The following is a 57,671-nucleotide window of genomic DNA, read 5'->3' as shown; positions in this document are numbered from 1 at the left end:
GTCGCACAGGCCCTCGAGCTCGACGCCGTCGGAGGAGAGCACGACGACCGCGGCGCCATCGTCAGCGGCGCGGCGCAGGATGGCGTAGATGTCCACGCGCGCTCCGGCGTCCACGCCCTGGGTGGGCTCCTCGGCGAGCAGCACGCGCGGCTGCGCGAGCAGCGTCCGGGCCATCACGGCCTTCTGCTGGTTGCCGCCGGAGAGCGAGGAGATCGGGGTACGGGGCGAGGGCGTCTTGATGCCCAGCCGGCCGATCTGCTCCCGGGCGACGGCCTCGGTGCGGTGCTCGGAGACGAGACCGCCCGTGGACACCTCGTCGAGCACCCGGGAGACGATGTTCTCGCTCACGGGCAGCGGCAGGAACACGCCCTGACCGTGCCGGTCGGCCGGCACGTAGACGATCCCGGCGCCGCTGGCGCGGGCGCTGCCCGACCCCACGCGGCGACCGGAGACCGTCACCTCGCCCGTGGCGGGACGGATGCCCGCGATCGCCTGCAGGAGCGCGGCCTGCCCGTTGCCCTGTACGCCGGCGAGCCCGACGATCTCGCCGGCGCGGACCGTCAGCGAGACGTCGGAGAACTCCCCCGAGCTGAGGCCGGAGACGACCAGCTGCTCGGCGGCGTGCTCGGGAAGCGTCGGCCGGTCGGGGAAGACCGCGTCCAGCGAGCGCCCGATGACCCGCTCCACGATCTGCTGCTCGTCGACGTCGTCGGCGTCGAACGTGCCGCGGACCTGCCCGTCGCGCAGCACCGTGATCCGGTCGGCGATCTGCTTCACCTCCGGGATCCGGTGGGAGATGTAGACGATCCCCGTGCCGTGCTCGGCGAGCTCGCGGACCCGCCCGAACAGCCGCTGGACCTCGTCGAGGTTGAGGTGCTCGGTGGGCTCGTCGAGGACCAGGACGCGTGGCTGGAGGGCCAGCGCCTTGACGATCTCGACGACGAACCGCTGCTCCATGGACAGGTCCTCGACCCGGTCCCGAGGGTCGATCCGCATGCCCCAGGGCTCGAGCTGGGCGGCCGCCCAGCGGCCGGCGCGCCGCAGCCCGCCGACCCGCCGGTAGCCCACCCCGACCGCCATGTTCTCCGCCACCGTCAGGTGCGGCAGCAGGGCGGGGTCCTGGCGCACGATGCCCAGCCCGAGGTCCCGGGCGAGGTGCGGGGAGGCGACGGCGAGGGGCTCGCCGCCGATCCGCACCTCGCCCTCGTCCGGGGCCAACGCCCCGGACGCGACGGCCATCAGCGTCGACTTGCCGGCGCCGTTCTCGCCGACGAGGGCGTGCACCTCCCCCGCCCGGACGCGGAAGCTGACGTCGTGCAGCGCCCGCACGCCCGGGAACGACTTCCCGATGCCGGTGAGCTCGAGGACGGTGCCGTCGCCGCGGTCGCCGGGAGGCGGGGAGGGGTCGGCCGCGGCGACGGGCGTCGCGACCAGGTCCTGCTCGTCGAGGTGGGACACGACGATCTCCTTCAATGAGGTGGGTGGACTACTGGGCGAGGTAGCCGCCGTCGATGACGAGCTCTGAGCCCGTCATGAAGCTGGACTCGTCGGAGGCGAGGAAGACGGCACCGGCCGCGATCTCCTCGGGCCTGCCGGGGCGTCCCAGCGGGGTCTGCGAGACGACGAAGTCGTTGACCTCGGGGGCCTGCGCTTCGGTCAGCGGCGTCCAGATGAAGCCTGGGTGCAGCGAGTTCACCCGGACGCGCTCCTTGGCGTAGGTGATCGCGGCACTCTTGGACATGTTGCGGACCGCGCCCTTGGTGGCGTGGTAGGCGTGCGCGCCGGCGACGGCGGCGTTGCCCCAGATCGAGGAGATGTTGATGATCGATCCGCCGCCCTGGGCGATCATGTGCGGGACGACCTCGCGCATGCCGAGCCACGTGCCGGTCTGGTTGACCGCGATGACGGTCTCCCACTCCTTCATGGTGAGCTCGTGGAGGGTGTCATAGGCGATGATGCCGGCGTTGTTCACGAGGACGTCGACCTTGCCGTGCCGCTCCACCGCCCCGGCCACGACCTCGCGCCACGCGTTCTCGCTGGCGACGTCGAGCTCGCGGAACTCCACGCCGTCGGGCAGGGACTCGCTGTTGGCGGCCCGGCTGGTCGCCACGACCGTGGCGCCGGCGGCCGCGAAGGCGCTGACAATGGCGGCGCCGATGCCGCGCGAGGCGCCGGTGACGATGGCGACCTTGCCCGCCAGCCGGCCCGCGCCGTGGGTGACCGCGGCGCTCATCGGAACAGGCCCTTGAGCTGGTCGACCGTCAGGCCGGAGGAGAGGATGGCGTCCGGCGGCAGCGACTTGTCGCACTTGGGCTGCTTGTTCGGGTCGGTGGAGTCCTCGATGATCTGCAGGTTGTAGGTCGAGGGCTCGTTGTTGGCCAGGCCGTTGTAGGCGGCCAGGCCCTTGTGCAGGGCCGCGATGACCACCCAGTTGCGCGAGGACTCCGTCGCAACCTCGTAGCTCGGCTGGGAGGCGTGGTACTGACCCCACAGGCAGGCGAACTCGTTGGAGTCGTTGGCCGACCACACCGGCAGCGGCTTGTTGGCGGCGAGGAAGGCGCGGATGCCGCCGACCGAGCCGCCGCCGTAGTCGGCGACGACGCCGTTGATGTTCCCGTAGCGGGTGATCAGGCCGGCGACGACCTGCTGGGTCTTGCCGGGCTCCCAGTCGGTCGAGACCGGGCCCTCGGGGTCGAGCAGCTTGACGCCGGGGTGGGCCTTGGCCGCCTCGGTCACGCCTTCGAAGACGGTCTGGGAGTAGGAGTTGCCGGCGATGCCGCCGAGCATGACGAGGTTGCCCTTGCCGCCCATCTTGTCGATGGTCCACTCGGCCAGGTTCTTGCCGTAGGTCTTGACGTCCTCGGAGACGAAGTCGACGTAGTCCTTGCCGGGCGTGCCGCCGGGCGAGCCGACAAACGGCACCACGGCCACCCCGGCCGCGGTCGCCTTCTGGATCGTGGGCAGGAGCGCCTCGCCACCGTCGACGAACGTGACGATCACGTTCACGCCCTGGGAGACCATCGAGTTGATGTCAGAGATCGCGCGCTGGGTGTCGCCCTGGGCGTCCGTGTAGATGACCTTGGTGACGTTGGGGCACTTCTTGGCCTCGGCCTCCAGCAGGGCGCGGGTGATCTTGCGCCAGGAGTTGCCGCCGAAGCCGTCGGCGAGCCCGACCTTGATCGGCTTGTCGCCGCAGAACTTCGAGATGTCCTGGATCTGGTCCTGGGTGCCGGTCGTCCCGGTGGTGACCTTCGACCACTTCGCCGCGCCGCTGCCGTCCGCGCCGGCGTCGGCAGCGGTCTTGTCGGAGGACAGGCCGCCGCCTCCGCACGCCGTCATGCTGAGCGCGGAGGCGAGGGCCACGGCGGCTGCGCCGAGTGCTCGCTTGTTGTTTCGCATCAGAGTTGTCTCCTGTTCGTGGGCTGTGTCGCCGGCCCCGGTGGGGCACCTGGACAACCGTCGTGAGGCGGTCACGGCCACCGCGGAGGACGCGGTTCCGGCGGCGTTGCCACGAGTCTGTGACCACACACGGGCGGTGATGCGAGTCACAGTGAGACGGCACTGACTCAAATTGCTACACCCCCCTCCTCTCCCCATTCCTGCGTGGTCGTCTGGGTCTCGCCGCCCCTTCCGGGCCGCCCCGGCGCCTTGCTCACGCACCGCCGGGCCCACCGATCGCGAACGAGGAGGACGCATGTCCCAGCCCCGCCCGACCGACCCGCTCGGCCAGATGTACGCAGACTGGACCGTCGAGTTCGAGGCCCATCCGCAGATGTCCGTCCAGCTGATGCGATGGGTCTTCGAGGACTGGCACCGCGCTACCGCCGAGCCCGAGGGCGTCACCTACGCGTCGACCACCCGCGGCGGCATACCGGGCATCCTGGCCACGCCGGTCGACGGTGAGCAGGACCGGCTGATGGTCCTCATGCACGGCGGCGGGTTCGCCCTCGGCTCCTCGGCAAGCCACCGCAAGCTCGGCGGCCACCTCGCCGCCGCCTGCGGTACGCCCGTCTTCGTCGTCGACTTCCGGCTGGCCCCGGAGGCGCCGTACCCGGCGCAGGTCGAGGACGGGCTCGCGGTCTACGACGACGCGCTGCAGCGCGGGATCGCTCCGGGCGACGTCACCTTCGTCGGCGACAGCGCCGGCGGCAACCTGGCCATCTCGATGGTGCTCACGCTGCGCGAGCAGGGCAAGCCGCTGCCCGGGGCCGTCATCACCATGTCGCCCTGGTTGAACATGGAGAACACCGGCAAGACGATCGAGACCAACAACGACACCGACTTCCTCATCACCCGCGAGGGGCTGCAGGGCAACATCGACCGCTACCTCTCCGGTGGCGCCAGCCCGACCGACCCGCTGGTGAACCCCCTCTACGCGACGTACGACGGCTTCCCGCGCCTCTACGTGTGCGCCGCCGACACGGAGTCCCTGTTCGAGGACTCCGAGCGGCTCGTCGAGCTGGCCGAGCGCGCCGGCGTCGACGTCACCTTCTCCGTGGGTCACGGGCAGCAGCACGTGTACCCGCTCCAGGCCGGTCGCCTCGAGCGCGCCGACCAGGAGATCTCCCTCATCGCCGACTGGTACCGCGCCGGCCGCTGACCCGCCTCGAAAGGAACCCCCATGACTGACCAGAGCTACGACGCCATCGTGATCGGTGCCGGCTTCTCCGGCCTCGCGGTCCTCCACCACCTCCGCGAGATCGGGCTCGACACGCTCGTGCTCGACGCCGCCGACGGGATCGGCGGGACCTGGTGGACGAACCGCTACCCGGGCGTGCGCACCGACAGCGAGTACAGCTACTACTCCTTCTCCTTCTCCAAGGAGGTGCGCGAGGAGTGGGTGTGGACCGAGCGCTACCCCGCGGGCGCCGAGGTGCTGCGGTACCTGAACTTCGTGGCCGACCGGCTGGACCTGCGCAAGGACATCCAGCTCGGGGCGCGCGTCGAGCGGGCGGCGTACGACGAGGACACCAACCGCTGGACGCTCACCCTCGCCGACGGGCGCACGTTCACCACCAAGTACCTCGTGTCCGGGATGGGCGTGCTCTCCCAGGCCGTGTTCCCCGACATCGCGGGCATCGCGGACTTCGCCGGGCAGAAGTACCACTCCTCGATGTGGCCGCACGAGGGTGTCGACCTGACCGGCAAGCGGGTCGGGCTGATCGGCCTTGGCGCCTCCGGCATCCAGATCGTGCCGGAGGTGGCGAAGCAGGCGGGCGAGTTCTTCGTCTTCCAGCGCACCCCCAACTACATCGTGGAGACGACCAACGACCCGGTCACCGCCGACGACATGCAGCACCTGCGGGACCACTACGACGAGATCTACGCCGCAGCCGCGGCACACCCGTTCGGCGTCTACATGGAGCCGGCCGAGCACAGCGCGCTCGAGGTCTCCCCCGAGGAGCGACGCCGGATCTTCGAGTCGAAGTGGAACGAGGGCGGCTTCCACTTCGCCAACGAGTGCTTCAACGACCTGGCCACCAACCACGAGTCCAGCGAGCTCGCCGCGGAGTTCATCCGCTCCAAGATCCGCGAGACCGTGACCGACCAGCGCACCGCGGAGCTGCTGTGCCCGAAGACCTACTCGTTCAACGGCAAGCGGGTGCCGACGGGCCACAACTACTACGGCACGTTCAACCTGCCCACCGTGCACCTCATCGACACCGCGTCCGAGCCGATCAGCCGGATCACCGAGAAGGGCATCGTGGTCGGCGACGTCGAGTACGAGCTGGACGTGATCATCTTCGCCACCGGCTTCGACGCGATGACCGGCACGCTGACCGCGATCGACATCGTCGGCCGTGATGGCACCACGCTGCGGGACAAGTGGCGCGAGGGCGGCCTGAAGTCGAACCTGGGCATCTCGGTGCACGGGTTCCCGAACTTCTTCATGTCGCTGGGCCCGCAGACGCCGTACTCGAACCTGCCGGTGCCGATCCAGCTCGGGGCGCAGTGGCTCCAGCGCGCGATCGACTGGGCGGAGAGGAACGGGGTGCCGTTCCTCGAGGCGACGCCGGAGTCGGAGGACTGGTGGGCCCAGGAGACCGAGCGCGCCGGCCGGTCGACCGTCATGTACTCCGAGGGCAAGAAGGCCAAGGCATGGTTCCTCGGCGAGAACATCCCCGGCAAGCCGGAGGAGTTCCAGGTCTACATGGGCGGCGGCCAGGTCTACCAGGAGTTCTGCCGCCAGGCGGAGTCCGACGGGTACGCCTCGTTCCTGGCCAACCAGCCCGCCCGGGCCGAGGTCGGGGCCTGAGGCGCGCCGCGGGTCGACTGTAGGCAAGGTCGCGCTCATCACCGGCGCCGGCCTGGGCATGGGGCGGACCAGCGCCGAGCTCTTCGCTCGCGAGGCGCGGCGGTGGCCGTCACCGACGTCAACGAGGCCGCCGCGAAGGACACGACCGACGCCATCAGGGCGGCGGCCGGCCGCGCGGAGTTCTGGGCGCTGGATGTCTCGAGGGAGAACCGGCGCGGCGGCGCAGCATCGTCAACTTCTCCTCGATCTACGGCCTGGTCGGCAGTGACGAGTTCACCGCGTACCACGTGGCCAAGGGCGCAGTGACGGTGCAGACGCGGCAGGATGCGGCGACGTACGGCAAGGACAACATCCGGGTGAACTCGGTGCACGCGAGCACCGTGCTGACTCCGCTGGTCGAGGGGCATTGCCCGCGACTTCGACGGCGGGCTGCGGCGTACGAGGAGTTCATGACGTCGCACCAGTCGCTGCGCCGGCTGGGTCGCCCTATCGACGTCGCGTACGGCGTCCTCTACCTGGCCGCGGACGAGGCCCGTGGGTCACCGGGGTGATGCTGCCGATCGACGGTGGGTACACCGCTCGCTGATCCGGTGTCTGCGGCGTCGAGCCGGTCCCGTCGTGCTGACGGGACCAGCTCGGCGTCGATTGTGGGCGGAGTGGAACCGGAGCACCGCGTAGCCACGGCCGTGCCACGGGGCTCTTGCGGAGCGGACTCTCAGTCCGCTGCAGAAAGAGGGCTGGCCGCCACGTAGAGCCACTCCGCTCCGAGGGCCCTCTGGGGCAGGCCGGAAGTACACGGCAAGCCCGGGGCGCTCCCCTTGGACTAGCTCCTTCAAGTCGAGACGCTGGGCATGCTCGACGCACCCGGCGTCCCGACGAGGGAGCAGAACGCGAACGAGCCGGCTTCCTGACCCCCCGAGGTCAACTCCGTCTCCCATAGCCGCGCCTGTGACCGCCACAGTTGGGACTCATGAGAAACCTGGCGTAGGCCTGACGCACCGAGCTCTTCCGCCGAAGGGACCGTCTTCACCCGCGCCGGTTGACCGGAGCAAACCAGGAGCGCTTGCCGAGCCGCTTACGAAGGATTCTGCGCGCACGGATGTGCCCACCTGGGACAGCGGTTCGCGTAACCGCGTCACCAGGCCCGCGAAGAGCGGCGGTATGCGTGTGGCAACCTGGAGAACCTTGTCCCGTGCGAACGCCGGCGCAGGCGCTCTCGATCCGGGGAGAGCTGTCGGGCCTTCCTCTTTCCGCTACTCTGCTAGCCAGCACGACCGGGGCCGCGACGGAGCGAAGTCGCAGCCACACTGAACCAAGTCCCGGCGGCAGTTCGATTCACCAAACTGCTGCGGGGCACCCTTCCCGCGGCACCGCCCGGAAGGAAAGAGGTTCAGATGAGCAAGGTCCCCGAGCGCCCCTCACGAGGGAAGCACCGCACGAGGGTCCCGCACGTGAGTGAAGGCCGCTGGCGCCCCGCCCGACCCGGTCAGAGCATCGCCGACCGCATGCCGGAGTACGCCAAGGACTGGGATTACGACGAGAACGGCGACGCGACTCCCGAGACCGTCGCCTGGCGCTCCAACCACCGGGCGAACTGGAAGTGCCACGTATGCGGGAAGAAGTCGGTACGTGTGGTCGGCGGCAAGGCATACACCTACGAGAAGGAAGGACCCACCGGAGGCTGCCGGGGCCGGCTCTGCCCCCGGCGACCACGATCTGTCCTGGCACCGGAGAGGTCACTGCGCCGGCACGGCGCAAACCTGGTGGCGAGCTTCTGCCTCGAGGAGAACCAACCCGACACGCCTGACACGGTTAGCTACAGCGCCAAGCGAGTCTTCATGTGGCGCTGCCTCAAGAACTCCACTCACGCGGACTACCGGCTCTCCCTGCCATCTCAGCGAAAGACCGGGTGCCCCCTGTGCGCCAGTCTTGCATGCACGCACCCCGACGTCGCCGCCGAATGGCACCCCACCAAGAACGGCGATCTGACGCCCTTCGACGTCACGCACGGTGCCAAGACCGAGGTCTGGTGGCGATGCTCCCGAGATCACGAGTGGCCGGCGACGGTGGCGAACCGTGCACATGCCTCACATCGGACTCGTTGCCCGGAGTGCCAACGCGGACAGACCTCAGTCATCGAGATTGAGCTATTCGCCGAACTCGCGTCCGTCCTCTCACCGACCCTCGGCTCCGGCTCGGTGCTCAACCAGCGGCGCATCCCTGGCTTGACGAAGAGCTTCGGGCACGGCGACATCATCGTCCGCCTTGGTCGAGGAGACACCGAGCAGCTCGTGGTCGTCGAGTACGACAGCGCTTTCTTTCACGCCGGCCGGGAGCCGAAGGATCAAGCCAAGAGCGACGCCGTCCTTGCTGCCGGACACCGCCTCGTTCGGGTGCGCGAGCAACCGCTGCGTGCGCTGCACCCCGACGACATCGAGTGCGCGACGCCGACGCCCTTTCGTATGGCTGCAGTTGTCCTGCACCGCATGCTCGACCGGGGCTGGCTCGACCCCGTCACCGCCGCAGCTGCGCGCACCTACATCGCCCGCGGTAAGAGGCGCGGTACTGCGCTCGCTGACAGCATCCTCAACGATATCGAGTACCCCGACTACGGCGAGGAGTCCTTTGCGCACAGTCACGCGAAGCTGGCAGGCGAGCTCGATCAGCACGCCAACGGTCGCGTGACGGCTCGGAACCTCCGCGCCGACCAAGCCAAGAAGGTGTGGTGGCGGTGCCGCCTCGAGGACCTTTATGAGTCTGCACCGAGGGACCGCGCGCGCGGTCGCGGCTGCCCCTATTGCGCTGGCAAGAAGGTCAACCTAAGGACCTGCCTGGCCACCGTCGCACCGCACATCGCTGCCGAGCTCCCCGCCGACATCGCCCCTTACACCATTCACTCGGGCTCAATGAACTCCGTCAACTGGACGTGCAGTAAACCGTCCTGCGGCCATTCATGGCCGACGACGGTCAAAGCCCGCACCAAGCCGGGTGGCAGCGGCTGCCCGGCGTGTGCAGGAAAGGTCGCTACCCCGTGGCGGAACCTAACGACCGAACGTCCTGACGTCGCCGCGATCTGGCACCCGACCGAGAACTTGCCGCTTCGGCCGGAAAACGTACTGCCCGGTGCAAGGACCCCTTGCAGGTGGCTGTGCCCGTGCGGGGAGGCGTTCCCGAACACGGTGGCGGACCGCAGCTCAGCCAAGCACCAGCTGTGCCCTGGCTGCTCCCGGAAGCAGGGCTGGGCTTCACGTCGTCGGAAGACAAGCGCGTGAGCGGCCCTCTTCTTCGACACGAATCCTCCGGCCGACACACGCCCCACGATCGGGTTGGCGGGCTGCGGCCATCGGGTGGCGATTGCAGGGTCGGCGCAGTGCCGTCGACGTTAGCGTGCTCGGCGCGGGCATCGTGGTCATGCGGGTGTGCCCCTCGTGCTGAGCCGCCACAGCGTCGTGGACGATCGCGCTGATGCCCGACAGACATCGGCTAACGCGGCGGGACCTTCCGGGCCAGTCCGGGGGTGAAGTCCCGGAAACAGAGTCACTTCTATGCATTGAGGGGTATCCGATCGCTCCGCGTTGGGCGTGCCTTCACGACGCGGACGCTGCCTTCGCATGGCAGGCTTGCTACCTACGCCGTCGCCGGCCCGCGCGATGTGCCGAGCGTCGAATGTCGACCAACACGATCTGGTCTGCGGCCGCGGTCAACGCTGCGGCAACCATCTCCCTTTGCCACGCTGGCAGGACCACGAGTGCTGGCTTCAGCCGAGCGAACATAGCGTCGGCGGAGACGACGATCACTTTAGTGCGAGGGTTTGCGGCGACGGCTTCGCCGGCCAGCGCGACGAGTGCTCGGTCGGCGGCGTTCGGCCTGCGGCTGCAGCGCATCAACTCGATGCCTAGGTCGCGGCAGAGGTCGGCGAACTTGGCGCATGTCTGGGCATTGCCGGCCGCAACTACCCGCAACTCTCGACCGTTGCACCGCGACCGAGCCGTCCCAATGAGGGCGCGGAGCTGCCGCCGGCTGGGTGGTATCTGCACGTTATCCAGGTCGATCAGCACCAAGGCATCACGCTTGGTCTTCGTGCCCACGGCCAAGATTTCGCTCAAGTCAGCTGCGTCCGACCTCATCCGGTTCACCGCCTTGTACGCTCCCGAGCCTTGTCGGCGTTCGGAGAATCTAGCAGCGGTTGGCAGCAGGCTTGCCCACTTCGGCTCGGTGCTCGCTGCGCTCCATGGCACCGGACCGGCAATTCGTCCTTCGACAGCGCCCGGTCGACCCTGACCGCGATCCGTCGAGCTCTGGGACACCGATCGGACGCCGGCAAGGCAAACCGCCTAACCCTGCGTAACGGCGCCAGATTGCAGCCCGTCGGCGCTGAGCTGGCCACGGACGGCAACCATCATGCGAGAACGATGCTGGGTTTCAAGACGGTCGAACGCCGCCTCCCGTCGGCTCGATCCGGCGGAGCATGTTGATGGTGTGTCGGGCCCCATTCGAGCTGCGTTAGCGGCAGAATGCGAGCGTGACCGCCCCAGACCTCGACGGCGCGATCGCGACTCAACTCAGGTCCTTGGTGGACCGCGGGGACATATCGATCCTGCTGGGCGCCGGAGCGTCAATGGCTGTCGGTCTGCCCGATTGGGAGACTCTCGCCGTCGACATCCTGCGAGGCAGCGGAGTGATCGATTCGCCAGACGTGGCGTTGGCTTTCCTGCGTGGCCAGGACCCAATGCTGGCTGTCGAAGCAGCGCGCGGAGTCCTCTCCAACGAGGAATGGCACGACCTGCTGGCTGCAGCTCTCTATTCAGGTTCTGACGCCCCCTTTCCCTCCGCGCTTCACTTCGCTGTCGCCCAGTTAGCGGCTCAGCGAGATGCCGGAACGACGCGGCTCTTCACCCTCAACTTCGACACCCTGCTCGAAGAGGCAGTCCGGTTGGCGTTTGACGAGATCGGTCGGCCACAACATCTCTTCACCCGAGCATCCGCGACGCCTCGGGGAAGCGCTGATTCACTCGAGGTGCACCACCTTCACGGCGTCATCAGCCCTATCGCCGGTTCGGGCCACTCCGACGTCATCCTTGGCCTGTCGGACTTCGTCGGGCTGGCCGAGCGAAGTTGGCAGTACGGCGAACTCCAGCAAGCGGTACAACGAGGACCGTTAATCCTGGCCGGTACGTCCTACCGCGACCCGGACATGCGAGACTGGATCTACGATCTGACGCGGTCGAACCGCGATGCCCATGTCGCCACGCTGTTGGCGCGCGCGTCGATGGGGCTGTCCCGCGCGCAATTCCAGCACGTTCGCGACGCGCTCGTAGCTCAATGGCGCGCGGTCGGAGTCGAACCAATCCTCCTCCAAGACCACGCGGATGCAGCGCAAGTGATCCGCGAACTCACGTTCGTGAACATGCCGGGTTACGCGCCGCCCCGCGAACGCGCGGCGCGCGTATGGCAGTCACTGTGCTCGCGCTTCGAAGCTCTTCAAGCCGAGCACGCGCTGGCGTTGGAGGAGGACCGCCAGGAGCTCAAGCGGATACTTGGCTCCGACACCAACGTCACGCTTTGGGTCGCCGACGGGGAAGGGACGCTTGTTCGCTGGGCTGCGCCCGACCGAATCTACCGCGAGGCCACCCTCCTGAAGCGGATCCCGGCGAATCACGACAGCCCTTGGATAGCGGGACAGTGCCTCGCAATTGACGATGTCATCGCGAAGGAACCCGTCGAGGATCCGGGTGAGACGAGGCGCTGGCGATCGGTTGTCGCAGTTCCCATCGCGGTGACGATCCCGGGCGGTCCCCAGTTCACGACGGCGGTGATCTCCACGGCGACGACCAGCCCACTGAAGGACCATGACCTGGACGCCTGGTACGAGCTGCTTGGAGTCCGAGCAAATCTCTGGAGTCAACGGTTGGAGTCGCTGCCGCCGGCGTGATCCGCCGGTGTAGCGTGGCGGCAAGTAAGGGGGCACAACGATGAAGTCGACGGCGAAGACCTCAGTCCAGCGGCTGAGCAATGGCACGTACCGCGTGGGCTCAGCCCGAGGGCGAAGCGCCATCACTGGTCGCTTCATCACCAAGGCTGCTGAGAAGCCGGCGAGGGTAACTGCCGAGGCACCGAAGCAGAAGTAGCCGCCCGAGCACGCTGCTCGCTGGGAAGGGAGACCGGCCGAGGCAGAGAAGCGCACACCGTCGGCCAGGCTTACGTAGCCCTGGGGATCGATCGCAGGCCGGTCGGCCCGCGAGTCACGCCTACTGTCCAGTGCTCAGGTCTCCGCTACTCCCTCTGCCCAGTTCCGACTCAGACTCTCCGCTTGCAAGCGGATTCTCAGTCCGACGCCTGTTTGCTGGTGACCTGCCGCGAGCGACTCTCCGACCCGTGACTGGACCAAGATTGAACAGGTCTCCGATCTAGGCACATACCTGCCGCACACCGCCCAGACCTGAGCGCCGGCCGCGATTGCGCGGCTCCGGAGCCAGAAGGGCGCGAGAGCCAAGCGAGCGTCAATGATTGACCACAAGCGTTCTGCCCGAGGTCGACCTCGGCGACGACATAGGCGAGGCTATCGACGTGACGAGATCCTCCCAGCGGGACCGCGACCGAGAATGGTCGGAAGCCGTAGCGGCCCAGTACGAACTGGACGAGCTCGAAGCCATGTGCAATTGGCTCGACGTCAACCTGGATCTCAACCAGCAGCGCCTCGAGTCTGTCACGACGCGGCTCGGCAGTGTGGTCGCGTTTGGAGCGGCCGTTCTCGCGCTGATGGCGGCGACAGTCAAACAAGACGCTTGGCCTCTCACAGGTCTGGCAACTGTCGTGAGCTCGGTCGCCATCTGCGTTGCTGTCGTCGGCCAGAGGACTGTCTACCGGCCCGATCGCGATCCGACTTCGACATGGGACACGATGTGGGGGCCGCGGAAAGCTGGTGAGTTGCAGGTTATCCTCTACCGTCGCCGCTCTGCGCTCTTCGAGGATCAGCGGAAGGTGATCGATGAACGGACCGGGGCTCTCAAGGCATCGTCATGGATCCTGGCTTTCGGATCTTTCCTAGCGGTCACTGCGATACTCGTTTCTCGACTTTAAGGACGGGCCTATGCCAGGAGAAAGTGAATCCAGGGGCAACGACGATCCGAAGCCCCAGAAGCCAGCGGGAGACGACCCGCGCAGCGGAGTCGAAACCCGCAGCCTCATACATTCGGACATGCCCAAGCGCAAGAATGGGATAGCGAAGGCCAAGCACTGAGGGACCCGGTGAGGCGAGCACCTCGCAGAGTCACCTACGACCGCTCTTCGCCCACAACGGCCATCTCGCCCCACACCATCGACGTGCGGTCGTCAGACGTTGGTAACAGTGCAGGAGGACTCGGCATGGCCGGTCAGGACGACGCTCGCGGCAATAGCGATCCCAAGCCGCCTAAGCCGGCAGGTGACGATCCGCGCAGCGGGACCGAGATCAGGAGTCTTCTCGGCTCCGGTCATCCGAAGCCAAAGACCGGGGCGCGCAAGCCGAAAAGCTGACGCCCGTCCTACTGATGGCGTCAGCACCGAACTCACTGCCCGCACTGCCCCCAAACGTGAGGCCCAAGCGCGCTGGGCGATAACCGAGCGCGCCCAAGCGACGCGACCGACCGGGGCGCATATGTCCGACGTGAGCGGATTGGCAGTCCGAGCTACGGGGCGTCCCGTTCTTCCTAGTCATGCGAGCGGGACCGCGTTTGGACCCGTACCGGACACACCATCCCCTCCGACTGGACACGCCGGACCGTCGCAGCACGACGCCTGAGGTTCCGAGGACCTAGGCCGCCTTGATGTGGTCCAGGTCGAGGTCGTCGCCGAGCACGAGCTGGCGGTCGAACGCGCCCTTGGCCTCTCCGAGGCGCATCACTCCCATTCCCCGCTGCGAGCGACGCGCTCGGCGTGGACGGTTGTCAGCACGTTGCGCTCGACGTCGAGGTCGATGCTCTCCTTCGCCACGCCGGGAAGTTCGAACTCGATGACGAACCGGCGACACTTCGGAGGCGGGTCTGGTTGCGGCACGCCGATCGCGCTCTGCTCTGCGGGGAGGCTGCGTAGATGGCCTCGGCTTCGTGTCGCGAAGTGGCCAGTGCCAGTCGGCCTCACGGTGGAGGGTGAGTTCCCAGCCGTCGTCGGCCATGGCGCCGTAGGTGACCATGTGAGTCTCGTCGGGTTGGGCGAGCGCGGGTGCGGTTGGCAGTGGTTGTCAGCGCGGTGGATCGGGGCCGGCGATAGCGTCGGTCGGGTGGACGTGTTCGACATCAAGCGGCCTGACCATCTCGACGATGAGGCTTGGGCCGCTGTCAGCGTTGCTCGAGATCGGTTGAGCTGGGCGTGGCAGTTGGATGACGGGTCGGATGTCATCGGTCGGGCGAAGGACCTGATCGAGACGGTCGCGAAGGTTGTGTTGATGGCGGTGGACGGCACCGCGGACGACAAGATGGACTTGCAGCCCCTGTTGAAGAAGGCGCAGGCGGCGTTGAAGTTCCAGCCTGGTCCAGGCCTGTCGCACGATGAGGGTGTGCGTGCGGTGGCTCAGGCTGTTCAGACGATGGCGACGCAGTTGGGTCCGATCCGGAACAGCTACGGGACCGGGCACGGTCGAGCGACGAACCCGGACGTTGGGGAGGAGTTGCCGGCTCTGACGCTCGAGGCCGGGTTGATGTGGACCAGGTGGGCATTGCGGCGGCTCGGGCACGTCCTCGCGGACTACCCGAACGACCTGATCGAGGCGGTCGGGACGGGCACGTCGCTGGTGAAGCTGCGTAAGAAGTTCGCGGACGCGGTGCTGTCGCAGCAGCCAGTTGAGGTTCAGCACCGTATCGGTGTCGCGTTCGGGCGTCAGGCCGCGGGCGGGTTCGGCAACGCCGTCAGCGTGGGTGTCGCCCCGGTCGTCGACGCCGGCTTCGACGAGTACCCGGTTGGCTACCGCTGCGGGGTTCTCGAAGGGATGCTGCTGCATTCCGACGGCGAGATCGGCCTGACCAACGCCCACGCGCCGCTCTTCGTGTCCGTGTTCGGTTCCCTTCCGGAGGGCGCCGCTCGGGAGCTTGCTGCCGGACTTCGCACCCGGGTCGTGGACGCGGCGTGGATCGATACGTGGCGTGGCAGCCCGCTGGTGAATGCTCCCACTGATGTCACCGCGACCCTCAGGGCCGAAGGCGCCCAGCTCGACGGTTCGCACGTCGAGGCGTTCGGTGAGCTGCTCGCCTCGCTGGACGACTCCGCCATGCGGGCGACCGCGGACGAGGTCTGACCGCCCGTAGGGCGCGACGTGGTCTGGGGCTCTGAGGTCCCGGGACACGCCGCCTGGTCGTGAAGGCGATACACGCTCTGACCTGTTGTGTCAGGCGGAGGCGGGAACCAGGCCGACGGGGAGGCCTGTCGGGTTGACGTACTGGTAGCTCTGCGGGGGGCGCCCTATGCCGAGGTCCCCTTGTAGGCAAAGCGGCTCGTCTAGCACGGTGACGTCGCCGACCGTGATGCCGGTGGCACTGTCGCGACCTTCGAAATAGGCGTCGAAGCCGTCTCGGCTGATACCAGCGACCTTCTTGAAGCGGCGCCACAGAGAGGTCGGGGTGGTCGTGGTCTGCCCGGACACCTCGAAGACACCCACGACAGCGCTGACCGGCGCGGTTGCGTAGACGATGACATGGGTGACGTCGTCGGCGATGCGGCGCTTTCGGAACTCGACCTTCTTGGTCCCGGCCATGATGGCTTGGGCGTACTGCGGGTGGATCGACATGAGCGCTACTCGTCCGAGGTTTGACTCCGTTGTCGCAGCCACGCCACTCCTTCCGGGGAGACTTCGGTGATGCTTTGAGGGGTGCCGTTCAGGACGCCGGCCGAGACCAGGTCTGAGATAAGTATCGGGTGCGGCAGGGGCCCGTCGTGACGGAAGAGCACTGCCAAGACGGGGTGTGTCGCGCACTGTGCCTCGATGCTTGCCCGGCTGTAGACGGTCCTGGTCCCGACGAACGCGATGATGTCATCAGGCTCCGACGATCTCCGGGTCGCTTCGACGACCCCCACAGCGCAGACGTTCGACGGTCCGGCCCCGGTACGCATGAACAGGAGTGCGTCTCCGGGCGCGAGCTTGTTCGTCGGCGCGTGACACAGGTAGGCCTTCCGGATGGCGTTCCCGCAGCCCTCGGTACCTGTGAACAGGTCGCCGCCGGTGACGTCGGGCATCAGCTGGTTCAGCCAGTGGTCCACGATCGGGACGACGTGGGCACGCTCGAGCAGGAGACTGCCAGGTCCGTAGGCGATGTGGTGCGCGAGGGGCGACAGCGGATCGGCAGGGGAGACGTCTGCCTGCGTGTCGGCTGGTGGGTGAAGGTGCTTGACGAGGACGTGCTCGCCACGGACGGTGGCCGCCCCGGGCAGGACTGTGAAGCCGAACGCGGCGAGCCAGGCGAGCAGTTCCTGCTTGTCGGGGAGTACTTCGAGGTAGCAGCCGTCTAAGCGATGTTGGCGTGCGTGGTCGAGGCAAGCTCGCAGGAGAAGCTCTCCTCGCTTGTCGCCTTGAACGCGCTCGGCGACCTTGAACGTGCAGATCTTGAGCAGGTCGCCGGTTAGGCCGTACGGGGCGGTCTCGGCCTTCAGGACGCCGACCCCTTGAGGGTCTTCGGTATCGCCGAGGACGATGACGGGCCGGTTGGACACCTTGTCTCGCCACCAGTCGTCGAAGCCCTCGTAGTCGGCTCGCAGCGAGTCGAAGATGCTGGCGCCGAGTTGAACTTGGTAGCCCTCGACCTCGTACACGGCGGGACCGTGGACGGTCGCCGGGGACTTCAAGCTGTGCAGAAAGTCGAGCGCCTCAGTTAGCGACAAGACGCCGTCCAAGCCAGCGCGGATGGCGCGACCGCGCATCTGTGCGTCTTCGGTAACCAGCCAGCGTGCCCGACCGGTGGCGAACGTGTTGAGTACTTCGATGTCGGCGGAGTTGTTCGACGTCAGCACGGCGGGAAACTGCTCGCGAACCGACTGGTTGACGGGTGCGGCGGCCAGCACCGTGTACTTGGCCAACTGCCGATGTCGGCGTTCGCGAACTGCCGGTGGGGCTTGCAGGATGTCGCTGCGCGTGCCCTGGCTGAGGAGGAGTTGGAAGCCGACCTCCGGCACAAGACGCACCAATTCGGCGGCCTCGGCGCCGTACACATGGCCTTCGGGGTTGTCCTCTGCGGCGATGAAGAGGTTGGAGTCGATGAGGACCGCTGGCCGCAGCGTTGGCTGCGGCGTCAAACGCGACTCGCTCATCTCTCTCACCGTTCGTTGGGGTTCAGCGCTCCGCAACGTAGGCGAAAACGTGTCACCCCGTGAGTAAAACCGCCACGTCATCCCACTAGCTTCTAAGAGCTCAAGCTGCGAAGCTCCGGCGCGTGGAGGGCTATAAGAGACACGTAAAGGCGCATTTGCCGGCCGGCCAACGGCACGAGATGGACGCGGTTGACGAGCTGGCCGAACGCCTCCACCGTCACATCGAGGCCACCAAACTGGAGATCGCAGTCCTGCACGTGCACGGCGCGCAGAGCAAAGCGATCCAAGACCACTTCGCGAAGCTGCTGCGCCTGGAGCTGGGGTTCGCAGAAGAGGTCGTTCTGACGCCGCAGAGCGGATTGGTGACGCACGCTCGACCTGACTTCTTCTTCCAACTTTCCGAGGGGCGCGGCGTGATCGCCGAGGTCGAGCGGGGCGGCACGATAACGAACAACCACGACTTGAAGGACCTTTGGAAGGCACACGTGGCGCCGGATGCCCACCACCTCTTCCTGATTGTTCCAACGAACAACTGGAAGAAGGATGGTTCGCCGCGGGAGCGCCCGTTCCTCACCGTGTCGCGGCGGATGGGAGCGTTCTTCGGCGATCCTCGCCGGGAGATCGACGTAACGAGCGTGCACGTATTCGCGTACTGATCCTGCCCCCTTCGTGAACCGCGGCTTCAAAGCCGGCGAGGCGACCCAGCCGGCTCGCCCCGCAATGGGTGGATTCAACGGCGGACCCGATCCACGGCCGGGCCGATCGATTGTCACTAGGGGACGGATTCACAGGCCGCCGCGGGAAGCGCCCCTATTAGCGCTGTCGGAGCGATTTGACTCGTCAGGGCAACCATCGGACGAGGACCCAGCTGCGCGTGGGTCAGGACGACCTGCCGGCCCATCTAGCGGCCCATCTAGCGGCCCAGATCTACTCGGACCCGCCTACCGAGCCACTCAGCAGACGTTCAGGGGCTAATTCCAAAGAGCTGTGCCGGCTCGACCATGCGCAGCTGCCAGAGGAGCCGAGGAGGCCGAGTAGTAGCTTGAACGACCCGAACTCGACCCCTCGGAACACTAGAATTCCAGGTGTGTTCGCATTGGGAGTAGCCGAGAACCTCGCCGCCGAGATGTCGCGCTGTACGTCATCGCGTCAGGGGTGGTCGTCAACACTTCTCACACAGAGCTCGGTTCGGCTTATCGAAGAGCTCCTGGTCGCCGGGGCGGCGGTCAGCAACAGCGTCCTCGGCGGAGCAAGTTTCGATGACCTCAAGGGCCAGGTGCGGGAGCGGCTCCTGATCGATCCGGGATTTGGAAATCAGCCGAAGCGGGGCGCGTTGGCAAATTCGCTCCCGAAGAAGGCGGAAGAGTTCGCACCACGTACCCATCGTCACGTCGGAGTGCGGCAACTCGTTCCGCAATTGCGTGCAGACTACCTACCGAACTGGGCAGCTAGCGTCACCGATCCTCAAGCGATGATCAACACTGATCCGAGCTCTGCGGCGACCCTGTTGACCGCGTTCCTGCTAGGCGAGGGCGTCCACCCGGCGTATCTGTCGCGCTGGCTCGACTACCGCCGTAAACACGAGCCACGGACGATGACTCTCGGTGACTTGATCCACGACCTAATAGATTTGATCGGACATGGCGAGGGAACTGCCGAAGCGCTCGTAATGCTGGCCCAGACCGTCAAGCCTGAGGTCAGGTCCGGGCCGGGGTGGATCACGCGCCGACAGGTCAACGAATGGCTCGACGAGAATGGACTGGGCGGCAACGGACTGGTTCCGCGAACCATGCACGGGGGGATAATTCTTCGGGGATCGGGGCGCGATATTGACGGGATCCTCGAAAGCGCAAGCGAAGCTGTGCACCGGGTGACCCACGCAGCGCTACTCAAGACCGGAGTCATGCCCAAGTTTCATCGACTGGTTTGGATCAAGGGCTTGAAAGCCCCGCGAACGCTTCCCTCCAGGACAAGGCTAGAACACCTCCTCCCCAACTACGACATTCCGGAGCCCATCATGGGCCGATCAGCTTCTGATGATCGACTCGAAGTTGCGGTCGAATCGATCCAGGCGTCGGTACTCGCAGGAGGAGCGGCCGCCGCCGGCATGCTATGGGCGACCGTCGAAGGACTATTCGGTAGTGCGGGAGATCAAAGCAAGTTGGTGTCGGGCGAGCGCGCCGCCGACGTTGCGACGATCGCATGGATCCGCTTCGCCTTGACCAACACCATGGGCGCCCTTATTGGCAAGCAGGGCGATCCGATTTTTTCATCATCTCTTGCGGGCTTGTCTCGGGAAGCCAGCATGCTGGCGCTCGTGGCATTCCTGCAGGGGAGCGACTTTTCTGGAATTCAGTCCACAAGAGTTGTTTCTCAGGCCCGCCACACTGCGGATTTTCTGCGCCCGCAGGAAGTACGACGGCTTCGCGCCGAGATCCTTACGACCTTCAAGGGCCTGTATCGCCAACGCAACCTGATCTTGCATGGCGGCGTCACAGATGCCCCCCTCCTTGCTGGCATCCTCCGGTCTTCGACTCCGCTTGTTACAGCGGCGGTGAACCGCTTTGCGGCAAACAGAGCGGGCGCTCAAGGCGACCCTATGGCGTTCGCTTTCGCGGAGAGTCTTCGCTTGGACACTCATCTGGCTGATCCTACGGGCGATCTCCTCACGCTTGCGGGGTACTAATGCGCGACAGAACTTGAATCGCTCAGGAACTTTGCGACACGTGGATCACCGGTCCGGTAGGCCCGCGCCATGCAGCCGGTCGGTGGTACCAAGAGGTCCGGCTAGAAGCATCGTCACCGCAACTTCTACTGACCTCCCGCGGCTCCGTGGACCTTCGTCTTGCCGCCGCAATGGGGCTCGCGCTTGTTCGCCGAGCGGGGCGGACCCGCAGTCCGACTCGCGAGGATCGGCGAGGTGCGCGCTCACGCCTTCGGCGCTCCCGTCGGACGCGTATCGGGACATCGACGAGTGGTTTCACACAAGCAATCAGACCGGATGCAGGATCTGGTCGCTCGGCTCTCGGCAGTCGCCGCTGCGGGCGAGTGAAAGAAGTGCCCCATCGTCCGGCGCTAGCTAGACGCTCGTCAAATTCGGTAGGAATCGCCAGCCGGTGGGGTCATGACGTGGCACCCTCCCTACTGAGGCAAATCGGAGAGGGGGCTCGCAGATGAGCGAGGTGGAATCCCTCGTTGAGGGCCTGCTGGCCGAGCTCGAACGGAGGTACCCCCTCACCGACAAGCAGTTGACGGCAACGGCGAAGAGCCTCGGTTTTGCTGTTGGCCCCGCCGACGTGCGCAGAGTCCTGGAAAGCGATCCCCGATTCTCGCTCGCTGGCAATCAGCCTCGGTGCTGGCGGCGTGCGCGGCCACAGGACGCCGGAACCGACGTCTGCGCGGCATGTGACACCGAGAAGTCCTGCAGCTACTTCCGTACGACGGCCGTGAGCGAACCCATCTGCTTTGACTGCGAGGCTAACGGGCGCACAGCACGCCCTCGCACCCCGCCGAGCGAGCCACACGACCCGTTCTTCCACTTCGACGGCACCTACATACAACCTTCCAATCGGACCTCACGACGTGGGGCCGCCGGCTACGGCTACGTCGACCCCCATGAACGACTCGCCTACGTCACGAAGGGTGGGAGCGCTTACCACTTTCGCGAGGATTGCGAAGCGCTTCGAAGCGGGCAGGCCGAAGCCGTCAACATGGGCCAGCGTCTCCACGCCGTGCGGCTAGTTCAACTCTCGACCGTCAGCGCGACTCGCCATCCGTGTGCGCGGTGCGCTTCCTAGGCCCGTGCCCTTCGAGGTCGTGCCGGAAGTCGCGTCGGCTTTGCTGCTCAGCGTCTGCGCTGCCTCATTGCAGACAATGCGTCGTCAACTTGATCCGGGCGGATCCTGGCCGCGAGAGCGAGGAACTGTGACTCGCTGATCGAATCAACGAGCTTCACCGCATCGACCCCTACCACTCTGACTACATCACCGTCGGAGGTCACCTCGGAGCCCGCGGGTACCTTCACGACGGTCGTGACAGGCCATCCCAGTTTTCGAGCGACCCGAAGACGAGCGGCCGCCTTGGACCTGGAGCCGAGTTCGGAATAGGCGGCCGCAACCACGACCGCACCTTCCCCGGACTCGGTGCCGTACGTGGGTTCAACCTCCGGCGCCGCACCTCCTGCGATCGATACCTGCGGTCCGTCCCAGACAAAATCGATCCTCGGGGCTGCAACCCCGGGATGCGCTGCGACCTGGACAGCCCACGATGCCGTGGCGTCATCGAAGCTGAGCGACCGAAGGGCCACATCCTCCCTCCCCGAGCCCCGCAGCCTTCCGGCGAAGATCGCCGCGACGAGTTGCGTGGCCCCATCGGCCCCGGTCTCGCTGTCCGGCCACGCCAGAAGATCCGCAAGATTCGGGCGTAGCAGCACCAGGATGAGTGCCTTCGCAGACAACAGTGCGCTGGTTGTGCTTCGGAAAGGCTCGAACTCCACCTCCGCGTCCACGAGCTGCCTGACTCGCTGCAGGTTCCGCATGACAAGGCCCAAGTCGTCGTCCGTGAGCGATGCCGCCTCCACGCGCTCCACCACGGCAGACAGCACAGTGCCCGGACTCCACGAGTCGGCGATGTCGGATTCTGCAAGAACGTCGTACACCGCCGAGAACGTCACAGCATCCGGCGACGCCGTGCCGCCCTCACTTTCGCCGTGAACGAGGTCGTCCAGCGCAGCCCAGTTCAACCACGGCGGCAGCTCGATGCCGGGGTCGTCGACCGTCCCTCCGAGCAGCGACGCGGCAAGAGCAAGCCGTCCAGAGGTCGTCGCGTAACCGACGGCCGCACTCGCTGCGCCTCTGATCCGATCGATACGACGCCAGTCCGGCGACGGCGTCTCACGGGGAGATGCGATCGCCAACTCGACCCCGTCACCCGAGAACAGCTCAGGGGTGACACGGAGCAGATCATCGTGGGGGTGCACGTTGCCGTAGACGCGAGCCCGATGCTCCCGTAGCGATCGCTCGTCCGGGAAGTGGATCGCTCTGGCGTCGGCGATCTTGGCGGCATGCAGGTACACGACACCGTCAGCCGGAAGACTCCCCTCGCGGTTGCCGACATCCCCGGAGAGCTCCACGACTACAGCCGAGCCGGAGCCTCGCTCGGCGGTGACAATGTCGAGCTGCGCCTTTGCCGGCGGGGTCGTCAGGAGCGGCACCCAGCGGGGCGTCAGGTCGAGCAGGTCGGCGTAGTACTTCTGGTAGGCCTCACGCGGGGCGATGAGCCGTGACCCCAAGATCGTGTTGAGGTTCATCCGATTGGTCAGGAAGAACAGCGGCCGATCGCGACTCGGGTCGTCGGTCATCTCAAGAAGTCCGAGCTGACCTTCGTCCCTCACCGCGCGCTCACCGACTCTCCCAGATGCGCCACGATGGGCGGAACGTCACTCGCACCGCTCCACGACAGGTGGAGCTCGTCCCGGGCCCGGGACATCACGACATAGAACATCATGCGGAGGGACGCACTCGTGGCATCGACGGGTGCGCGCTGTAGCTCCGGCACGAACAGCGTGTCGAACTCGAGACCCTTGAGCGACCGGTAGTGAACCAGCGTGATCGCCGGCTTCTCGAAGTCGAGCACCTTCCGCGACCGGTCGCTTGAGATGTAGGCCTGCACCGGGATCGACAGCTTCTTGCCCTCCAGAAGCCTCAGCAGGCGCTTCTGCATTGCAGCATCCGGACAGGCAATGCCGATGTTCAGATTTGTCCGACCCGAGGCGTAACGGGCGACGAAGTCCACGAAGTCCTCGGTCTGCTCATAGCGCCGGAGTGTCGGTTTGTCCCCGTGACGGGTCGGCGGATCCGGTACACCGGTCGGGGTGCCCTCGTAGTAGGCACGCGCCACCTCCGCGATCTCGGCCGAGTTCCGATAGTTGCGCTTGAGGTCAAGGCACTCGTCGGCCGCGATCGCCGTCGCGATCTCCTTGAGCGTCGTGTTCTGCTCGAAGAGCTGCTGGTTCTCGTCGGCGAAGACGGTGATGTTCTTCGCCAGGAACCGAGTCATCCGATAGAAGCCGAGCGGCAGGTCCTGGCCCTCGTCCACAAGGAGGTCATGCAGCGTGCCTATGTCGGGCATCTTCTTCAGGAACTGCTGCGGCACCTCGTCCCAGTCGTACGAGTACGAATCGCCCACATGGGTCGGTGGCTTCTTGCCGTAGTGATTCTGCCAGAAGGCGTTGAACCAGCTGTGAAAGGTGGACACCCGCCCCTCTATGCCGACCTCGGCCGCTGCGCTCGCCGTGTACTGCCGGAGCACGTTGGAGTACATCAGCACGTCAGGCTCGCGGTCGTCGAACGTGAGCACCTGTGCGCGGTACAGCGCCATGACCGACTTCCCGGTCCCTGGCGGGCCACTCACCAGGTAGTTGCCGTCGAGCTCCAGGTTGTAGATGAGATCCTGTTCCTTAGACAGATCCTCGAACGCTGGCAGCCGCACGTCAGAGTCCCCGCACGCCTTCGCCCGCGGCGTCCATGGCGGCCTTGAGCACCGGTTGGAAGAAGCCTTCCAACTGCTCGTGCTCGTTCCCGATCACGAGCGCCCGGTCGAGCAGGTAGTTGCCACTCTCGCAGCTTGTCTCCGCGACCAGCGTGCACGCGTGACAGGCGGCCAAATTCAGGCTGTCGAATGTGGATGCCAGGTTCTCACTACACAGTGGATCCGACGAACACCACATCGCGTCCTGCAGGGTCTCGAGGATTGTGCTCTGGAGCGCTGGCGGCTCGCCCTGTCGGACGAGGCCGCCGAGGGTGCCCTCCGCGTCGCCAGCGGCCGTGTAGATCAAGACACCCGCCTGCTTCACGGCACCCGCCTCGTCGCTGCTCCGTGCGTAGATGCGCTCGCGCAGGCTCGTGGCCGCATAGCCGGACTCGAACGCCAGACGTCGGATCAACAGGTGGGCGAAGGTGTGCAGCAGCACGTACCGGGGCTCGAGGATCGGACCGGTGCGCTCGCGAAGTCGCTGCACCATGAAGGACCGTTCGAGCCGCTTGTCGAGCTCTGCGACACGCTTGCGCACCGCCTCCTTCTGCTCCCACACCGCAAGTCGGCCCTCGTCGAGCGACAGGAAGATCCCCTCGCCTCGCACTTCGATCGCGGGCAGCCACTTCATGTTGTGGTGCAGGCCGGCCTTGACCAACGTGTTCTTCCCGCCCGGCGTGACGCGGTGGAAGCCCTCCAGCGCCCGGACTTCGCGGAGCCGGTCGGCGAGCACGACCTTGTCGATCCGGTCATCGAGTTGCGCGTCGGCGTCGCTCGCCACCTTGCCCAGGTCGACATGGCGTGTACGGAAGTTGCGGTCGTCGCTGTTCTGCATCTCGGTGAGGAACGCCGCCCACTCCTCACTGAGCAGGTCGCCCGGGGTGGCCTCCACGGTCGTCGCTCGGCCCTGTGCCCGCTGACGCTCGTCGCGCGCCAGCCCCTTGATGTAGTCCTTACTCACGCCGCAGGTCTGCGCGAGGATGTCCACGGTCATGTCGACCTGTGGCGCCCCGTCCTCGAGGGTGAGGAGGGCACGGAACCAGGCATCGTTCTTGATCTCAAGCGCCTTCTCGTCGTTGGTGTCCGTCCGGGAGGTGTTCGGAATCTCGATCGACGAGTGCACTAGCGGGAAGTAGACGTTGGACGCACCGCGCTGCACCGCCAGCGGGATCTCTAGGCAGTCTTGACGGTCCTTCCAGCCCTGCCACGGCTGGCGCCCGCTGCAGCTGACGCCGATCGACTTCATCGACCCCTTCGACGTGATCCCCATAAGGTCACGGCGGCTCCCACACGCCTTGCAGTGCACCTGGAGTGTGTCGAGGCCCCCACCGCCCTTGCCCTTCACCGTCTCGAAAAAGAGCTGGTCGGACTGACACTGTCGAGCCTCATGGCTCGGGTTACGAGAATGCGCCCAACGCCGCCACTCGATGTCGTCCATGTGGCCGTGCGGGCAGATCTGGATCCAGCGCATCGGCACGAGCTGCCGCTTTCCCGGACAGCTCGAACACGTCGGGACCTTCCCCTCCTGCTCCAGCGACCGGCGCCAGCGGGTCATCCGCCGGCAGTTCTGGCAGAACAGCCAGGACGGGAATCGGGAGTATGGCACGCCCCAGGTCGCGGCATTGCCCCACCGGTTGCTCTCCGACACCGGGGCCGAGCGGAACTCGGTCACGCCGAGCACTCTGGCGAGCCGCTCACTGACGACGGTCTCTCCCTTCGCGCCCCAGCGGAAGGTGTCACAGCCGACGAGCGACTCACCTTGGAAGTCGAATATCGCACCGACACCGAACGGCACGATCGTCTGCGACTGGCGGATCTTCCGTTGCCCCATCTCAGGCCTCTCCGCTCGCGCTGCGCAACACTTCGACGAGGGACTCACGGTCGACGTTCCGCATGGAACCGAGGGTCGACCATGCGTCGCCGCGCGCGTTGAAGTCCTTCAAGAGGTTCATCTGGCCCTTGCCGTTGGACTTGTAATACAGATTCTTGGAGTCGGCCTCCGCCGCCTTCGATCGATCGACCCAGTCCTCGATGAAGCGTTCGAGGTAGGCGAGGGCCCCGGAGCGCTCCCTGGGCTCGACTCGACCGACGACCTCGACCAGACGCTCGGCGAGGTCGCGGACTTCGGTCAGATGGTCGAGGACCCTGCCTGCAGTCGCGTCAGCGGCGAGCCCGATGCGGTGTCGGACCAGGATGACGAGCGCTGCGTGCAGCGCCCGGTCGCGCGACGGTGGTGAGTACGGCGTGACGCTGGTCGGTTCGACGTGGCGGTATAGCGCAGAGTGGTAGGAGCGGAAGTTCTCGTAGTGCGAGCGGTCCCGAGGTTTGGTTGCGCGGAACAAGCCGAAAACCAGGCCGGGCGTGGACGAGCGGCCGACGCGGCTCGTCGCCTGGATGTACTCGGCTGTGGCTTTCGGCTGCCCGTTCATGAGCATCAGCCCGAGACGCGGGACGTCGACGCCGACAGACAGCATGTTGGTCGTCGCCAGGAAGTCGATGACGCCCTTGTCCGTGTACGGCAGCGACAGGCGTTCGAGCAGCCGAGGCTGCTGCGACCGTGGCACCGTCGACGAAAGCTCCTCGACGTCGTACTCGCGGCGCTCACGACCGACGATGAGGCTAGCCAGCCGGGCCTGGATGTCGTCGCGCGCGATGGTCAGCGTGCGACCGAGCTCACGGAGCGAACTGTGGTAGGCGACGACCGTCCAGTAGGCGTCCTTGGCTTCCTGGTCGAGCTGCAGGTCGACCGGCGCCTGCAGCAGCGCGGCGCCGGTCTGCACGACGGCGGTGTCGGAGGTGTGGCCCTGGGCCATCATGCCGACGTACAGGCGGCCCGGAGCACCTTCCTCGATCCGTGCGAAGTACGAGTTGTCGGCGTCGATGCCTGACGGCGGGAACAGGTCGACGCGGCGACCGAAGAGTCCCATGATCTGCGAACCGGCCCGACGGATGGTGGCCGTCGATGCAATGACCTTGGGAGTGCGGCCGCCTGACTCGCACAGGAGGTTAATCGCCGCCTCGTACAAGCCAACGGTGGTACCGAGCGGCCCGGTGAGCAGATGGAGCTCATCCTGGATGATCAGCGAGGGCGGCTGCTTGGCCCCGGGACGGCCGAACAGTTTGCCGGAGTCGGGGACCCATGCCAGCTGGGCGAACTTGTCGACGGTGCCGAGGAGGAACGACGGCGGGTTCTCGTAGAGGTCGTCGTCGATGACGTGAACCGGGAGCACGTCGCGGAAATCGCATTTCGACGACGTGCAGTGGAATCTGAAGCTCCGGTCAGTCGCAACGATCCCGTAGAAGGCATCGTCCTCGTGGTGCTCCCTGGGCACGATCTCGGTACCGCACCACGGACAGCGCTCCAGCAGGAAGCGCTCGTCAGTCTCCTGTGCCTCTCGCAGCATCTCGAACTGCTCGCGGGCTTCCTTGTACGAGTTCGGAGTGGTCGCCAGGCCGACCCAGAGCCCGACGGAGATCGGCTCATCGCCGAGCTTCGTCGCCTCAGCTCGCCGGAGGTACTCGCAGGCGGCGATCGTCGACGCCGTCCGCTGGAACTGCTGGGCGGTCAGGAGTGACAGGGTGTACCGACTGATGACCGCGGTGCCGCCTCCAACCTCCCCGTTCACCAGGCGGCGACGGAAGATCTCGAACGCCGCCACGAGCAGGTACGCCTCAGTCTTTCCACCACCGGTCGGGAACCAGATGAGGTCGACGATCTCGCGGTCCGCGTGATCCGGGTCGACCAGTCCGCGGAGCGTCGTCAGGAAGAAGCCCAGCTGGAACGGGCGCCAGGAGGCGCGCCGCTCGCCCGCGGCGAACTCGTACGTCGTGGGCAGATCCGGCGCGTCGGCCCGTCGATGCCTCGTACCGACCAGGTCCTTGCGGCTGTGGCGCATCTGGATCAGCATCGCTCTGTTGGCGAGGTGGAACGCCTCGAGCAGCCGCGCGCGGTCCGGGTGGTCCGCGAAGACACGAATACCGTCGCGCATTCGATCCCGCGCCGTCGTCAACCGGTCGAGGATCGCTTCGACAGCGGTCTGATAGCGGGTATCGAGGGACCGACCTCGGGCGGCAACCACGTCGATCCACTGCGCATACGGGTCTACGAACGCGTCGAGCTCACGTACAAGATCGTCGACGCTCGTCGCGTCGTCGGCGAGCCAGGCCACGTCGAGCGCCTGGAACGGCTTCTCTCCCTCGGCACTGACGCGCGGCACTACATACGACGGCATGACCTCGGAGCGCACCGACCGAACGGCACCCTCGATCACGGCCCACTCCGGGGAGCAGCCATGACCGATCGCGAACACCCTCGCATCGCGATGGATCAGGCGCAGCTCCTCCTCCTCGGGATCGTGGGAAGCCATCGACACGGTGGGGTACTCCAGGATCTCTCCGTCATCTGCGACGGTGACATCAAATTCGGTCTGCATGAGCAGCGAGTCCCAGTTGCGGTCGGCACCCTCCCCGTCGGCGGTCCGGCCGTTAACCAGCGTGACCGTCACTAGCGATCCATGCGTGTACGTGCGCCACCGGACGTGGACCTCGGCCTTGCCGTTCCAGATCACGTGCTTCGGCGGCTCCGTTGCCCCGATCGTCGCAGTCGCCTCCGGGAGCGGAACTCGGCGCCAAACCTTTCGCGAACCGCGAGCATGGGTCTTCGGATCATCGTCCGGCTCCTCGGTCGGACCGGCGTCGGCGATCTGAGCGCCAGCCACCGCCTCCTCCGCGGTCTTGCCGCTCAGGGTCTCGTACTCGGCGGCGCGAGCTCGTACTGTCAGCCTCTGCGCCGTGGTGAAGAACGAGAAGCCCTCGGATGCCGGGAGGAAGTCGTTGGCCGCCGACACGGGGTCGTCGGCGAACTGACTTTCCTCACCCCCGGCCTCGGTCGCACCTTCGTCCTCCTCCTCACCCTCTTCGGCGACGTAGCCGGCGAAGGCCACCGCCTTCGGGAACAGGATGCCCATGAGGTAGCGGCGGTTCGGCGGGTCGAAGATGACTTCGGTCGGGCCGCCGAACGGACCCACGAGCTGGCGGCGCACGTAGGCGACGAACTCGTCGCGGGTGGCAGTCAGGTCGGTCATCGGGCGGCTCCCTTGAGTGCTTGCATCGCGGCGGGCGCGTGTTCCTTGAAGAGTTCGGCTATGCGGGCCGCGACCGTCGGCCTGGCCGCCATCCAGAGGCCGGCGCGCGGGCGGCTGAGGGCGACGTACAACAGGTCGATGTCCTCGTCCGTCTCCAGCTCATCGATGTCTATTACGCAGACGAAGCGGTTCTCCAGGCCCTTGATATCCACCGCCGATGCCCAGGTCATCGAGTCGCCAGGGAACTCGGCGGCATTGGTGGCGTCGAGGCGCTTGAGCTGACCTTTGCGCACCTCGCGCAGGCTCCGTGCAGCCGACGTCGCCCAATCGCCACGAAGCGACACGATCGTGATCTGCTCCGGCCGGACTTCGTGTTCACGCAGCTGGCGAAGGTGTTCCTGGAGCCGCGCGGACTCCTCTGCCTCGTCCGCAACGGGCAGGGTCTGGACCTCGGGTCCTGCCCCGGCGGAGGCCACGCCCATGTCCGCCCCAGTGATCGCGCGGGTGTTGAACGCCACGTTCTGGGTGTTGCGGCAGTTGTGCCTGAGCCGGGCGGGCGCCGGCGAGAACGACCGCATGTAGTCGAGCACCTCGGCGTCGTAGTCGCCGTAGAGGTGCGCCTGGCGGTTCTGGTCTATGAACAGGATCCAGTTGCCGTCCTTCCACCCTCCGCGGACCAGCTGCTCCAGCCGATCGACGCTCTCCAGATTCATGAGGTCCTGGGCCTCATCGACGACGAGGACGTCGAAGCGAACGTCGTCAGGCAGGTCCGACGAAACTCGCACTTCGACGCCCGCGCCCCTGAGGAGCCGCTTCACATACGCAGCAAGCACCTCACTCCGGCAGGTGTAGATCACCGACCTTCCGAGGGCTCGTTGCCGCCGGGCGAACTCCATCGCCAGGAACGTCTTCCCCGTTCCGGCACCACCGCCGCAGATCACCCTGGGCGCGTCGCTGAACACGTCGAGGCGGTCGAACTGCTCGTCCGTGAGACGCACGTAGGCCAGCTCAAGGACATCGGCTCGGGCGTCGAGGAGCGGTGACCGATCGAAGTCGGGGCGCAGCTCGTGGATGAGCTTCGCATGCACGTCCCGGCTGATCGGGAACTTGTCCGGCTGCCGACTCCGCCAATAGGCGGCGGTACGGGCCAGGACCTTGTCGAAGTCGCGCGTGAACGCCCCGCGGCCGCAATAGGTCTCCACGGCCCACTCGGCGGTACTGCTCGGGATGTCCACGTCCGTGGTTACTACCAGGAAGCCGAACGCCAGATCGTGGCCTATGACACCGAGCCGCTGCTTGAGTCGATCCCGCAGGGCGTACATGCCGCTCTCCACCTGGAGGAACGGCCCCTCGCGCGACGTGCGGTGATGGCCGGCGCGGTCGCTGTACGTCCACACGCCGGCTCGGCGGGACACCTGACCGCCCTTGACCTCGACGACGAGGATCAGTTCGTCGAGGATGACCACGAAGTCCAGTTCGCCGGTCAGCTTGTATTGGTGTTCAGGCAGGTTCAGGGAGTGCAGAGCTGTACCGGCGAGTGCGCTCCTGCGCAATGCATCGAACACTCGCTGCTCCGACGACGTCACCGACTCCGGCCCGAGCTCGGCCGGCAGCATCTTCATCGATCTTGCTCCCCGCTCCCTTTACCTCGTGACATCCTGCCGGAAACTGTCGGACCTCGTCCCTAGATTCGGAGACACCGGCAACACCGGTCGATCGAGGGAGGCTTCAAGACGTGGACCTGGAATACGTCGGGCACGTGCTTGCGCGGTTGCGGCCGCTCATTCGCGACGGCGAACTCCGGCGCTCCCGCCTCGAGCGAGTCTTGGCTGCCGGTGCCGAACCCGCTGGGTCGGTCCGTTCGGACGTGCAACGGATGCTCGCGAAGGTCGGCGTCACGATCGTCGACGACCTTCCTGTGACCTCCGCCGGGCCCGAGCCCGCGGCGACACGTCAGGAAGTCTCATCGCGGGCCACGGCGGAGGTGACGCCGAACGCCGATTCGGCCGAGGTCACCAAGGTCGCCGGCGCCGAAGATGACACCGTTGACGGAGTAGGCCCCGCGACTATGCCGCGAAGTGAAGCGGTCCTAACGGCGAGCCGCGCCGACCACCGAGCGGCAGCCGTCTTCGCGGCACGTCGGCTCCTTTCGGCTGACGCGGTCGTCCCTGAACGCCATCTCCAGAAGCGACTCCTCACCGCCGAGCACGAGGTCGGGCTCGCTCTACTCATGCGTGGTGGCCCGGATGCTTGTGCCGGCGATGTCACGTTCGGTGGGCTATCAGGGGAGGCCCGCCAAGCGGCGGAGGCACTCTTCATGCACAACCAGCGACTGGTGCACAAGCTTTCGCAGAAGTATCCCGCGACCGGTATGGCCTACGAAGATCTGGTGCAGTTCGGATTCCTCGGGCTGATCCGCGCCGTGGAGAAGTTTGACCCCACGGCCGGATTCAAGTTCTCGACCTATGCGACGTGGTGGATTCGGCAATCGATCACGCGTGGAATCGCCGACCACGCCCGCCTCATTCGGTTCCCGGTCTACATCGTTGAGCGACTCCAGAAGGTCTGGCGCTCGCGGGACCAGTTGACCATTGACGGTCAGCCTCCATCTGTCCACGCACTCGCGCTCACGACCGGGTTTACCGATGACCAGGTTCGGGAGGCCATCCGGCTTGGTCGCTTCGAGCCGCTCTCACTTGACCTGCCGGTAGGCACAAACGGCGAGACAACGCTTGGCGACCTCCTCGACCTCGCCGACGATGGCTTCGATCCGTCCCACGAGGTCGAGTTCATGCTGTTGCAGGAACAACTCCAAGCCGTGCTAGACACGCTGAGCGAGCGTGAAGCCGGCGTGATCGCGATGCGCTTCGGCCTAGCCGACGCTGAACCGAAGACCCTGGACGAGATTGGCAAGGTCTATGGAGTGACCCGCGAGCGTATTCGTCAGATCCAGGAGAAAACGATGCGGAAGCTGGAGCATCCGTCTAGGAGTCAGGTCCTCAAGGACTATCGGGGAAGCTACATCGCGGGGCAGGTACTCACCTGTGAGCCCGGCGAGTACGCGCCTCGTCACACTGTGCGGTATCAGTGCCAGCAGTATCACGCGTTCGATCTCACGCTGTACGTTGCGGCCACCGTTCCGGATCTTTGGACATGTCCGCGGTGTGGCAGGGACGCTCGACGGCTCGACCCCGCCGAGCGCGAGTACGAGCTGGACCAGGCCGGGGCCGCCCCACCGCAGCCCAATCGCCGTGCGGAGCATTCTCCGTCGGCACCCAGGATGGGTTTCGATGGCAGGAGAGTGCTTCAGGACATCCCCCACTGGTTGTTCGATGACCTGTAGTCCGCCAACGTCAATTATCCGGACCTGCTCGTCACGCGCACCCGGATGCATCTGCCGCCTCGGCACCTTCAATGCTTCGTCAATATCTGCTGCCGATATTGGGGATGCTCGGGCCGTCCGGCCGATAGGTTTCCACGGTGCCTCGCGAACAGCAGCCACTTGCCCAACCCGGTGACGAGTGCATCTCGGATCGCGCGGGTATCGCGCATCAGATCATGCACCCGGACGACGACGTCGAAGTGCAGCAGGTCCTCGCATGGCTGAGAAGCACCGCCGTCGAGCAACTAATGAGGGGCGCTGTTGTCGAAGCCATCGAGTACGTCCTCGACGGCGCCCGGACGTTTCGCTTCGATCTCGACTCCCCCGAGGTCGACTCAGACGAGCGGCGGACCGTGGGCGTAAAGCTCCAGTACCGGATCCTCGAAGCCTTCGGGCTGCCCAAGGAGCGGCCGCTCGACACGACGATCGCAGGCATCCCCGTCGAGTTGAAGGCAACCATCGGGGGCAACTGGGCCATCCCGCGTGAGGGCCAGTGCGAGATCTGTCTCCTGACCCAGGTCGATTCGAGGAGAGATCGCTTCAGGGTGTTCCTGATGCGTACCCACAGGCGATGGCTCAACGAGGGCCAGAACCAGGATTCGAAGCGCACGATTCGCGCTGACGCACGCGACGAGTACGGCATCCCCGTTCTGGACTGGACACCGCTCCCCCGGAACCCGCTGAAGGACCTGAGTCCCGAGCAGCTCGACGTCGTATTCGCTGCGCGAGTAGGCATCAAGCGCAGGATGACGTCACTCTTCGGCTACTTACCGGAGGTGGTCATCCCACGAGTAGCGATCGAAACCGTCGCCGCAATGGCCAAGGACCCCCTGCGACGCGCGCGACAGGCAAAGCCAGACGTCTTCTTCAACCATGAACTCGTCGTGCTGATGGGGACCTGGACTCCTCAGCGCGACCTTGCACAGAAGCATGGGTTCGACCTGTCAGGTGACGCCTGGGTCGCGCTCCGTCCGGAGACGCTGGGCGAAGACTACGAAGCCGCCAAAGCCATGATGGAGCGGACCGGCGGCTGACGCCGCAACGACGGGTCAGGCGACGCAGGGCTTGATGTGTCGAGCGATCGCCCGAGCCAGGCCCGAGGGAACGGCGTTACCGATCTGCTTGGCGATCGCGATCTTCGACCCGACCCACTGGTAGTCCTCCGGGAAGTCCTGGATCAGTGATGCCTCGTAGTGGGTGACGACGCGGTTCACCGACTTGCGCGGGTTGCCCCGCACGTAGAGGCGCTCCTCACGAGGGTCCTGGACGCCCGGCTCCCACTGCGGGTGCAGGTAAGAACCCTTCTCGGGCTTGAAGAACTCCGTGCGGATGGTGTGAGACGGGAAGTCCCAGCGCATCCGTCCCATGACATCGGTGGTGCCAGTGGCCTTCTCGCGCCAGCAACGCGGCAACAATTCCGGCGGTACGTCGAAGCGGCCGCCGCCCGGAGGAACGTACGAGTACCGGTCGAGCGACAGCTGCCGCGGGTCTCGACGGAAATGGATGTCGAGGCCCTTGAACACCCCAGGCATCGGCTCACCGAAGAAGGAAGTCACCGACTGCGGCAGCTCCGTGGTGTCCGGGCGCGCGGGAAGCCCCTCGATCCGATCACGAACGGTGCGCCACTGCTTCAGACCGGAGGCCGCCTCACGAGCATGCGTCGGCTCCGGGAGCTCGATCTTGCCGATTCGCGAGCCGATGATGATCGTGCGGCGCCGGCGCTGCGAGACCCCATAGTCAGCAGCATTGAGCACGCCGTAGGAGATCTCGTAGTTCTTGAGCACGCCGTGATCAATCTCCGCCTGGAGCATCGCGAACTCGGGCGACTTGGCAAACCTGTCGACGTTCTCGACTACGAAAACCTGCGGCTTCGCGGTCCTGATGAAGCGCATGTACTCACGCCAAAGCTGGTTGCGCGGGTCGTCGAGACGCTTCAGGCCGAGGTTTGAGAAGCCCTGGCACGGCGGGCCGCCGATAATGACGTCGGCCAGCGGGATCTGGCTCTTCGCGACCTCGGCGATGTCGCCGGGGATGACGTGGTCCTCGCCCCAGTTGGCGGCGTAAGTCGCGGCCGCGTAGCGGTCCCACTCGACAGCCAGGACCGGCTGAAACCCCTCGTCAGCGAAGCCGACGGTCATCCCACCACAGCCAGCAAACAGGTCGATCGTGGTCGGCTTAGCAGCGGTCATGACTCGATCGTAAGTTCGAGCGCCGACATTTCCTGCAGCAACGCCGAGCTGTGAACGAGGTGACGAACGAAACCAGTCTCCTAAGGGTTCAGGTTCAAGGCGTGCCAGCCGTGTACGCCAAGGACCTTTGCGCTACCGCGATCACTGCCAACCGACCAGCGGCCACGTTGTAGCTCCGGCGGACGGCCCTCGCCGAGATCGGCGCCGGACCGGAGCCCGATGTCACCATGGCACCGACCCACCCGCCCGCCTTCGGGACCTGGAGATCGATCGCTCCCTTGAGTGCTCCCTGCGGACAGACGGCGCAGGACGGCCGGGGTCGGCGCTTGGGCGTGGGCGCATGCCGCACTTCGCGGCAGTGACGATGAGCCCAAGCCATACCTCGGCGGCGGCTCCGGCGAGGTCGACTGCATTTCACCATGCATCTGCCAGCACCCGAAGGCCGCCAGTGATGAGGTCCGCGGCACAAGACGGACCAGACGTCGCAACGCATCGTGGCGGGAACCCGACGCCCGGTCGAGCATTGGCGAGTACGAGGTGACGACGAACTGGTTGCGTATGCCGAGATACTTTGAGCATGTCCAGTTGGGCTTCATCGCCGGGCGTCCGACGCGGGATGCAGCGCAACCGCAGCCGCGACACGAAACCTGAGCTCGCCGTCCGGAGCGCCGCGCACGCCGCGGGCCTGCGGTATCGCGTCGACTTCCGCCCCATCCCCACGCTGAACCGGCGGGCGGACCTCGTGTTCACGCGAGCTAAAGTTGCCGTATTCGTAGACGGATGCTTCTGGCACGGCTGCCCCGAGCACCACACCGTCGCGAAAACGAACGCATCGTTCTGGTCTGACAAAGTCCGGCGCAACCGCGCGCGAGACGCTGGCACCGACCAAATGCTCCTTGAGGCCGGATGGACGGTGATCCGCGTCTGGGAGCACGACCCGCCCGACCTCGTTGTCGCTCAGATCCGTGCGGCGCTTCGGCATGATCAGATCGACGACGACCCGGAACGAGGTCCGCGCCGCAAGTAGGCCCAACTGATCGGGTCCCAAGCCCCGAGAACAGGGTCACGTGACCAACGGGGAAGGGGACCAGCCCGGTCCCACCTGGCAGGGTGCAAGAGGTGTGACCGCCTCCAAGTACGTCCTTCGCGCACGATGCCGCCATTCAGCTACTCGTCGGCTGGAACTGCGACGATCTGCCTGCGTCGATCATGCACTCGCCTGGACCGACTAGGTTGACCAAGGGTTCGCAGGGATGCTGGGCAACGCCACGCAACACCCGCCGCTAACCCGGAAATGGCGGAGGCACGGACCCGACGAGAAGGCAGGCGTAACCAATCGGGCCAGACCGGCAGTCCGATCTCGCTGAGCCGGTGACCGTCGAGAGTGGCCCGCGACGAGCCGAGTCGGACGCCTATTGGACCCGTGAGCCGGTCTGCCTCGTCGGGATGCGCCGAACGGTCGGTAGTCGCCCGCGGCCGCTGCTGCGTGACGCTGCCTCGCGCGTGCCTATAGAGACGGGACCGTCGGAACCTGGGTTGCAGCGGCAGACCCGACCCTCCGCGATGCTGCGGCGATGGCCGCTGCTTCGCGCGTGGCGTGGAGGGCGTGCTGCCGATCGGCGCGTTGGGCTTCGGTCGTTGGTCCGCCACCGAGTGGCAGGTTGCTGGTGATCTCGTAGCGGTCGCGGTAAGCGGCGACCGTCGCGAGGGCGGCGATCCACCGCTCCCGGTCACGCCCTGCGACTCCAAACGGGTCCAGTCTCCGGAGCCAGGGCGCAGAGGTCTCGATGGCTTGCTCGGCCAAGGCGCAGGCGCGCTCTTCGATGAGTCGCTTGCGTTGGTCGATGGCTTGACGGTCCTCGTCGGCCATGGGTCCGAGCGGTTCGGGGATGAGACCAGCGATGAGTCTTGGTTTCCGGCCGCGTGCTGGTCGGGGCGGCGGGGACGCGGCCTTGTCGATCCGGTAGCGGAGGACTGCGGCGATGTCGCCGGCGTCTTCGAGGCTGTGTTGGGCCACGACGTGTTGGGTGAGTCGCTCGAGGTCGTGGTGGTAGGCCTCGGCTCGGCGCAGAGCGGCGGTCAGCGGTCCGAACGCCGGCGAGCTGATCAGCTCCTGGTGCTGTTTCGGGGTGAGTCCTGAGCGTCGGAACAGGTCGGCGAATCGATCGTGCTGAGCGGTCGCTGCGATGGACTCGAGCTCGGCAGCCTGCTGAGCGATCGAGGCGTGGACCTCGAACTCGGTCTGGATCGTTTGGTGCGCGGAGCGGTCGTCGCCGGCATGGCGTAGGACGCCGTACAGGACGGTGCGGGCGGTGACATCAGCGTGCTCGGGGGTGGTGTGGCTGTCGTCGGGCTGGTCGAGGGCGACGTAGGCGATGTTGGCGTCGCGTCCGCGGGACATGGAGACGTAAAGGTTCTGCCTCGTCGTTGCGGCGGTGACGACGACGTGGGCGGTGTCGACGGTGACGCCTTGGGCTCGGTGGGCTGTGACGGCGTAGCCCAGGTCGAGATGCTCTTGTACGTAGCCGGGGTCGAGCACGGCGCTCCCCCGGCGGCTGGGATCGAGGCGGCGCACGCCGACCGAGCCGTCACCGCGGATGTCGGTGACGCGCCAGCGGTCGCCGTTCTTGACCCAGCCGCCATGGGTCGTCCGGAGGGTGCGGTCGTTGCGTCGGGTGATGACGAGGTCACCAACCGATGCCCGGACGTCCTCGGCAAGGGTCACCTCGCGTCCGTCAGCGGCGCCGTCGGTCAGTAGATGTTCGGCGCGGGCTCGTTCGTTGAGAGCGCGTACGGCGTGGGCGGACTCGGTGACCAGGATGCTCGCCTTCCCGGCCTGTTGGTCTGCTCGCCAGGCTCGGTAGGCGGTGTCGAGCATCTGGTCGGTGTCGCCCTCGCGGATGCGGTCGTGTCGGGCGTAGGTCGAGATGACCTCTAAGTCACCTGTCCGCAGTGCCAGAGAGGCTTCCTTCTCCCAGGCGTGGGTGAACCGGTGAATCTCGGTGAGCGCGGGGGCGTCTGGGCGGCGGTCGATGAGGAGAGCGAACGCTCCCCCGGCGTCGACGGACTGCAGCTGGTAGGGATCGCCGACAAGCAGGACCTTCGCCCCGGCGTCGGCAGCGACGGTGGTGATGCGGTCGAGTGCCGCGGTGCTGGCCAGGGTGGCCTCGTCGAGGATGACCAGCTGGCCGGGACGAAACGCCGTGTTGCCGCGGTTGTATTCGTGCAGCCACTTCGCGGTGTTGTCGCAGGCGATGCCGAGATCGTGCTGGAGTGCTTGAGCGGCCGCGGCAGATGGCGCGAGTCCGACGACGCTGGCTGGCCCGTGCTCGGCTGTCCAGGCCGCGCGGAGGGCGCGCATCGTGGTGGTCTTTCCTGCGCCAGCCGGCCCGACCAGGAGGTCGACCTGCCGTCCGGAAGCCGCGATGCTCTCCAATGCTGCGGCTTGCTCGCGGCTCAGTCGGACTCGGATGTCGCCGGTACCGCGGTCGACGACTCGGCGGATAGTGCGTGCGCTGACGCGTGGACCCGTGCTGTCGTCGGAGCGGCTGAGAAGATGTGCCTCGGCGTCGAGGACTGCGGCTGAGGAGTACTTCGCGGCACGACGTTGGCGGAAGACCGAGGTGCCGTCAGGGCGGCGGAAGGCGGCTGGGCTGAAGGCGAGCTCGGGAGGTGTCAGCCGGACTGACTCGCTTTCGGCAGCGTCAACAATCATGCCGACGATGGCCTCTCGGTCGGCGGGGCTGGCGAATCGGACGCCCATGATCTGACGCGAGACCTCGGCCATCAGGTTCCAGTGGGTCCAGGTAGCCCGTTTGGTGCTGACCTGGGCGAGCACGCTGGCTGCCGTGGCGTGAATACCGGCGAGCGCGACGTCGTCCACCGTCAGCGACGCAGTGCCACTTCGGGCTAGGACGCTGCGGGCCCATCCAGTGGGGTCGACGCCGAGCTTCTGGCCTGCGCGGTGCCTCCACTGGGCGGTGAGGTCTGCGAGTGAGCGGATCTCCTTCGGCGGCCGGGTGGCCAACGTCGCCTGCGCTCGGAGCTCGATGATCTTCGTCGCCGAGGGGCGCCGACCGTGCCTGGCGAGGTAGGCGCTGATGAGTCGGTCCTTCTCGAGGTCGATCTCGCGGGAGCGGCTGGAGAACTCTTTGATCAGCTCGTCGCTGATCCCGGTGATCTCCCACTGCGGGTTACGATCCGCCGCCCGCTCCCGAAGCTCCCAGACGACGCCGAGGTCGCTGGTCAGTCGATCGGCGAGCAGCCCGTTGTAGAGGGCTGACAATGCGGTGAGCGAGGCGTAGACCGGTCGCCCATCGAGGCTTCGCCACCGCCCATCCAGCACAGCCTTCACCTTGTTCGCCACGACAACGTGCGTGTGCAGCTGCGGGTCCCCGGCACGAGAGTCGTAGTGGTCATAGGCGACCGCCGCCACGCCCGCGATCTCAACCTGGGCAACCGCGCCATCGCCCGCAGCGACACCCGCCCGGGTCGCCGCGACCTCGCGCTCGAAGAAGTCCAAGACGTCGGCCACCGCGGCGTGGTGCGCAGCCACGATCCGTTCCTGGGTCGCCCCGTCGGCAAGGCCCCACAACACCGATACCGACTTCGGGACGCTGAACGTGAGGTCGTAGCCCGCCACCGCGTGGCGGATGCCCGACCTGCTCTCTTCCGCCTGGATCCGGGAGCTCTCCGCCGCACGGTCCCCGGCAGACAGGTCCGTGTCGAGGCCATCGACGCGTTCCTTGATCCGGGCGTTGAGTGACTTGTACTCCGCGTACGCCCGCCCCAGTTGATCTCCGGTGACCGGGTCGCGACCCATCCCGATCAGCAGCGCAAGCTGTTCCTCGGTGACTGGCATACCGGCCTTGAGCTGGCCGGCGCTGAACGCGTGGACACCGGACCCCATCCAGCGCCCCGGCGGTGTACCCGCCTCGGCGTAATACCGGGTCAGCGGCGTCGAAAGCGCGCGATCGCCGTCGCCCACGGCGACGCTGCGCAGCAGGTACCGATAGCCGGTCCCCGCCGACATCCGCCGCAACGAGACCGTCACGCCCGAACCACCCCCACAGACGTACAGGTGCGCCGTCCTCTCCACAGGCCACGACCACGTCCTCGACCGCGCACGGCGGAGCCGGTCAACGTTGAGTCGCCCGCCTGCCCTCGATCTGCAATCCGTGTGAAGACGAGGAAGAGGAGGGTGCGGAACGGAGCAGACGTGGCGGGGCGAGCTGGGTGAGGAGCCGGTCCGATGAGGGCGACGGGGGCGGAGATGCGGTGCCGTAGGGAACCGGGCCGTGGAGAGTCGGATCACGCGGAGTGGCGGCACCGGGCGCGGACCTCCGCCGCCGGCCGCGGCGCCGAGCCCGAACCGAGCGCTGAATCAGAACGACGAGCAGGTGCTCGAGACGAGCGCCCTCTCCCACGTCGCCCCTGGGCTCGAGCAGGCGGCCAGATCCGTGGCAGGGCACTGATCGAGAAGACAGGGGCCCTGGTCGGCAAACCCTCGCGATTCCCAGGACTCGCCGGCCCGGGCTACTTCAACGGTGCCGGAGGGCCTCCGGCACCGCTCACTCCCACGGTGCCGTGGGGCCCACGGAACCGTGGAACGCGGTGGTGCGGGGCCCGCACCACCGCTGAGTCTCACGGTGCCGAGGGGCCCTCGGCACCGTCCACTCCCGCGGTGCCGCCGGACCAGCGGCACCGCAAAGGCCGCCAGAAATCCCGAGCGCCGGGGTGGTCACAAGCATGGACACCCCTCCACGGTCCGCGTCGAACACCGGTTCGTCAAGAGGCCACTTTTCGGTGTCGTGGACAGCCGCGGACAGTCGTGGACAGCCGTTGACAGTCGCCACAAAACTGACTGCCCGCGCTCCGATCCGTCGACTCATCCGAACGAGTCTGCTGCTGGCCCTGTCCCGGTTGACCGTGCACAGGGAGTCCGGCTCCAGCACGTCGGCCTTTGCGAGGTCGGTCCTGCGATCGGGCTCGATGGCGCCGCCTTCGGTCAGTCGGAGTTGGCGACCTTCGCACACCTACCTATCGACGACCGTCGGACAACTCGAATGGAAGGTCCTTTGCCTGCAGGTTGAGCTCCTCGGCCGTCGACCACTTCCAACCATTAGGGGCTGCGGCCCCATAGAAGAAGGCGGAATGCGAGATGAGGACATCGGTACGTAGCCATCTGACGGTCGTGGACCTGTGCGATGAGCTGGGCATCGCGAGGTCGACGTTCTACGACTGGCGCGCAGCGCACAAGGCGCCGCGGTGCATCAAGCTGCCGAACGGCGGCATCCGAATCCGACGCGTCGACCTCGAGCGTTGGCTCGATGAGCACCAGGACGAGTGGTGAGCGAGTCGGGGACGTCGTACGACGTCCGGATATTTGGGGTCGAAGCCCGAAGGGGCAGTAGAGCCACGGCCTATCGGGTCCGTTGGATGGTTGGCGGGAAGCGGTTCGGGAGTTCCTTCGCGAATGCCAAGCTCGCCGATTCCTTCCGCTCGGTGCTGATGCAGGCGTCAAGCAGGGGCGAGGCGTTCGACCTGGCGACCGGCCGGCCGATGAGCGAGATCACGGCGGCGCGGGCAGACCGGCTATGGGTGCAGCTCGCGCGTGAGTTCATCGATGAGCGATGGGACGACTTCGCGGCACGGCACCGCCAGAGCACCGTGGACGGTCTGGTGACGTTGACGTGCGGACTGCTCCGTGAGGGCCGGCAACCGCCCGACCTCAAGATGCTGCGCGAGGCGCTCACGCACTGGGAGTTCAACACCGCGGCCCGGCGGCGGTCGGCGGAGCCGCCGGTCGAGTACCGCGAGGCCTTGCGCTGGATCGCTGCGAGCTCTCTGCCGCTGGACGTGATCGCGCAGCCGGACGGCATCCGGGCCGGGATGAAGGCGATCTCCACGACGCTCGACGGCTCTCGCGCGTCGGCGTCGACGGTCGCCCGGAAGCGGGCAGCGCTGTCGGGGCCCCTCCGCTTCGCGGTCGAGAAGGGATATCTCTCACACAACCCGATGCGAGACGTCCGGGTGAAGCGGCAGCAGACGGTCGAGGCGATCGATCCGAGGGTGGTGGTGAACCCGCGGCAGGCGAAGGCGCTGCTCGATGCGGTCCGCGAGATCGAGCCGACGGTGCACGGCTTCTTCGCGCTGCTCTACTACGCGGCGCTGCGACCGGCCGAGGCACGGGCGATCCGCAAGGACGACCTCACGCTGCCGGAGTCCGGCTGGGGCCAGATCGTCCTGCACAGCAGCTACCAGGAGTCCGGCTCCGCGTGGACCGACGCCGGCACCCACGGCGAGGAGCGGCACCTCAAACACCGGTCCGACCGCGACACGCGCGTCATCCCTGCGCATCCCGAGCTCGTGAAGGCGCTTCGCGCCCACCTGGCGACGTACGAACTGGGCGTCAGCGGCAGGCTCTTCGTCACGCGCACGGGCCGCGGAGGTCACCCGATCCCGGCGCCGTGGCAGAACCCGGTGAGCATGAGCACGATCTACAGGGTCTGGGCGCGGGCACGCGAGCAGGCGCTCACGCCCGAAGAAGCCGCCTCTCCACTCGCGCGCCGGCCCTACGACCTCCGTCATGCCGCCGTCTCCACCTGGCTCAGCGCCGGTGTCGACTCGACACAGGTCGCGGCCTGGGCCGGCCACAGCGTTGCGGTGCTGATGCGGGTCTACGCCTCCAGCCTGCACGGCCACCAGGTCCAGGCGATGAGACAGATCGAGGCTCTCATCGAGAGCTCGGAGGGCACTGATGGCTGAAACTCGGGCACGTATTGGACACAGATCCCCGCCCAGAACCGGATCGGACCGAACACGCCCGGACAAAGCAAACAAGGCCCTGACCGGCGTTTCCGCTGGTCAGAGCCTCATTTTCCCAGTTGGTGGCGGGTGAAGGATTCGAACCTTCGAAGCTTTCGCGACGGATTTACAGTCCGCTCCCATTGGCCGCTCGGGCAACCCGCCTGGGACGTGCCCCCGGTCTTGGACCGTGGACAACAGGACGGAACAATAGCGCAGGCAGTCCGACTCAGAAAAAACGCGGAAGAGGGGCGTCACATGGCCGACAGCTCGTTCGACATCGTCAGCAAGATCGACCGCCAGGAGGTCGACAACGCGCTCAGCCAGACGGCGCGCGAGGTCAGCCAGCGCTTCGACTTCAAGGGCACCGGCGCGACCATCGAGTGGAAGGGCGAGGAGGCCATCGAGATCTCGGCCTCCGCCGACGACCGCGCCAACGCGGTGCTCAGCGTGTTCCAGGACAAGCTGATCAAGCGCCAGCAGTCGCTGAAGATCCTCGACTCCTCCGAGCCGCGCCAGTCCGGGCAGCAGTCGAAGATCTCGATCACGCTCAAGGAGGGCATCTCCTCGGAGAACGCCAAGAAGATCACCAAGCTGATCCGCGACGAGGGCCCGAAGAGCGTCAAGGCGCAGATCCAGGGCGACGAGCTGCGGGTCTCCTCCAAGAACCGCGACGACCTGCAGGCGGTGCAGCGGCTCGTCAAGGAGCAGGACTACGACTTCGCGGTGCAGTTCGTCAACTACCGCTGAGACGGCGTCGCACGAGTCAGCGTCAGGGTGCGATGCTCGCCCTGACGCTGATGCTCGTGACCCCGAGGAGGCCCGATGAACGACCAGGTGATGTTCACGCTCGACGAGGCTGAGCAGGTCACGCACTGGTACAACCTGACCGCCGACCTCCCGACGCCACCGCCCCCGCCGCTGCACCCGGGCACCCGCGAGCCGGTCGGGCCCGACGACCTCGCGCCGCTCTTCCCGCCCGAGCTGATCGCCCAGGAGGTCACCTCCGAGCGGTACGTCGAGATCCCCGAGCCCGTCCTGGCCGTCTACCGGCAGTACCGGCCGAGCCCGCTCTACCGCGCCCGACGCTGGGAGCAGCGGCTCGGCACGCCGGCGCGGATCTACTACAAGTACGAGGGCGTCTCCCCCGCCGGCTCGCACAAGACCAACACGGCGATCCCGCAGGTCTACTACAACAAGCTCAACGGCATCTCCCGGCTCACGACCGAGACCGGGGCCGGACAGTGGGGCACGGCGCTCTCGTACGCCTCAGCGCTGTTCGGCGTCGAGTGCGAGGTGTGGCAGGTCGGGGCGTCGTACGACACCAAGCCCCAGCGCCGCACGCTCATCGAGGTCTTCGGCGGCACCGTGCACCGCTCCCCGAGCCGGCTGACCGAGTCGGGCAAGGCCTTCCCCGAGGACCACCCGGGCTCGCTCGGCATCGCGATCTCCGAGGCCGTCGAGGTGGCCGCGCAGGACCCGGCGGCGAAGTACGCCCTCGGCTCCGTGCTCAACCACGTCCTACTCCACCAGACCGTCATCGGCGAGGAGGCGCTGCGCCAGCTGGCCAAGGCCGGTGAGTCCAGCGCCGACCTCGTCATCGGCTGCGCGGGCGGCGGCTCCAACTTCGCCGGCCTGTCCTTCCCGTTCCTGCGGGAGAAGCTGGCGGGCAACTCCTCGCCCCGCATCCTCGCGGTCGAGCCGACCTCGTGCCCGACACTGACCCGCGGCGAGTACCGCTACGACTTCGGCGACACCGCCGGCCTGACGCCGCTGATGAAGATGTACACGCTCGGCCACGACTTCGTCCCCTCCGCGATCCACGCGGGCGGCCTGCGCTATCACGGCATGGCGCCGCTGGTCTCGCACGCCGTGCACGAGGGACTGATCGAGGCGACCGCGCTGCACCAGACCGAGTGCTTCGAGGTGGCGCTGGAGTTCGCGCGCACCCAGGGCATCGTCGCGGCGCCCGAGTCCTCCCACGCGCTCGCCCAGGCCCGGCGCGAGGCACTCGCCGCGAAGGAGTCCGGCGAGGAGAAGGTCATCGTCATCGGCCTGTCGGGCCACGGGCTGCTCGAGCTCGGCGCGTACGAGTCGTTCCTCGCCGGCCGACTCGAGGACGACCCGCTCTCGGAGGAGGCGCTGACCGCCGCGCTCGACGGCGTGCCGGTCGTGGCCTGAGGACAAGGAGCGCGGCACTTCTCGCGTGAGTCGAGCATCTCAGTCGACTCATCTGAGACACTGTGCTCCGTGCGAGTCTCCGCGAAGTCCGACTATGCCCTGCGGGCGCTCATCGAGATGTCCGCCCGCGAGGACGGCCGCGCCGTCAGCGCTGAGGAGCTCGGTCGCCTCCAGGACATCCCCCACGGCTTCCTGCAGGCGATCCTCGCCGACCTGCGCAAGGCCGGGATCGTCATCTCGCAGCGCGGCCAGTCGGGCGGCTGGCGCCTGGCTCGTACGCCGGACACCGTCTCCGTCGCGGACGTGATCCGCGCCGTCGACGGCCCGCTGGTGTCGGTCTACGGACTGCGGCCCGAGGCGGTCACCTACAACGAGCGCGCCGAGGTGCTCCAGCACGTCTGGATCGCCGCCCGCGACTCGCTGCGTGAGGTCTTCGAACAGGTCTCGATCGCCGCTCTGGCCTCGCGCGAGCTGCCGGAGACCGTCACCCGGCGGACCGCCAGCGAAGACGCCTGGCAGCCCCACTGATTCATCGAGGTCGAGATCCGGGTTGTGGTCCGCCGACGTCCGGGTTGTGGTCCCGATGTCGGGGCCACAACCCGGACATCGACGGACCACAACCCGGGTCTCGGCGTCAGACCGTCGTCGCCCCCGGAGCTGCGTTCAGCCAGACCGTGACGCCCTCCTCGAGGCCGAGCGAGCGGGCGTGGGTGCGGGTCATCTCGACCGCCACCTCCTCGCCGGCGTCGGTCAGCACCGTGAGCCGCACCTCGAAGCCGACCCGCAGCACCCGCGAGATCGTGCCCTCGACCGACTCGGCCGACACCGGCGAGGTCCGCACCTCGACGTCGTGCGGCCGCACCAGCACCCCACCCAGCCGGGTGACGTCGCCGAGGAAGCTCATCACGAAGTCGTTGGCCGGGGCGTCGTACAACGTGTCGGGCGCGCCGATCTGCTCGACCCGCCCCTGGTTGATGACGACGATCTCATCGGCGACCTCGAGGGCCTCCTCCTGGTCGTGCGTGACGAACACGGTCGTCACGTGCACCTCGTCGTGCAGCCGGCGCAGCCAGTCGCGCAGCTCCTTGCGGACCTTCGCGTCCAGGGCGCCGAACGGCTCGTCGAGCAGCAGCACCTTCGGCTCCACCGCGAGCGCCCGTGCGAGCGCCATCCGCTGGCGCTGACCGCCGGAGAGCTGCGACGGCATCCGGTGCGCGAACTGCGAGAGGTGCACCAGCTCGAGCAGCTCCCCCACCCGCTGCTTGATCTCCGCCTTCGGACGGTGCCGGATCTCCAGGCCGAAGGCCACGTTCTTCGCGACCGACATGTGCTTGAAGACGGCGTAGTGCTGGAAGACGAAGCCGACGTTGCGCTTCTGCGGAGGCAGCTTCGTGGCGTCGGTGCCCTCGATGGTGACCGCGCCGGTGTCGGCGGAGTCGAGGCCGGCGATGACGCGCAGGAGCGTCGACTTGCCGCCGCCGGAGGGTCCGAGCAGGGCGGTCAGCTGACCGGTGGGGATCTTCACGGAGACGTCGTCGAGGGCGACGAAGTCGCCGTACTTCTTGGTGACGTTGTTGACTTCGATGCTCATGAGCTCACTTCTTCGCAGACGAGGGTCGGAGGAAGGCCACGACGACCAGGCAGGCGATCGAGACCAGGACGAGCAGGAACGCGATCGCGTACGCCGTCGGCTGGTCGAAGCCCTGATACTTGGCCTCGACGGCAAGGGTGGCCGTCTGGGTCTGGCCGGACAGGTTGCCTGACACGACCTTGACCGCGCCGAACTCGCCCACGGACCGGGCGAGGGAGAGGACGACGCCGTAGACGACCGCCCACTTGATGCTCGGCAGGGTGATCCGCCAGAACGTCTGCGGCCCGTTGGCACCCAGCGACCGGGCCGCCTGCTCCTGGTCGTCGCCGATCTCCTCGAGCGTCGGGACGACCTCGCGGATCACCAGCGGCAGCGCGACGAAGCAGGTCGCCATGACGAGCGCCGGGGTGGCGAACATGACGGTGAATCCGCCCGACTCCAGCGTCGGGCCGAACCAGCCGGTGCGGCCGTTGTAGACCAGCAGCAGCGCCAGGCCGACGACGACCGGGGAGACCGCCAGCGGCAGGTCGACCAGCGCCGACAGCGCCCGCTTGCCCGGGAACTCATAGCGCACCAGCAGCAGCGAGATCGTCACCCCGAAGACCAGGTTGATGATCACCGCGACGACCGCGACCCGGGCGGTCAGCTGCAAGGCGTTGACGACGTCGGAGTCCGTCAGCGCGTCGGTCAGCGTCGTCAGGCCGTCCGCGAACGTGCGCTTGGTGAGCATGCCGAGCGGCCACGCAACGAGGAGCCCGACGTAGCCGACCGCGATGACCCGCAGCATCCACTTGAGAGGGGTGGGGAGCTCAACCACGGCCGGCCACCCCCCGCTGCACGAGGTCGAGCCCGACGATGACGACGAGCGCGACGAACAGCATCAGGGACGCGACGGCCGCGGCGGACGCGGTCGACCCGTTCTCGATGAAGCTCAGCACGCGCACCGACACGACCTCGGTCTCGTACGGCTTGTTGCCGGAGAGCAGCACGAGAGCGCCGTACTCCGAGATCGCCCGCGCGAAGGACAGCGCCGCGCCCGCGGCGATCGCCGGGACGAGCGAGGGCAGCAGGATCCGCCGCAGGATGGTGAGCCGCGCGGCCCCGAGGGAGGCGGCCGCCTCCTCGACGTCGGCGTCGAGCTCCTCGAGCACCGGCTGCACCGTCCGCACCACGAACGGCAGCGTCACGAACGCGAACGCGAGGAACACGGCGTTCGGCGTGAACGCCCAGTGCACCCCGACCGGGCTCTTCGGGCCGTAGAGCGAGAGCAGCACGAGTCCGGCGACGATCGTCGGCAGCGCGAACGGCACGTCGATGATGACGTCGAGCAGCGCCTTGCCGGGGAAGTGGTCACGCACCAGCACCCACGCGATCACGGTGCCGACGACGACGTTGAGCACGGTCACGAGCGCCGCCTGGGAGACGGTCAGGGTGACGGCCGCCCAGGTCTGGTCGTCCTGGATGACGTGCAGGTAGTTCGACCAGCCGCCCTCGGCCGCCTTCGCCACGATCGCGGCGAGTGGCAGGAGGACGAGCAGGCTGAACCAGATCATGGCGATGCCGAGGCTCAGCCCGGCACCACGGGTCAGTGTGGAGCGCGGCGTCTGCCGGACGCGCCGTAGCCGGCGCCCCGTGGGGGGCACCGGCTCGGTCGTCAGGTCATCCGCCGTCTCCAGTCGGGACGGGGCCTGAGTCATTACTGGTCGACACCCTTGCCCGTCGCCTGCTGGATCGCGGTGATGAGGCCGAGCGGCTTGCCCTCGGTGCCGTCACCGAAGTACTTGTCCGCCGCCACGCCCCAGCCACCGAACGTGTCCTGGATCGTGAAGAGCTTGGCGGGGGCCGGGAACGGGTTCGACGGGTCGTTCGCACCCTCGACGTCGCCGACGTCGACACCGTCGACGACCGGGCGGAAGCCGGACTTGGCGTACGCCGCCTGGCCTTCCTTGCTCACCTGGTAGGCGAGGAAGTCCTTGGCCGCCTTGGGGGCGTTCTTGGTGACGGCGCCCGGGTTCTCGATCTTCAGGGTGTCGTCGGGGACGATGTAGTCGACGTCGGCACCGCTCTGCTTGGCGAGGATGGCCTCGTTCTCGTAGGAGAGCAGCACGTCGCCGGAGCCGTCGGTGAAGGCGGTGGTCGCCTCACGACCCGAGCCGGGCAGCGCGATGGTGTTGCCGAAGAGCTTCGTCACGAAGTCCTTCGCCTGGGCCTCGGTGCCGCCGTTGCCGGTGATGTGGGCCCACGCGGCGAGGATGTTCCAGCGCGCGGAGCCCGACGAGCCCGGGTTGGGCGTGATGACCTGGACGCCCGGCTTCACCAGGTCGTCCCACGTCTTGATGTTCTTGGGGTTGCCCTTGCGGACGACGAAGACGACGACGCTCGAGGTCAGGACGCCGTTGGTCGGCGTCGCGGACTTCCAGTTCTGGTCGACGAGGTTGGCCTTGACCAGGCGCGTCACGTCGCTCTCGAGCGAGTAGTGGACGAGGTCGGCCTTGTTGCCGGACTCCACGCCGCGGGACTGGTCGCCGGAGGCGCCGTACGACGTCTGGAAGGTGACGCCCTTGCCGGCGTCGGTCTTCTTGAAGTCGTCGAACACCGTCTTGTTGGCCTGCTCGAGGATCGAGAAGCCGTTCACGCGCACGGTGGACGCGGCCGAGGCCGAGCCCCCGTCGTTCGAGCCGCACGCGGTCAGCGCGAGAGCACCCGCGACAAGGACCGTAGCGATCTTGATGAGCTTCATGGTGTGCACCCTTTGGTCTGCTTCCGGCACCTGGATCGGTGTCGTTATGTCGAGCAGATTACTGCAATTACCCAAGTCGGCTGAAAATGTCCGCATCGTGGGCGCGTCCGCGTGCCGGGCGAGTGCCAGCACTTCGCATCGGTGCGGGTCTAGGCTGGCGGGACACCGAACACCGGCTGTCCGGAGGAGTGCCAGGGTGCCCCAACAGGTCACGCGGCTCGACCGCGTCGTCATCCGTTTCGCAGGTGACTCCGGCGACGGGATGCAGCTCACCGGCGATCGCTTCACCCAGGAGTCGGCCGTCTTCGGCAACGACCTGATGACGCTGCCGAACTTCCCCGCCGAGATCCGTGCGCCGCAAGGCACGATCCCGGGCGTCTCGTCGTTCCAGGTGCACTTCGCCGACCACGACATCCTCACCGCCGGCGACGCCCCCGACGTGCTGGTCGCGATGAACCCTGCCGCGCTCAAGGCCAACCTCGGCGACCTGCCGAAGGGCGCGACGATCATCGTCGACACCCACGACTTCACCAGCCGCAACCTGGCCAAGGCCGGCTACGACGCCGATCCCCTGACCAACGGGGAGCTCGACGCCTTCCAGCTGCACCGGATCGACCTCACCGGACTCACCGTCGAGGCCGTCAAGGAGTTCGGCCTGTCCCGCAAGGACGCAGCGCGTGCGAAGAACATGTTCGCCCTCGGGCTGCTCTCCTGGCTCTACGGCCGGCCGACCGAGACGACTGTCGGCTTCCTCGAGCGACGCTTCGCCCGGGCGCCCCAGATCCGCGACGCCAACATCAAGGCGTTCACGACCGGCTGGAACTTCGGCGAGACCACCGAGGTGTTCGCCGTCCGCTACGAGGTCGCCCCCGCACCGCAGGCGCCGGGGACCTACCGCAACATCACCGGCAACCTGGCGCTGGCCCACGGCCTCGTCGCCGCGTCGGTGCGCTCGGGGTTGCCGCTCTTCCTCGGCTCCTACCCGATCACGCCGGCCTCGGACATCCTCCACGAGCTCTCGAAGCACAAGGGCCTGGGCGTCACGACCTTCCAGGCGGAGGACGAGATCGCCGGCATCGGCGCGGCGCTCGGGGCGGCGTACGCCGGCTCGCTGGGCGTGACCACCACCTCCGGCCCCGGCATCGCGCTGAAGTCGGAGTCGATCGGGCTCGCGGTAGCGCTCGAGCTGCCGCTGATCGTGGTCAACGTGCAGCGCGGCGGCCCGTCGACCGGCCTGCCGACCAAGACCGAGCAGGCCGACCTGCTGCAGGCGATGTTCGGCCGCAACGGCGAGGCGCCGGTGCCGATCGTGGCGCCGTCGACGCCGTCGGACTGCTTCTCAGCCGCGCTCGAGGCGGCCAGGATCGCAATCACCTACCGCACGCCGGTGATGCTGCTCTCCGACGGCTACCTGGCCAACGGGTCGGAGCCGTGGCGCATCCCCGACGTCGCCGACCTGCCGGCGATCGACCCCGGCTTCGCGACCGAGCCGAACCACGGCGAGACGTTCTGGCCCTACCTGCGCGACGAGTCGACCCTGGCCCGGCCATGGGCGATCCCGGGCACGCCCGGCCTCGAGCACCGCATCGGCGGCCTGGAGAAGGGCGACGGGCACGGCAACATCTCCTACGACCCGGCCAACCACGAGCTGATGGTCCACACGCGGGCGGCCAAGGTGGAGCGGATCGCCGACTCGCTCGCCCCGCTGGACGTCGACGACCCGAGCGGCGAGGCCCACGTGCTCGTCGTGGGCTGGGGCTCGACTTACGGGCCGATCGCGGCCGGCATCCGGAGCGTCCGCGAGGCCGGCCACGAGGTGGCACAGCTGCACCTGCGCCACCTCAACCCGCTCCCACGCGACCTGGGCGACATCCTGAAGCGCTACCAGCGGGTGCTGGTCCCCGAGATGAACCTCGGCCAGCTCTCCCTGCTGCTGCGGGCCAGCTACCTGGTCGACGCGGTCGGACTCAACGTCGTACGCGGCCTGCCGCTGACGTCCGCCGCGGTGGCTGACGCGATCGAGGAGTTGATGGAGTGAGCACTCGTTTCGGGGCCGGGCTGGAGCTCGTGCCGTCGTCGTCCGAGCCGCAGACCGGCAAGGACTACACCAGCGACCAGGAGGTGCGCTGGTGCCCGGGCTGCGGCGACTATGCCGTGCTGAAGGCGGTCCAGTCGTTCCTCCCGGACCTCGAGCTGCGGCGGGAGAACATCGTCTTCGTCTCCGGCATCGGGTGCTCGTCGCGGTTCCCCTACTACCTCGACACGTTCGGGATGCACTCGATCCACGGCCGCGCGCCGGCGATCGCGACCGGCATCGCGACGGCCCGGCCGGACCTGTCGGTGTGGGTCGTGACCGGCGACGGCGACGCGCTCTCGATCGGCGGCAACCACCTGATCCACGTGCTGCGCCGCAACGTCAACATGACGATCCTGCTGTTCAACAACCGGATCTACGGGCTGACCAAGGGGCAGTACTCCCCCACCTCCGAGCCCGGCAAGGTCACCAAGTCGACGCCCGTCGGCTCGATCGACCACCCGTTCAACCCGGTCTCGCTCGCGCTCGGGGCCGAGGCGACGTTCGTCGCGCGCACGATCGACTCCGACCGGCGCCACCTCACGTCCGTGCTGTCCGCCGCCGCCGCGCACCGCGGGACGGCGCTCGTCGAGATCTACCAGAACTGCCCGATCTTCAACGACGGCGCGTTCGACGACGTCAAGGGCGCCGAGGGCGGCGACCACCTGCTCCGGCTCGAGCCCGGCGTGGAGGTCACGGCCGGCGGCCGCACCTGGCAGCACGACCCGCACGCGGTCGACCCGTCGGACCAGTTCGCGGTCTCGCGGATCGAGGACCGGGTGCCGGTGGGCATCTTCCGCCAGGTCCAGCGGGCGACGTACGACGACCAGGCGCGCGAGCAGGTCTCGGTCGCCGTGGCCACGTCGACCTCCTCACGCGAGGACCGGCTGGCCGCCCTCCTCAACACCGGCGACACCTGGGCGGTCGTCTGACCCGTCCCCTATTTGGGGGATGGATTCGACGGATGACACGCCCGGGCGCTTACCCTCTGGGCGGCCCGATCCCCCGATCCGAAGGTGACCCCCGTGCCTCGTCGCCCGCTCGTCGCCGTCCTCGTGGCGGTCCTCCTCGCAGTCCCGCTGCTCTCCTCGATCCCCGCCCCCGCGTCGGCCGCGGGCTCTGCCCCGAACGTCGCCGTCCCGGCCGAGGGCCGGGCCGTGAAGGCTCGTGCGACGCGCTTCGTCGGCCACGGCACGGCCCGCAGCTGCACGTCGCGCGCCGTAGTGGCCGCGGTCGCGAAGGGCGGCGTGATCAAGTTCCGCTGTGGCGCGCGCCCGGTCACGATCAAGATGGGCGCGACCGCGAAGGTGGTCAACAGCCGCAAGCGGGTCGTGATCGACGGTGGCGGCAAGGTCACCCTCGACGGCCTCGGCAGGCACCGCATCCTCTACATGAACACGTGCGACGCGAAGCAGGGGTGGACGACCTCGCACTGCGACGACCAGCAGTATCCCCAGCTCGTCGTCCAGAACATCACGCTCAAGGGCGGCTACGACGGCGACGACAGCTACGAGCACGGCGGCGGCGGCGCGATCTTCGACCGCGGCGGCCAGCTGCGGATCGTGAACACGCACTTCGTCAGGAACCGCTGCCGCCCGACCGGTCCTGACGTGGGCGGCGGCGCCGTACGCGCCCTCGAGCAGTGGCGCGACCGGCCGGTCTACGTCGTCGGCAGCGTGTTCCGCGGCGGCCGCTGCAGCAACGGCGCTGGGCTCAGCAGCATCGGCGTCTCCTGGCGCGTGCTCAACAGCGTCTTCCGCAACAACGCCGCGATCGGCCACGGCGCCAACCCGGCCGACGCGGGCACGCCCGGCGGCGGCAGCGGCGGGGCGATCTACCTCGACGGCAACCGCTTCACCCTCGAGCTGGCCGGCACCACGATCACGCGCAACGTCGCCAACGAGGGCGGCGGCGCGGTGTTCTTCGTCAGCAACGACCGCACCGGCTCGATGTCGGTCCGGTCGTCGTCGCTGACCGCCAACACCAGCCGGGGCTTCGAGAACTACCCGGGCATCTTCTTCCTCGGCAGCGGGCGGCCGACGTTCTCGCGCAGCGTCGTCAGGTGAGCGCGTCGGCGCCGGCGCCGGCCGGCGCCCGCAGCGTCGCCCGGCGGAAGCGGATCGTCTCGTAGGTGAAGACGGCGAGGGCGACCCAGACCAGCCCGAAGCCGATCCAGCGGCCCGCCGGCATGTCCTCGTGGAAGTAGAGGACGCCCAGGGAGAACTGCAGCACCGGAGCGAGGTACTGCAGCAGCCCGAGCACGACCAGCGGCACCCGGACGGCGGCCGCCCCGAAGCAGATCAGCGGGACGGCGGTCACCAGGCCGGCCGAGATGAACAGTGCCGTGTGGCCGGCGCCCTCGGAGGTGAAGTGGCCGTGGCCGGACACGCCGAGCCAGACGACGTACACCAGGGCGATCGGCGCGACCACGGCCGTCTCGAGGGACAGGCTCTCGATCGCGCCGGCGTTGGCCTTCTTCTTGAGCAGGCCGTAGGTGCCGAACGAGAACGCGAGCAGCAGGGCGATCCACGGCGGGCGGCCGTAGTCGAACGCGAGGACGAGCACGGCGGCCAGGCCGATGCCGACCGCCACCCACTGCAGCGGCCGCATCCGCTCGCGGAGCAGCAGGACGCCCATCAGCACGGTGACGAGCGGGTTGATGAAGTAGCCGAGGCTGGTCTCCACGACGTACCCGTGGTTGACGCCCCAGATGTAGCCCGTCCAGTTGATGCTCACCGTGACGCCGGCGAGGGCGAGCAGGCCCAGGGTGCGGGGAGTCGTGGCGAGCCGGTGGAGCTGGGTCGTCCGGCGCATCACGACGACCAGCACGGCCATGACGACCATCGACCAGATGAGCCGGTGCGCGAGGATCTCGAACGCACCCGCCGGCTCCAGGAGCGGCCAGTAGAGCGGGAACGCGCCCCACATGACGTACGCCGCCACGCCGAACGCGACGCCCTGGCGATGCTCGGCCGGGTCAGACACCTGTGATCACTGGCTGAGGCTACCTGTCCGCCGAGACGTCAATCCAAACGGCCCGAGACGTCAATCCGTGGGGGTCGAGACGTCAATCGGTCGCGGGGTCTGGGCGGGCTCGGAGGCGGGCGGCGGGGCTGGGGTAACCGTCAGTTCGATACGGCACCTGACCGTTGCAAGGGTCATCTGGCGTATCGAACAGACGGTTACCTCACCGAACAGACGGTTACTCCGGGCGGGCGAGCGGGGTTGCGGGATACACAATCTGTTGGGTTAACATCCGAGCATGCGGATCTTTGAACGCCCACCTGGCCCCGCGGATCGAACGGCGGCCGCGTGACGAGGACGCTCCTGCTCGATGCACTGATCGCCGCGGCGGTCGGAGCCATCGGGCTTGTTGTCAGCAACGGCGACTTCGCCTGGAAGATGGCAATAGCGACGCTTCTCAGCTTGCTCGCTGCAGACGCGACCAGGCGGCTTGCGGTGTCGCGCCCGCGTCCCGATCGATCATGAGCGGAGGTCTCGGCACGCGTTTCAGTGGAGCGGCTCAGCACGGCCAGGTGCTAATGCACAACATATTTGGCTATCGTTCTTCGAGGTGATCTCGCTGGGAGCACTCCTGGCGCTCGGAGGAAGGAATCGCATTGACCCGTCTCTCGATCAGACAGAACGTGGCTGCCCGCCCGGAAGCCCGTGACAAGCGGCGGGCGGTTCCCGTCATCGCCCTCCTCGCGATCGGGATGGTCATCGCGATCGTGGGCACCGTCGCAGTCTTCGTTGACAGCCCGACCGCCACTGCTGCGCCGGTGTGCCCGACCGGCGTCTGGTCCTACCACCAGGCGAGGAGCGGAGGGTGCGGCTACGGCATCGTCACCGGAGGCGCCTCGCCGGCCACGCGGACCGTCACGTTCTCACTCAGGGGTTCGGTGGGCGACAACCTGGCCGACGGGTCGTGCGCACGCGTCGAGGTGTTGATCCATGCCAAGCGGGTCACCGACACGACCCGGACGTACAAGGCGTGCGGGAAGTCGACGGCCACAACGATCGCCTTCTCCGACACCGCGCCGGCCGCGGGCGCCGGTTCGATCCCGGCGTACTCGGTGCGGCTCTGCGTCGGCAGCAGCTGCACGGCGTACGTCGACTTCCACCCCGCGTGACAGCGGGATCGACGCCTCGGACCGTAGGGATTGACGCCTCGGACCGTGGGGATCGACGCCTCGGACCGTGGGGATTGACGCCTCGGACCGTGGGGATTGACGTCTCGGCGCTAGAGGTCCAGCGCCGACGCGATCGGCACACCCGGGCGGTAGGCCAGGTGCAGGTGACTCGGCGCGTCGAGGATCGCAAGGTCAGCACGAGCACCGACCCGGACGACGCCGATGTCGTCGCGGCGCAGAGCGCGGGCGCCGCCGGCGGTCGCGGCCCACAGCGCCTCGGTCGGCGTCAGCCCCATCTCGCGCACGGCGAGGGCGATGACGAACGGCATCGACGAGGTGTACGCCGTCCCCGGGTTGCAGTCGGTCGCGAGCGCGACAGTGACGCCGGCGTCGAGGAGTCGCCGAGCGGAGGGGTACGGCGAGCGCGTCGAGAACTCCACGGCCGGCAGCAGCGTCGCCACGGTCTCGCCGTCGGCCAGTGCCGCGACGTCCTCATCCGCGAGGTAGGTGCAGTGGTCGACGCTGGCCGCGCCGAGCTCGACGGCGAGCCGCACGCCCGGCCCGTGCCCGAGCTGGTTGCCGTGCACCCGCGGGATGAGCCCGGCCGCCATCCCGGCGAGCAGGACCTCGCGGGACTCCTCGCCGTCGAACGCGTGCGGGCTGGCCGGCTCGCAGAAGACGTCGACCCAGCGCGCCAGCGGGGCGCAGGCGTCGAGTATCGGGCCGGTGACGAGGTCGACGTACGCACGCCGGTCGACGCCGCGCGGCACCACGTGGGCGCCGAGGAAGGTGGTCTCATCCGTGACCTCGCCGGCCAGGCGCAGCGCCCGGGCCTCGTCCTCGACGGTCAGCCCGTAGCCCGACTTGATCTCCACGGTCGTCGTGCCCTGGCCGCGCAGCTCGGCGACACGGCCAGCGAGCAGGGCGCGGAGCTCGTCGTCCGAGGCGGCCCGGGTCGCGGAGACGGTGGACGCGATCCCGCCACCGTCGTACGACTCCCCGGCCATCCGGGCGGCGAACTCCCCCGCCCGGTCACCCGCGAAGACCAGGTGGGCGTGCGAGTCGACGAAGCCGGGCACCACGGCGCGGCCGGCGGCGTCGATCCGCCGGTCGGCGGCGGGCGCCTGCCCGGCCGGCCCGACCCAGGCGATCCGGCCCGCTTCGACGACGACCGCCGCGTCGAGCAGCATGCCCAGCTCGGGGTCGTGAGTGACCAGCTCCGCGATGTTGTCGACGATGACGCTCACGACTGCAGCCCTTCGATCGCGGACGCCAGCTCGCGCCCGATCGTCTCCTCGTCGCCGCGCCGGAAGACCGTGCGCCCGTCGACGACCACCTGGACGACGTCGGCAGCGGTCGCCGCGAACACGGCAGTCTCCTCGGCCCCGCCGGTCCCGGCCGTCCGCACGCTGCCGGTGTCGATCGTGACGAGGTCCGCGCGGCGGCCGACCTCGATCGCACCGGCGTCGGAGAAGCCGAGCGCGCGGTGGTCCGAGCCGGCGTCGAGCAGCTCGCGCGCCGTCCAGTGGCCGCGCGCCTCGGTGGCCAGCCGCTCGTCGAGCTCGACGGCGCGCAGCTCCTCGAACGGGTCGATGACCGACTGGCTGTCGCTGCCGACGGTGACCGGGCAACCGGCATGGTGCAGCCGCCGGGCCGGCCCGATCCCGTCGCCCAGGTCGCGCTCGGTGGTCGGGCACATGCTCACGGTCGCCCCGGACGCACCGAGGAGCGCGATGTCCTCGTCGGTCAGGTGGGTCGCGTGGACCACGGTCGTCAGCGGCCCGAGAGCGCCGGCGTCGGCGAGCAGGCGTGTCGGGGTGACGGCGTACGCCGAACGGCAGCCGTCGTTCTCGGCGCGCTGCTCGGAGAGGTGGACGTGCAGCAGGCGCCCGGCCGCGGCCAGCACCTCGATCTGATCAGGCGCGACGGCGCGGACCGAGTGGGCGGCCACGCCGATCCGCGTGTGGTCGTTGTCCTTGAGGCCGTCGACGAGCGCCAGCAGCTCGTCGGCGCGCTCGTGGACGAACCGGCGCTGGTAGGGCAGGGGCGGCTCCCCGAAGCCGCTGCTGGAGTAGAGCGTCGGCAGCAACGTGAGCCGGATCCCGGCCTCGGCCGCGGCGGCGATCAGCGCGCGCGACATGGCCGCCGGGTCGTCGTACGGCCTGCCGTCGGGCTGGTGGTGCACGTAGTGGAACTCTGCGACGGCGGTGTAGCCGGCCGACAGCATCTCGCGGTACGTCGCCCGGGCGAGCGCGAAGCAGGTGTCGGGGTCGAGGCGGCCGGCGACGGCGTACATCTGGTCGCGCCAGGTCCAGAAGCTCCCCCGACCCTGCTGCGTACGGCCGCGCAGGGCCCGGTGGAAGGCGTGGCTGTGGGTGTTCGCCAGGCCGGGGAGGGTGAGGCCGGGGACCCGGGCGGAGTCCCCGGTTAACC

The 57,671-nt window shown here is 67.6% G+C and carries 41 protein-coding genes and 1 tRNA gene (1 of these 42 running past the window's edge); 21 read left to right on the top strand and 21 right to left on the bottom strand.

The window, feature by feature from the left end; all coding sequences use genetic code 11:
• The 3 genes in view from ABD205_RS06610 to ABD205_RS06600 are tightly spaced (at most 28 nt apart) and all read right to left on the bottom strand, a layout consistent with a single transcriptional unit that may run on beyond the window.
• On the bottom strand, nucleotides 1-1,458 hold the 5' portion of the coding sequence (locus ABD205_RS06610) for an ATP-binding cassette domain-containing protein (protein ID WP_344043641.1). Its footprint begins 1,107 nt before the window's first position; only the first 1,458 of its 2,565 coding nucleotides appear in the window; it begins with the start codon at nucleotides 1,456-1,458; its stop codon lies beyond the left edge, outside the window.
• Nucleotides 1,459-1,486: 28 nt separating this feature from the next.
• Nucleotides 1,487-2,233, bottom strand: a complete 747-nt coding sequence (locus ABD205_RS06605) for an SDR family NAD(P)-dependent oxidoreductase (RefSeq protein ID WP_344043639.1) — start codon at nucleotides 2,231-2,233, stop codon at nucleotides 1,487-1,489.
• The gene (locus tag ABD205_RS06600; RefSeq protein WP_344043637.1) at nucleotides 2,230-3,399 is read right to left on the bottom strand and encodes a substrate-binding domain-containing protein; all 1,170 of its coding nucleotides are present in this window, start codon (nucleotides 3,397-3,399) and stop codon (nucleotides 2,230-2,232) included. Before ABD205_RS06600 ends, ABD205_RS06605 begins: the two co-directional genes overlap by 4 nt.
• 295 nt (nucleotides 3,400-3,694) lie before the next feature.
• On the opposite strand from ABD205_RS06600, the gene ABD205_RS06595 reads away from it, so the two are divergent.
• The 4 genes from ABD205_RS06595 (at nucleotide 3,695) to ABD205_RS06580 (ending at nucleotide 9,528) form a co-directional block, all read left to right on the top strand.
• On the top strand, nucleotides 3,695-4,600 hold the full coding sequence (locus tag ABD205_RS06595) for an alpha/beta hydrolase (RefSeq protein WP_344043635.1): 906 nt from the start codon (nucleotides 3,695-3,697) through the stop codon (nucleotides 4,598-4,600).
• 21 nt (nucleotides 4,601-4,621) lie between these two features.
• The gene (locus ABD205_RS06590) at nucleotides 4,622-6,256 is read left to right on the top strand and encodes a flavin-containing monooxygenase (RefSeq protein WP_344043634.1); all 1,635 of its coding nucleotides are present in this window, start codon (nucleotides 4,622-4,624) and stop codon (nucleotides 6,254-6,256) included.
• 182 nt (nucleotides 6,257-6,438) lie between these two features.
• Complete coding sequence (locus ABD205_RS06585) at nucleotides 6,439-6,807, top strand: SDR family NAD(P)-dependent oxidoreductase (RefSeq protein ID WP_344044470.1); 369 nt, start codon at nucleotides 6,439-6,441, stop codon at nucleotides 6,805-6,807.
• 900 nt (nucleotides 6,808-7,707) lie between these two features.
• Entirely contained in the window at nucleotides 7,708-9,528 is a 1,821-nt protein-coding gene (locus tag ABD205_RS06580; protein WP_344043632.1) for a zinc-ribbon domain-containing protein, read from the top strand.
• Between the two features lie 351 nt (nucleotides 9,529-9,879).
• Here the strand turns inward: ABD205_RS06580 and ABD205_RS06575 are convergent, their stop codons facing one another.
• A complete protein-coding gene (locus ABD205_RS06575; protein WP_344043630.1) occupies nucleotides 9,880-10,344 on the bottom strand; it encodes an NYN domain-containing protein in 465 nt (154 codons plus the stop codon).
• Between the two features lie 434 nt (nucleotides 10,345-10,778).
• On the opposite strand from ABD205_RS06575, the gene ABD205_RS06570 reads away from it, so the two are divergent.
• The 3 genes from ABD205_RS06570 (at nucleotide 10,779) to ABD205_RS06560 (ending at nucleotide 15,524) form a co-directional block, all read left to right on the top strand.
• A complete protein-coding gene (locus ABD205_RS06570) occupies nucleotides 10,779-12,188 on the top strand; it encodes an SIR2 family protein (RefSeq protein WP_344043628.1) in 1,410 nt (469 codons plus the stop codon).
• Between the two features lie 575 nt (nucleotides 12,189-12,763).
• Nucleotides 12,764-13,336, top strand: a complete 573-nt coding sequence (locus ABD205_RS06565) for a hypothetical protein (RefSeq protein WP_344043626.1) — start codon at nucleotides 12,764-12,766, stop codon at nucleotides 13,334-13,336.
• A 1,177-nt stretch (nucleotides 13,337-14,513) separates the two neighbouring features.
• Nucleotides 14,514-15,524: an abortive infection family protein gene (locus ABD205_RS06560; RefSeq protein WP_344043624.1), complete on the top strand. Its 1,011-nt coding sequence runs from the start codon at nucleotides 14,514-14,516 to the stop codon at nucleotides 15,522-15,524.
• Between the two features lie 90 nt (nucleotides 15,525-15,614).
• On the opposite strand, the gene ABD205_RS06555 is transcribed toward ABD205_RS06560, so the two are convergent.
• Together ABD205_RS06555 and ABD205_RS06550 are read right to left on the bottom strand one after the other, a co-directional pair.
• Entirely contained in the window at nucleotides 15,615-16,013 is a 399-nt protein-coding gene (locus ABD205_RS06555) for an ASCH domain-containing protein (protein ID WP_344043622.1), read from the bottom strand.
• A 5-nt stretch (nucleotides 16,014-16,018) separates the two neighbouring features.
• A complete protein-coding gene (locus tag ABD205_RS06550; protein WP_344043620.1) occupies nucleotides 16,019-17,527 on the bottom strand; it encodes a GNAT family N-acetyltransferase in 1,509 nt (502 codons plus the stop codon).
• Nucleotides 17,528-17,649: 122 nt separating this feature from the next.
• Here ABD205_RS06550 and ABD205_RS06545 point away from each other — a divergent pair, with 122 nt between their 5' ends.
• Both ABD205_RS06545 and ABD205_RS06540 read left to right on the top strand, forming a co-directional pair.
• Nucleotides 17,650-18,183, top strand: a complete 534-nt coding sequence (locus ABD205_RS06545) for a hypothetical protein (protein WP_344043618.1) — start codon at nucleotides 17,650-17,652, stop codon at nucleotides 18,181-18,183.
• A 431-nt stretch (nucleotides 18,184-18,614) separates the two neighbouring features.
• Nucleotides 18,615-20,213: a hypothetical protein gene (locus ABD205_RS06540; protein ID WP_344043615.1), complete on the top strand. Its 1,599-nt coding sequence runs from the start codon at nucleotides 18,615-18,617 to the stop codon at nucleotides 20,211-20,213.
• A 1,158-nt stretch (nucleotides 20,214-21,371) separates the two neighbouring features.
• Here the strand turns inward: ABD205_RS06540 and ABD205_RS06535 are convergent.
• The 5 genes from ABD205_RS06535 to ABD205_RS06515 are packed head-to-tail and all read right to left on the bottom strand — an operon-like array spanning nucleotide 21,372 to nucleotide 30,764.
• Entirely contained in the window at nucleotides 21,372-22,886 is a 1,515-nt protein-coding gene (locus ABD205_RS06535; protein WP_344043612.1) for a hypothetical protein, read from the bottom strand.
• Between the two features lie 29 nt (nucleotides 22,887-22,915).
• Entirely contained in the window at nucleotides 22,916-24,016 is a 1,101-nt protein-coding gene (locus ABD205_RS06530) for a DEAD/DEAH box helicase (protein WP_344043609.1), read from the bottom strand.
• 1 nt (nucleotide 24,017) lies between these two features.
• Entirely contained in the window at nucleotides 24,018-25,889 is a 1,872-nt protein-coding gene (drmB, locus tag ABD205_RS06525) for a DrmB family protein (protein ID WP_344043607.1), read from the bottom strand.
• A gap of 1 nt (nucleotide 25,890) precedes the next feature.
• Nucleotides 25,891-29,100: a helicase-related protein gene (locus ABD205_RS06520; RefSeq protein WP_344043605.1), complete on the bottom strand. Its 3,210-nt coding sequence runs from the start codon at nucleotides 29,098-29,100 to the stop codon at nucleotides 25,891-25,893.
• Between the two features lie 38 nt (nucleotides 29,101-29,138).
• On the bottom strand, nucleotides 29,139-30,764 hold the full coding sequence (locus ABD205_RS06515) for a nuclease-related domain-containing DEAD/DEAH box helicase (protein WP_344043603.1): 1,626 nt from the start codon (nucleotides 30,762-30,764) through the stop codon (nucleotides 29,139-29,141).
• 113 nt (nucleotides 30,765-30,877) lie between these two features.
• Between ABD205_RS06515 and ABD205_RS06510 the strand changes: the two genes are divergently transcribed.
• Together ABD205_RS06510 and ABD205_RS06505 are read left to right on the top strand one after the other, a co-directional pair.
• Complete coding sequence (locus tag ABD205_RS06510) at nucleotides 30,878-32,485, top strand: sigma-70 family RNA polymerase sigma factor (RefSeq protein WP_344043601.1); 1,608 nt, start codon at nucleotides 30,878-30,880, stop codon at nucleotides 32,483-32,485.
• Nucleotides 32,486-32,622: 137 nt separating this feature from the next.
• Entirely contained in the window at nucleotides 32,623-33,558 is a 936-nt protein-coding gene (locus ABD205_RS06505; RefSeq protein ID WP_344043599.1) for a NaeI family type II restriction endonuclease, read from the top strand.
• 15 nt (nucleotides 33,559-33,573) lie between these two features.
• On the opposite strand, the gene ABD205_RS06500 is transcribed toward ABD205_RS06505, so the two are convergent.
• Nucleotides 33,574-34,713 (bottom strand): DNA cytosine methyltransferase, encoded by a 1,140-nt coding sequence (locus tag ABD205_RS06500; protein ID WP_344043597.1) that lies wholly within the window; start codon nucleotides 34,711-34,713, stop codon nucleotides 33,574-33,576.
• Nucleotides 34,714-35,290: 577 nt separating this feature from the next.
• Here ABD205_RS06500 and ABD205_RS06495 point away from each other — a divergent pair.
• A complete protein-coding gene (locus ABD205_RS06495; protein WP_344043595.1) occupies nucleotides 35,291-35,740 on the top strand; it encodes a very short patch repair endonuclease in 450 nt (149 codons plus the stop codon).
• 480 nt (nucleotides 35,741-36,220) lie between these two features.
• On the opposite strand, the gene mobF is transcribed toward ABD205_RS06495, so the two are convergent.
• Nucleotides 36,221-39,766, bottom strand: coding sequence for a MobF family relaxase (gene mobF / locus ABD205_RS06490; protein ID WP_344043593.1), 3,546 nt, complete (start codon nucleotides 39,764-39,766; stop codon nucleotides 36,221-36,223).
• Nucleotides 39,767-40,873: 1,107 nt separating this feature from the next.
• Here mobF and ABD205_RS06485 point away from each other — a divergent pair.
• The gene (locus tag ABD205_RS06485) at nucleotides 40,874-41,065 is read left to right on the top strand and encodes a helix-turn-helix transcriptional regulator (protein WP_344043591.1); all 192 of its coding nucleotides are present in this window, start codon (nucleotides 40,874-40,876) and stop codon (nucleotides 41,063-41,065) included.
• Nucleotides 41,066-41,151: 86 nt separating this feature from the next.
• Nucleotides 41,152-42,480: a tyrosine-type recombinase/integrase gene (locus ABD205_RS06480; protein ID WP_344043589.1), complete on the top strand. Its 1,329-nt coding sequence runs from the start codon at nucleotides 41,152-41,154 to the stop codon at nucleotides 42,478-42,480.
• 120 nt (nucleotides 42,481-42,600) lie between these two features.
• On the opposite strand, the gene ABD205_RS06475 is transcribed toward ABD205_RS06480, so the two are convergent.
• Nucleotides 42,601-42,684, bottom strand: a tRNA-Tyr gene (locus ABD205_RS06475).
• 93 nt (nucleotides 42,685-42,777) lie between these two features.
• Between ABD205_RS06475 and ABD205_RS06470 the strand changes: the two genes are divergently transcribed.
• From ABD205_RS06470 to ABD205_RS06460, 3 genes are all read left to right on the top strand, one after another.
• Nucleotides 42,778-43,269, top strand: a complete 492-nt coding sequence (locus ABD205_RS06470; protein WP_344043587.1) for a YajQ family cyclic di-GMP-binding protein — start codon at nucleotides 42,778-42,780, stop codon at nucleotides 43,267-43,269.
• A gap of 75 nt (nucleotides 43,270-43,344) precedes the next feature.
• Entirely contained in the window at nucleotides 43,345-44,700 is a 1,356-nt protein-coding gene (locus tag ABD205_RS06465; protein WP_344043586.1) for a TrpB-like pyridoxal phosphate-dependent enzyme, read from the top strand.
• Nucleotides 44,701-44,769: 69 nt separating this feature from the next.
• Nucleotides 44,770-45,228 carry an RrF2 family transcriptional regulator gene (locus ABD205_RS06460; protein WP_344043584.1) on the top strand — a complete coding sequence of 153 codons (459 nt, stop codon included), beginning with the start codon at nucleotides 44,770-44,772 and terminating at the stop codon, nucleotides 45,226-45,228.
• Nucleotides 45,229-45,334: 106 nt separating this feature from the next.
• Here ABD205_RS06460 and ABD205_RS06455 read toward each other — a convergent pair whose 3' ends face one another.
• The 4 genes from ABD205_RS06455 to ABD205_RS06440 are packed head-to-tail and all read right to left on the bottom strand — an operon-like array spanning nucleotide 45,335 to nucleotide 49,031.
• The gene (locus ABD205_RS06455; protein ID WP_344043582.1) at nucleotides 45,335-46,291 is read right to left on the bottom strand and encodes a sulfate/molybdate ABC transporter ATP-binding protein; all 957 of its coding nucleotides are present in this window, start codon (nucleotides 46,289-46,291) and stop codon (nucleotides 45,335-45,337) included.
• A 4-nt stretch (nucleotides 46,292-46,295) separates the two neighbouring features.
• Entirely contained in the window at nucleotides 46,296-47,108 is an 813-nt protein-coding gene (locus ABD205_RS06450) for a sulfate ABC transporter permease (protein ID WP_344043580.1), read from the bottom strand.
• Nucleotides 47,101-47,988 (bottom strand): sulfate ABC transporter permease subunit CysT, encoded by an 888-nt coding sequence (gene cysT / locus ABD205_RS06445; protein WP_344043578.1) that lies wholly within the window; start codon nucleotides 47,986-47,988, stop codon nucleotides 47,101-47,103. The genes ABD205_RS06450 and cysT overlap by 8 nt, the downstream gene beginning before the upstream one ends.
• Nucleotides 47,988-49,031, bottom strand: a complete 1,044-nt coding sequence (locus tag ABD205_RS06440; protein ID WP_344043576.1) for a sulfate ABC transporter substrate-binding protein — start codon at nucleotides 49,029-49,031, stop codon at nucleotides 47,988-47,990. Before ABD205_RS06440 ends, cysT begins: the two co-directional genes overlap by 1 nt.
• A gap of 154 nt (nucleotides 49,032-49,185) precedes the next feature.
• Here ABD205_RS06440 and ABD205_RS06435 point away from each other — a divergent pair, with 154 nt between their 5' ends.
• From ABD205_RS06435 to ABD205_RS06425, 3 genes are all read left to right on the top strand, one after another.
• Nucleotides 49,186-51,069, top strand: coding sequence for a 2-oxoacid:acceptor oxidoreductase subunit alpha (locus tag ABD205_RS06435; RefSeq protein WP_425572791.1), 1,884 nt, complete (start codon nucleotides 49,186-49,188; stop codon nucleotides 51,067-51,069).
• Nucleotides 51,066-52,037, top strand: coding sequence for a 2-oxoacid:ferredoxin oxidoreductase subunit beta (locus ABD205_RS06430; RefSeq protein ID WP_344043572.1), 972 nt, complete (start codon nucleotides 51,066-51,068; stop codon nucleotides 52,035-52,037). The genes ABD205_RS06435 and ABD205_RS06430 overlap by 4 nt, the downstream gene beginning before the upstream one ends.
• A 93-nt stretch (nucleotides 52,038-52,130) precedes the next feature.
• On the top strand, nucleotides 52,131-53,171 hold the full coding sequence (locus tag ABD205_RS06425) for a hypothetical protein (protein ID WP_344043570.1): 1,041 nt from the start codon (nucleotides 52,131-52,133) through the stop codon (nucleotides 53,169-53,171).
• Here the strand turns inward: ABD205_RS06425 and rarD are convergent.
• Nucleotides 53,164-54,090, bottom strand: coding sequence for an EamA family transporter RarD (gene rarD / locus ABD205_RS06420; RefSeq protein WP_344043568.1), 927 nt, complete (start codon nucleotides 54,088-54,090; stop codon nucleotides 53,164-53,166). The genes ABD205_RS06425 and rarD overlap by 8 nt on opposite strands.
• Before the next feature lie 662 nt (nucleotides 54,091-54,752).
• Here rarD and ABD205_RS06415 point away from each other — a divergent pair.
• A complete protein-coding gene (locus ABD205_RS06415; RefSeq protein ID WP_344043566.1) occupies nucleotides 54,753-55,238 on the top strand; it encodes a hypothetical protein in 486 nt (161 codons plus the stop codon).
• Between the two features lie 110 nt (nucleotides 55,239-55,348).
• Here the strand turns inward: ABD205_RS06415 and hutI are convergent, their stop codons facing one another.
• Both hutI and ABD205_RS06405 read right to left on the bottom strand, forming a co-directional pair.
• Nucleotides 55,349-56,485 (bottom strand): imidazolonepropionase, encoded by a 1,137-nt coding sequence (gene hutI / locus ABD205_RS06410; RefSeq protein WP_344043564.1) that lies wholly within the window; start codon nucleotides 56,483-56,485, stop codon nucleotides 55,349-55,351.
• Nucleotides 56,482-57,671 (bottom strand): formimidoylglutamate deiminase (locus ABD205_RS06405; protein ID WP_344043562.1); only part of this gene is annotated, 1,190 nt, incomplete at its 5' end. The genes ABD205_RS06405 and hutI, both read right to left, overlap by 4 nt.

The organism is Nocardioides panacihumi (genome assembly GCF_039530925.1).
GTDB lineage: Bacteria > Actinomycetota > Actinomycetes > Propionibacteriales > Nocardioidaceae > Nocardioides > Nocardioides panacihumi.
This window is presented reverse-complemented; position numbering and strand designations above follow the sequence as displayed.

Coding starts and splice junctions, on each gene's coding strand:
- ABD205_RS06600 (WP_344043637.1), bottom strand. CDS start 3,399: ATGCGAAACAACAAGCGAGCACTCGGCGCAGCCGCCGTGGCCCTCGCC.
- ABD205_RS06480 (WP_344043589.1), top strand. CDS start 41,152: ATGGTTGGCGGGAAGCGGTTCGGGAGTTCCTTCGCGAATGCCAAGCTC.
- ABD205_RS06470 (WP_344043587.1), top strand. CDS start 42,778: ATGGCCGACAGCTCGTTCGACATCGTCAGCAAGATCGACCGCCAGGAG.
- ABD205_RS06555 (WP_344043622.1), bottom strand. CDS start 16,013: ATGTCGATCCACCCGCAGTACGCCCAAGCCATCATGGCCGGGACCAAG.
- drmB (WP_344043607.1), bottom strand. CDS start 25,889: ATGGGGCAACGGAAGATCCGCCAGTCGCAGACGATCGTGCCGTTCGGT.
- ABD205_RS06485 (WP_344043591.1), top strand. CDS start 40,874: ATGAGGACATCGGTACGTAGCCATCTGACGGTCGTGGACCTGTGCGAT.
- ABD205_RS06535 (WP_344043612.1), bottom strand. CDS start 22,886: ATGACCGACGACCCGAGTCGCGATCGGCCGCTGTTCTTCCTGACCAAT.
- ABD205_RS06465 (WP_344043586.1), top strand. CDS start 43,345: ATGAACGACCAGGTGATGTTCACGCTCGACGAGGCTGAGCAGGTCACG.
- ABD205_RS06515 (WP_344043603.1), bottom strand. CDS start 30,764: ATGAAGATGCTGCCGGCCGAGCTCGGGCCGGAGTCGGTGACGTCGTCG.
- ABD205_RS06595 (WP_344043635.1), top strand. CDS start 3,695: ATGTCCCAGCCCCGCCCGACCGACCCGCTCGGCCAGATGTACGCAGAC.
- ABD205_RS06590 (WP_344043634.1), top strand. CDS start 4,622: ATGACTGACCAGAGCTACGACGCCATCGTGATCGGTGCCGGCTTCTCC.
- ABD205_RS06500 (WP_344043597.1), bottom strand. CDS start 34,713: ATGACCGCTGCTAAGCCGACCACGATCGACCTGTTTGCTGGCTGTGGT.
- ABD205_RS06455 (WP_344043582.1), bottom strand. CDS start 46,291: ATGAGCATCGAAGTCAACAACGTCACCAAGAAGTACGGCGACTTCGTC.
- ABD205_RS06550 (WP_344043620.1), bottom strand. CDS start 17,527: ATGAGCGAGTCGCGTTTGACGCCGCAGCCAACGCTGCGGCCAGCGGTC.
- ABD205_RS06495 (WP_344043595.1), top strand. CDS start 35,291: ATGTCCAGTTGGGCTTCATCGCCGGGCGTCCGACGCGGGATGCAGCGC.
- ABD205_RS06440 (WP_344043576.1), bottom strand. CDS start 49,031: ATGAAGCTCATCAAGATCGCTACGGTCCTTGTCGCGGGTGCTCTCGCG.
- ABD205_RS06605 (WP_344043639.1), bottom strand. CDS start 2,233: ATGAGCGCCGCGGTCACCCACGGCGCGGGCCGGCTGGCGGGCAAGGTC.
- cysT (WP_344043578.1), bottom strand. CDS start 47,988: ATGACTCAGGCCCCGTCCCGACTGGAGACGGCGGATGACCTGACGACC.